Raw genomic sequence first — 54,692 nt, 5'->3', positions numbered from 1 at the left:
GCGCTCCAAGCAACGAGTGCACTTAAATGTGCAGCTTGCACAGATTTTAAAAGCAGTTGAGAGCCAAAGATCATACTGTCGCTAAAGTCCGTTAAGATAAAAACAGGGCGTTCTTTTTCTTCCTGAAATAGCTTTGTGTGCGCAATGCCAGTGCGAGCGGTTACACGCCAATCAATTGCGCGCACATCATCACCTGGTTGGTAGTGCCTTACCTCGGCAAATTCCATTCCACGTCCTTTGTGCGGAGCTAAGTATTGCCCCGCATTTGGGTGTTTAACTTTGCGCTTTGGCGATAACTCAAGCAAAGTGGTTTTATTGTGGTAAGCCATTAACTCATTGAGTGAAAGTGCCACACCATTACTTTGTAATTCAGCGAGTTGTGCAGAGTGTGTGTTCATAATATATGTTAAGGCGCGACCACACGTGCAATAATTTCTGCTAATACATCGTCTTTACTTACCCCATCGGCTTGAGCTTCATAAGACAAAATAATGCGATGACGTAGCACATTAGCAAATACGCTTTGAATATCTTCAGGTGCGACAAAATCACGGCCTGCAAGCCATGCATGGGCACGAGCACAGCGATCCAGTGCAATTGTTGCACGTGGACTGGCGCCATATTCAATCCAACGACCTAGCTCAGGGCTTAATTTTTCAGCCTGTCGCGTTGCAATAATCAGTTGTACAAGATAGCGCTCAAGTGGTTCTGATAAATGTAAAGACAATACCTGCTTGCGCGATTCAAACAAGGTTTCTTGCGAAATTTGCGGCGCTTTTACCTGCTCTTCAGCAAGGGCTTCGCCACGTGTTAATCGCAAAATGGCTAATTCATTTTGTGCATCCGGGTAATCAATATTGAGATGCAATAAAAAACGGTCGAGCTGAGCTTCCGGCAGCGGGTAGGTGCCTTCTTGTTCTAGTGGGTTTTGCGTTGCCATTACTAAGAAAAGATCAGGTAATGGATAAGTGTTTTTACCCACGGTAATTTGCCTTTCGGCCATGGCTTCTAACAGTGCTGATTGCACTTTTGCAGGCGCACGGTTAATTTCATCGGCAAGTACAAGGTTATGAAATAACGGACCTGCTTCAAAGACAAACTCACTCGTTTGCTGGCGGTAAATATCCGTTCCTGTGATATCTGCCGGCAATAGATCTGGGGTAAATTGTACGCGTTGGAAATTACCTTCGACACCTTTTGCTAAGGCATTTACCGCACGTGTTTTTGCAAGCCCAGGCGGGCCTTCTACCAATAAATGGCCATCGGCTAAAAGTGCTAATAATAATGCTTGAGTAAGCTGTGGTTGGCCAATGATTTGGCTGTCTAAATAATTTTGTAGCTGAACAAACGCTGATACCGCCATGTTAGTCGCTATCCTTATTGTTTTAATTGGCTTAAATAGTTCTTAACCGCTAGATTATACTTAAGCTGCCTTGTAAGCCAAGCGCTTAAGTTAATAAATGTATCCGAAAAATCGTGTGTAGCTAGGATGGTGTTGGTAAGAAAAAGTTCAAAAAAAGCTGCACCAAATGTGCAGCTTTTATTATGTATCGATTCGGCGTATTTCAAAGGTCGTGTTAAGCGCCTTCGTTGCTGCCTTGCTCTTGCTGTAATTTACGGTATTTTAAACCATCGATTACAAGTTCAAGAATTGGGCGTTTCCCACCATTATACCAATTGTTTGCAGTACGTTTACTGAGCGCACCTTGGGTTTGGTCAGAAATAGTGTTAGCGGTCCATTGCGTGCCTAGCTCCATTTTAATGTATTGAGTTAGCTTCATAGCGTTCTCCATCTAACGTGTTTTTAATGAGGAAATTGTTGCTTTTGTTGTGGTTAAAAAATAGCTTTCCAGCGTAATCCTTTGTTTTAATTTGTGATTAAATGTTATTCAGTGAGAAATAAATGGATGTGTTTGAACTACACTTAAGCTTGGCTTTGCATAACACGTAATTGTATAGGGAGAGGCAATGGAAAAACTTACGCTTTGCTATTGGCAAACACAGATACCTTGTTTAGAATCAATAAACTTGATAACAGGTCAGACCTGTAACCAGAGGAACAACCTATGTCTGAACAAAATATACTAAAAACAACAAAAGGCGACCGTATTGCCGTTGTCAGCGGATTGAGAACTCCATTTGCTAAGCAAGCAACTTACTTCCACCACGTACCTGCATTAGATATGGGTAAGATGGTTGTAAATGAAATGCTTGAACGCATGAATCTTGATAAAAATGAAATCGATCAGCTGGTTTTCGGGCAGGTTGTTCAAATGCCAGAAGCACCAAATATTGCTCGTGAAATTGTACTGGGTACTGGCATGCCAGTATCGGTGGATGCATATTCTGTGTCACGTGCATGTGCAACTAGCTTCCAAGCAGTTGCCAACGTAGCCGAATCAATTATTGCAGGTTCGGTAAATGTGGGTATTGCTGGTGGTGCGGACTCATCATCAGTGTTACCGATTGGTGTAAGCAAAAAATTAGCAGGTAGCCTTGTTGATTTAAATAAAGCACGTACCTTTGGTCAGCGTTTTAAAATTCTTTCTAAATTACGCCTTAAAGATTTGTTGCCAGTTCCGCCTGCAGTTGCTGAATATTCAACGGGTCTTTCAATGGGTCAAACCGCTGAACAAATGGCGAAAACTCATAATATTAGCCGAGCTGATCAAGATGCAATGGCGCATCGCTCTCATACTCTTGCTGCAAAAGCGTGGAATGATGGCTTACTAACAAATGAAGTAATGACCGCTCACGTACCGCCTTACAAAGGTTTCCTTGATCGCGATAACAACATTCGTGAAAACTCAACAGTTGAAGGCTACGCAAAATTACGTCCGGTATTTGACCGTCAACATGGTTCGGTAACGGCTGCAAATGCAACCCCACTTACTGACGGTGCGGCAGCAGTATTAATGATGAGTGAGTCTAAAGCGAAAGCGTTAGGCTACCCAATTTTAGGCTATATTCGCAGCTTTGCGTTTAGCGCAATTGATGTACATGAAGATATGCTAATGGGTCCTGCACACTCAACGCCAATGGCACTTGATAGAGCGGGTATCACGTTACAAGATCTTGATTTAATTGAAATGCACGAAGCATTCGCAGCACAAGCACTTGCCAACATGAAGATGTTTGGCTGTGATAAATTTGCAAAAGAGAAGCTAGGCCGTTCAAAAGCAATTGGTGAAATTGATATGGATAAGTTTAATGTGAACGGTGGTTCACTTGCTTATGGTCATCCATTTGCGGCAACAGGCGCACGTTTAATTACGCAAAGCTTAAATGAATTAAACCGTCGTGGCGGCGGCCTTGCATTAACAACAGCATGTGCTGCAGGTGGTTTAGGCGCAGCATTTGTTCTAGAGGGAGCATAGTATGACAGTTGAACAAGCGAACTCAGTTTTTGATTTTACAGTGAATGATGACAACATTGCGATTGTCACCATTGACGTTGCAGGGGAAAAGATGAATACCCTGCGCGATAGCTTTGTTGATGACCTTAATGCGGTAATCAAACAAGGTATTGAAAAAAATATAAAAGGTATGGTGTTTATCAGCGGTAAGCCGGATAACTTTATCGCAGGTGCTGATATCAAAATGCTTGATAACGCTAAGACCCGTGATGATGCGCTGTATTTATCACAAACATGCCACAGTGTTTTTACTGATTTAGTAAAACTACCTTTCCCAACCGTTGCAGCTATGAATGGTGCAACACTGGGTGGTGGTTTGGAGTTTGCACTTGCGTGTGACTACCGCGTAGCAAGTGATGCAAGCAACACTAAGTTAGGCTTACCAGAAGTACAACTTGGTTTATTACCAGGTGGCGGTGGTACGCAGCGTTTACCAAAACTGGTAGGTATTCAAAAAGCACTTGAATGGATGCTTACAGGTAAACAAGTACGCCCTAAACAAGCTAAAAAAGCGGGCTTGGTTGACGACGTTGTACCTAACAGCGTGTTACTTGATGTTGCGCTTAAGTTTGCTGTAAAAGGCAAGCGCAAGAGCATTAAGCCTAAGCTAAGTAAAGTATCTCAATTGCTTGAATCAAACCCATTCGGGCGCAACATTATCTTCAAAAAAGCCACTGAAAATGTGGAGAAGAAAACAGGTGGGCATTACCCAGCACCATTTGCAATCATCAAAGCTGTTCGTGCAGCCGCCGAAATGGCACCTGCTAAAGGCTATGAAATTGAAGCACAAGGGTTTGCTGATCTGGTAATGAGTAAAGAATCAAAAGCATTGCGCGGTATTTTCTTTGCTACTACTGAAATGAAAAAAGAGTGGAACGAACAATCTCAACCAACAGAAAATGTTGCTGTGTTAGGCGGTGGTTTAATGGGCGCTGGCATCGCACATGTGAGTGCATGTAAAGCGGGTGCGCGTGTACGTGTTAAAGACATTGCTCAGAAGGGTATTTCAGGCGCACTTAACTATAGCTTTAAGATTTTAGATAAAAAGCAAAAGCGTCGAATTTTATCAAAAGCAGAAGTACAGCTTCAGATGGCTCGTATCACAGGTGGTACCGATTACGCAGGTTTTGAAAATACTGATATCGCTATCGAAGCGGTATTTGAAGATTTAAAACTGAAGCAAAGCATGGTTGCTGATATCGAAGCAAATTGTAATGAAAATACCATTTTTGCATCGAATACATCATCACTGCCAATTGGCCAAATTGCTGAAAATGCTGCGCGCCCTGAAAACGTAATTGGCCTTCACTACTTCTCGCCAGTTGAAAAAATGCCACTGGTGGAAATTATTCCTCACGAGAAAACAGCGAAAGAAACCATCGCTCGCGTTGTTAATTTTGCGCGCAAGCAAGGTAAAACGCCGATTGTGGTTAAAGACAAAGCCGGTTTTTACGTAAACCGTATTTTAGCGCCGTACGTTAACGAGGCGGCAAATTTATTACTTGCTGGTGAGCCAATTGAGAAAATCGATGCAGCGTTAGTTGAGTTTGGTTTCCCGGTAGGCCCGATGACATTACTTGATGAAGTGGGTATTGATATCGGCTCTAAAATTGCACCAATTCTTGAAAAAGAGCTGGGTGAGCGTTTTAAAGCGCCTGATGCATTTTCACGTTTAATTGATGCTGGTCGTTTAGGTCGTAAAAGTGGTCGAGGCTTTTTTGTATACGATAAGAAAGACAAAAAAGTGGATGAGTCGATTTACGAACTATTGGGCATTAGCAAAAACCCACGTTTGAACAAAGAAGAAATTGCTGAACGTTGTGTGGCACAAATGCTCAATGAAGCAGCACGTTGTTTAGATGAAGACATTATCGCAAGTGCTCGAGACGGTGATATCGGTGCAATATTTGGTATTGGTTTCCCACCGTTCCTAGGTGGTCCATTTAGCTATATGGACTCGTTAGGTGCAGGGCACCTTGCGTCGCGTTTAGCAACGTTTGCAGAGCAAAATAAACACTTTACACCGTGTGAGCCATTAATCGCGATGGCTGAAGCTAAAGAGGCGTTTTATACGGAGCAAGCAAGCGTAAGCTAGTCTAATTATTTAGTATAAATTTCACCCTGAAAGCTCAATTAATCATCGATTTTTTGAGCTTTTTTTTATACTATAGCGCCCCTTTTGTTCAATGAGAAAAATGATGTTGTGGTACTTGCTCGCTTTATTGGTCATTAATGGTTATTTGAGTGCAGTTGTTGCAGGGCGCTTCGGTTTAGTTGGTAAACGTTGGGCGATTGCTGGGTTATTAACTGGACCAGCTGTTTACAGTGTAATCAATGTAAAGCAGCGAATGTTACTGAGAAAGTCATTAGGGTTTGTTTTCACACGCATCAGCGCATAAATGAATTACCTAGTACTTAAAGTTATTGCACTAAGCTGAGTTTTACTTCTTTTTCTATTTCGCGGTGAGGTTGGTGTACTTTTTTACAATGCTCTAACAAGAATTGTTCGAATTGTTCATGAGACAGTGGTTTAGAGTAAAAGTATCCTTGTACCGTGGCACAATTTAGCTCTTTTAATTGATCTACTTGGTCTGCATACTCAACGCCTTCAGCAACCACAGACAAGCCTAAGTTATGGGCAATCGTCACGATTGAATCAACCATGTTCTTGCCTTTCTCATTACCCATATCGTCAATAAAGGCTTTATCCACTTTAAGCGTATTAAGCGGGAACTGTTTAAGATAGGCGAGCGATGAATAACCGGTACCAAAATCATCAATGGCAAGGTGAATACCACGAGCACTTAGTGTATTCATAATACGAATGGCATCTTTAGGATCTTCCATGATAGTGCCTTCGGTGATTTCAAGCTCTAAGTAGTAAGACGGGAGTCCTTCACGTTTAAGTATTTTATCGATGCTACCAATGAGATCTGGCTGCATAAATTGCTTTGCTGAAAGATTAACGGCGACACGACCATCAAATAACCCCCGGTTAATCCAGTCTTTAACATCTCTACAGGCTTTTTCTAGAACTACTTCACCAACTTCTACAATTTGTCCGGTTTCTTCTGCAATTGGAATAAATTGCGCAGGACTTATTAAGCCTTTATTGGGAGTAATAAAACGTACCAGCGCTTCCATGCCAACAAGTGCGCCGCTATTAATGTCCATTTTGGGTTGGTAGAAAACTTTGAAATGATCTTCTTTCAAGCCATATCGAATTAAGTTTTCGATTTGTAGACGTTTAACCGCTTGGCGGTTCATCGCATCATTGAAGAAGAGATAACGGTTACCGTGCTGTTTAGCGTGGTACATTGCAGTATCGGCGTTTTTAAGCAGTAGTTCTGGGGTGTTGCCATCTTCAGGGAAGAGTACAATACCGACGCTTGAGGTAATAACCAGCTCATGCCCTGACATATGAAAGGGCGCCTCAATTAGGGCTAAAAAGCTTTTTGCAGCCTGGGTAATAGTATGAATGTCATTGGTGTTTTGCATAACAAGTGCAAATTCATCACCGCCCAAGCGGTAAAACTGATCGCGCTCACGGGTGCGTTTAGATAGGCGAGATGCCAAACGACATAATAAAATATCACCTGCATGATGACCTAGACTATCGTTAATTTTCTTAAAGTTATCTAAATCAAACACTAATAAAGCATGGCGATTCTTACTGCTTACTAGAGATTTCATATTAGTGAAAAATTGATTGCGGTTTGGCAGGCCAGTAAGTCGGTCACGATTAGTGAGTTTTTGTAATGCTAATTCGGTTTGTTTGTTGTCAGTTATATCATTATAAACGGCTATATAGTGGCGAAGATTACTTTTTTTATCGTCAATTCTGTCTATCGATAATGAGAAATAGGTGTTTTGCTTATTTTTACTAAGTGTCAGCTCTTTATGCCAGTGAGAGGTATTTTGAATGGTATTATAGAGCTGTTGGGTTTGCTGCTTATCGTGCCCTGATAAACGATAAGGCATTCCAATATGGTTGGCCGCATTACCGCCAAAATAATTTAAATAGGCTTTATTAACTTCAACAATGCTAAAGTGTGCATCAAATACAACAATTGGGTCGGATAAGTTTTCAATACAGTTGGCCAATAAATTGAGGCGCTCTTGAGTCTGTTTTATTGAACCGATGTCTTTAACTGTACCCATCATTCTAAGAGGTTTAAGATTAGAATCAGTTTCGATTACACGGCCTTTATCGAGTACCCAGCGCCAATTACCTGTAGCATCTTTTGCACGATAGCTTGCTTCAAAATGAGGTGTTTCTCCTGAAAGATGCTTTTTAAGCGTTTCTTCAACATAAACAATGTCAGAGGAATGAATATTGGATCTATTGGGGGGGAAGTCTTGAGTATGGTCAATGGCATTAAACAAGCCATCGTTAATTCGTTCTAAACGATGTTCACTAATATGCCAATCCCAAACAGCATCACCACTGGCTAATATACTATTTTTAAAGCGGTGTTCAGAACGTTTAAGAGCAATTTGAGATTTTCGCAGGCGCAGCACAGCCACAAGTGCAACCATAAGGCTCAAGGTGGCGAGCGCAAGTGGTACTAACAACTTGGAGTCTAGCAATGTGGGTTGGTGAGCATAGCTTGCAAAAGCAGTAAACAAACCAGTAAACCCAGCAATTATTTTTATTGTGTTTTTGGGCATTGGCTTAACACATAGAGTACAACCTCTCTACACTAAGGGATTGTTACTAACGTGTCAAAGCTTGTTTCTCTGTTTCGGAATTAGTTGCTTGTTTTAGCATCTTTTTTTCAGTTTTTAGTTCAAGACGTGTGCTATTTTCAGCAAATAAGCGTTTGGTATAGCTAACTAATTGCGCTTTACTCAGTTGCAATAACGCTGTTTTTAACTGCGCTTGCATATCAAACTGGCCATCACCATTGCCGATTGCGAGCCAAAAACGTTGCGATTTCAAACGCAGGTTTTTATCTTTTTCAACAATTTGCATCATCAATGCTTGTTTCGCCTGCTCCCAATCATCAGCATCCATGGTGTTCAATTTAAGATGATAATTAGTCAAAAAGTGGTTGCTGTGTTCTATAAGAATATCTGAGGTGACCTCAGGTGACTGAATATAAAATGCAATACCTGCACGGTTATTTAATGGTGCAAATCCAGAGCCGACAAGATAACCAAGTTGCTTTTCAGTACGCATATCATGAAAATAGTCTTGGCTAATTAAATGATTTAGTGCCATCAAACGGATCTTTTCACTTATTGAATCATTATTTGCTTGAAAGTAACTCACAATTGCGTGATCAGGATGAGGTACTACGTGGGTTTGCATAGCAGGGGCCGCTAATGTCATGATCGGGCGATTTAAATTTGCAATTGTCGTTTTGCCAGAAAATTTTTGTTGTAACATGGCAATACAACTATCAGCTTCAGCTGCTGTCCAGTTGCCATGCATTAAAGTTTGGCAATGTACTGCTTCAAACAATTGGTTACTAAACTCAATAAATTCAGAGAAGCTTATTTGCTCAATTGCTTCAGCTAATTTTAATGGGGTTGGATTCCATGGCAACAGAGTCGCACTTAGCTCTGAAAATAACAGGCTTACAGGTTTATTTTGGTTGCCATTTTGCCAATGCCTAACAAGTTGTCGTTGGTATTCATAAAAACGGATAGCATCAAATTTACACTTCAAGAGTTCATCAAGAATTTCATTTATCAGTTCGATTTGATTACCACTTAACCCCCAAGTATGCAGTGTTAAGCCACCTTGGTGAGCTGATAATTGGTAATTTATGCCAGCTAATTCCGCAGGATAAAATTGCTCAGCGACTTTATCCATAAATAAGTCAGCAAAAAGCCGCGTCATCGCCATATTTTTAATGCTTTCGACAGTTTTTTTACTGTCTAGTGCTAGGTAAAAATGACCTTTAGCTACTCTAAAGGTGGTATCTTGCTTAAACCAAAATTCAAATTCGTTGCTTGATGCGCGTTTTTCGGGTGTTTTATGTTTGTGCACAATGTCATGTAGCACCACAGGTTTAGCCAAATAGGGGTTCGTTGACGGCAGTGTTAAATCAACGGCACTGGCATCCTCTTTTTCAAGAGATGATAGCCACGGTGATGGAATGCTTTTAACACTATAAGGTGTTGCATACCATTTCGCTTGAGAGTCTGTCGGTACATTTGGATGAATGTGAATTAAACGCATGTTTTGGGCATTTAACAGTGATAACACCTTATCAAACTTCGCGCGCTCAAAGCCTGTCATGATGTAATCACCATAAATCAAATGCTCGTCTGGGTAGTGGTGCATATTCACACTTAAACTATTAACCCAATCCAATACACGAGACTTTTCTTGATTGTTAAAAGCAATTTCCATCAAGGCCTTTTTATCTTGATAGAGCTGCTCTAACAAATTATTTTCAGCACGGGCGATCAGCTGTAGATATCTAAATAGGTATTCAACAATGGCGGTTTTATGATTTTCGCCTTCATCGGTTAATGCGATGCTAATATTAAAATCTTTAAAATTACTACCATTAATGCCGCCACCTGCACTAAGACCGTTGATCCAACCTGCTTTTTTAAGTAGTGAATACAAAGAACCAACGCCTTCATAGCCAATTAAATGGGCGATAAAACTCACGGTTTTTTCACGATAAAAGTTATCAATGCTAGGCAGCGCAAAAGACACAATCAGCTTTTGCATATGCTTGTGTGGTTCAATAAAAATCGACTTTTGTATATGCTCTGGTAAATACAGGGGCTCACTAACGGCAGGTTTTAAATTGTTTGGGTCGCCATTTAAACAACTAAACAGCTGCCTAATTTTAACTTGCATTAGTTCACAAGGCATATTGCTTGAAACTACTAAAGTCATATTTTGAGCTTGATATTGCTGAGTGAAAAAGGCACGAATTTCCTCGCTTATACACTCATTTTGATTACTCAGTGTTTGATGATTACCTACTGAAAATTTGGCAAAAGGATGTGCATTGTTGCACGTTTCTTTGTGTACTTGATAAATACGACGCGAATCGTCTTTCAGCTTTAATTTAAATTCTGCATCAATGGCGTTACGTTCTTTTTCACAGGCTGAAGGTAAAATAAGTGGCGCATGAAAAATATCGGCAAATTGCCCTAGCGCTTGTAAAAAATGGTCGTTAAGTACTTCGAAGAAGTAACTTGAATGCTCGGTGCCTGTCCACGCATTACAGTTACCACCATGGTGAGAGAGAAACTGCGAGAAAGAACCTGGTTCTGGGTATTTTTCCGAACCTAAAAACAGCATATGTTCTAAGAAATGCGCTAAGCCTTGACGATTAATTGGGTCGTCAAAATGGCCACAGTTTACGGTGAGTGAAGCTGCAGATTTATCGCTGGCATGGTCTTCAATCACAAGGATTTTTAGACCATTGTCCAGTTTTAGGGACTGATAAATTCTGCTATCATTGCTACTGGTAATCAATGTTTGCTCCGTATCTAAAAAAGAAAGAATTATCGCGTTTAATTGCGAATAGAGTGGATCAGGAAGCAACACAGCTTAACTAAAAACTACCTGAGTTTTTATTGCTTTAAAGCTAATATAGCGGACATATCATAGATTTGGCTATAGCAAAGTCGTTATTTTTTGTAGTTTTCGGATTAAGTTCTTACAGGCATTGTTATGAAAAAAATTTTTATTATGCGTCATGGTCAAGCACAGTCTTTTTCCCAGAGTGATGAAAGCAGAATGTTGACAGAATTAGGCCGCCTTGAAGCTCATTCAATGGCCAAAAAATTACAGCAAGATTGTCAAATAGATGCAATCCTAACAAGCACTTATGTGCGAGCAAAGCAAACAGCAGATATTGTTGCAGCAAAGCAAGAAAGCATTCGCTATCAAGAGAGTTTTGACGATTTTATACCAAGTGCTGATGCAGAAAATGCTGCTGAATTAATTAAAGCTATGGTGAGTTACAAACCTAATTTAAATAACTGGATTTTAGTTGCTCACATGCCTATTGTAAGTTACATCGTAGAGCAATTTTGCCCTGACAATATGCCTGTATTTGCAACAGCAGCGGTCGCAGAAATTCATTATAATGAAGAGTCTGGATTGGCTCAATTAGTGGCCATGCATTTACCAGATGTGGATGAAAAAGCTTCTTAAAACAAAAAATGACTCAATTGAGTCATTTTTATTACCTGAAAAACATTAGCGGAAAAACGGGTCTTCTGGAATATCAACCAAAATAAGTAACGCGCCACGCCCTCCATATTCAAGCGGCGCTTGATGAATAGCCAGCACATCAGGGTGTTGTACTAAATAATGCGGCACTTTGTGTTTTAACACGCGCTCACCAACACCTGTCACGATGCATGCACAGCGTAAATGACGCTTTTTACACGCACTGATAAGGCCTGCTAACTCCAGCTTTGCTGTCTCTTTATTCATGCCATGCATATCTAAAATAAGTTCAGGAGCAAAGTCACCACGGCGAAGTTGTTTGGCTAAATAGCTATCCGCACCGGGTTTAACAAAGTTAACGGTACCCGATGTATCTATGTCTGGAATATATTCATCCGAGAAATAAAACTCAGCATCGAGCTGTTTTACCTTGGTATTGGTAGTCTGCTCAGGTGCTTTTTGCGCTTTTTTAAAATGAACCGTATCTTGGCTTATTTTTTTTGAGCCAGACATTTCACTGCGAAAAAGGGCAATGTCATCATCGGAAAGTGAGTGATCTTTTTTCATGGCGCGATTGTATCCAAAAATATGTAAAAAACCTAGAGTATTGCGCCTTTAAACCGTTACAATAGTGTTTTTAAACACTAGTGAAACTGGATTATGGAACAGGCATTTTTAGATTCGGCAATGCAAACAGAAGCCGTTACTGAGCTCAATACAATTAATGATTGGCTACGTTGGACAACCAGTCAGTTTGCAGCGTCAGGTATTTTCTTTGGTCACGGTTCAGATAACCCGTGGGATGAAGCTGTACAGTTAATTATGCCAGCATTAAGTTTGCCTATTGATGCGCCAAAAGAGCTCGCAACCAGCAAACTGACCACGTCTGAAAAAGAAACGCTGGTGTCGTTAATTGCAACGCGCATTAATGAGCGTGTGCCTGTTGCTTACTTAACAAATCAAGCTTATTTTGCAGGTCTACCATTTTATGTTGATGAGCGCGTATTAGTGCCGCGTTCACCGTTTGCTGAGCTTATCAATAAAAAGTTTGATACTTGGCTCGACCCAGAAAAAGAAGTTACCCGAGTTTTAGATATGTGCACAGGCTCGGCATGTATTGCTATTGCACTGGCACAAGCATTTGAAAATGCTGAAGTCGATGCCGTTGATATTTCGTTTGATGCATTAGAAGTTGCGGATATTAATATCTCAAATTACCAGTTAAACCATCGTGTTTTCCCAATTCAATCGGATGTATTTTCGGGTGTGCCGGGCCAAAAATACGATTTAATTGTGGCAAATCCACCTTATGTTGATGCCGAAGACATGGGAGACCTGCCAGACGAATTCCATCACGAGCCTGAACTAGGTCTTGCTTCCGGTGAAGATGGTCTTGATGTTACTCGTACATTATTAAATGAAGCGGCAGAGCATCTAACTGATAGCGGTTGGTTATTTGTTGAAGTGGGTAATTCTATGGTACATATGGAAGCGCTTTATCCTGGCGTGCCATTTGAGTGGATTGAGTTTAAACACGGCGGCTTAGGCGTGTTTGCAATTAATAAACAAGATTTAATTGCGCATTTAGGGTAATCACTAAGTAAAAAACGCAGTTTGGCGGCACTGTATCTACCAACGCTGCCATTTGGGAATGAGGAAATGAAACATTATGGCCGGAAATAGTATTGGTCAATTATTTAAGGTGAGTACCTTTGGCGAAAGCCATGGTATTGCACTGGGCGGGGTGGTTGATGGTTGCCCGCCAGGGTTAGATATTTGTGAAGCTGATCTACAAATCGATTTAGACAGACGAAAGCCTGGGCAAAGTCGTTACACCACGCAGCGCCGCGAAGAAGATGCCGTTAAAATTTTATCGGGTATCTTTGAAGGTAAAACGACAGGCACGAGTATTGGCCTGCTTATCGAAAATGGCGATCAGCGTTCAAAAGATTATTCAAAAATTGCTGATGTGTATCGTCCAGGTCATGGTGATTATACTTACTGGCACAAATACGGTATTCGCGATTACCGTGGTGGCGGTCGCTCGTCAGCACGCGAAACAGCCATTCGTGTTGCCGCAGGCGCAATTGCTAAGAAGTATTTAAAACAATTTCATGGTGTTGAAATTAATGCGTGTTTATCGCAACTTGGGCCAATTAAAGCAGAACAATTTGATTGGTCTGTGGTTGAAGAAAACCCATTCTTTTTTCCAGATAGCACTAAGCTAGAAGCGCTTGATGAATATATGCGCGCGCTAAAAAAAGAAGGTGATTCAATTGGTGCCAAAGTCACTGTGGTTGCGAAAAATGTCCCTGTGGGCTTAGGTGAGCCAGTGTTTGACCGTTTAGATGCAGAAATAGCCCATTCACTAATGAGCATTAACGCAGTAAAAGGTGTTGAAATTGGTGATGGTTTTGAAGTGATTGAACAAAAAGGTTCAGAGCATCGCGACACCATTACCCCTGAAGGCTTTACTTCAAATCACGCAGGCGGTGTACTTGCGGGCATTTCAACCGGGCAAGATATTGTGGCATCTATTGCGCTTAAACCAACATCGAGCATTACTGTGCCGGGTAAAAGCATTAATACGCAAAACGAAGCGGTTGAGATGATCACCAAAGGGCGTCATGATCCGTGTGTGGGTATTCGTGCGATCCCAATCGCCGAGGCCATGTTGGCAATCACCCTGATGGACCACTTATTGCGTCATCAAGGGCAAAACAAGCATGTAAATGTGCAGCCTGGCCCAATTCCAGGGCAAGCTGAATAATTACCGTAGATATTTAAAAAAGGGGCTATTTCAGCCCCTTTTTATTTTTGCTAAAATGCCAGCAATTTTTTGCTGTACCTATCGTTATGCATCGTTATCAAGATTTAATTTCCATCTTTAATGGCTGTTTTGAGCGCACACTAAACACGCGTCTAGTGAAAGGCGATGGCGAGCCGATTTATCTGCCTGCAGATGACATTACAGCATTTCATCGTATTGAATTTGCCCATGGCTATTATGCCAGTGGACTTCATGAAGTGGCGCATTGGTTAGTGGCAGGTGAAGCTAGACGCTTATTAGAAGATTACGGTTACTGGTATTGCCCAGATGGGCGTGATGTAGCGCAGCAAGCCGAATTTGAAAAAGTGGAAGTGCATCCACAAGCCATTGAATGGGCACTTAGTGTAGCAGCTGGCTTTAATTTTAATGTCTCAGCAGATAACTTAAACGGCGCACAAACGTGTCGCTTTGCATTTCAGCGTAAGGTTTACGAAAAGGTATGTGAGTTACTTGAGAGCGGGTTTAATAAGCGTACGGAAACCTTAATTAAGGCATTATGTGATTTTTATCACACACCATACCCATTAACACGCGCACAATTTACTTGGCAGGATGAATTAATCAATGATGAAGCAGTTTAAACTCGGTCTTATAATCAACCCTGTTGCTGGTTTAGGTGGCAGTGTTGGCCTAAAAGGCAGTGATAATGTCACTGAAGAGGCGCTTGCCCTTGGTGCAGAGCCAAAATCGCATAAACGCACCCAAGCGGCACTTGAAGTGCTTTTACCGTATAAAGAACAGATCCAAATATTTACCCCAAGTGGCAAAATGGGTCAAACCCTTGCTGAAGAGATGGGATTTAGTACCGAAGTTGTGTTGACAGTAGGTGAGAGCACATCACCTGCTGATACCGAGCTAACGGTTAAAACCTTAATTGAACAAGGCGTTGATTTAATTTTATTTGCTGGTGGTGATGGTACAGCGCGCAATGTTTGCAGTGCGGTAAGCGATAATACAACCGTACTCGGTATCCCTGCTGGTTGTAAAATTCATTCTGGCGTTTATGCGATTACCCCAAAAGCAGCAGGACGTGTTGTTGAAATGCTGATAAACGGCGAGCTAGTTACGCTTTCTGATGCTGATGTAATGGATATCGATGAATCGGCATTTCGTGAAGGGGTAGTTAAAGCCAAACGCTATGGTGAAATGCAGGTGCCAAGCGAATTGCGCTATGTGCAAGCCGTTAAAAGTGGTGGTAAAGAAACGGATGAGTTAGTGCTTGCTGACTTATCGGCCTATGTTGTGTCAGAGATGGAAGATGACGAATATTATGTAATGGGCTCAGGCTCTACCGTTGCTGCAATTATGGATGAAATGGGGCTTGAAAACACCTTACTCGGTGTCGATGTTGTGCTCGACCAAGACGTAATTGCTGCGGATTGCACCGCACAGCAGTTAATCGATTTAACCAAGGGTAAGCCGACAAAAATTGTGATTACCTTAATTGGTGGGCAAGGTCATATTTTTGGCCGTGGTAATCAGCAGCTCAGCCCAGAACTTATTCGCCAAGTAGGCAAAGAAAATATTATTGTGGTTGCAACTAAACGCAAACTGCAAGCGCTTAATGGCCGTCCGCTTATTTGTGACACAGGCGACAGCGTGTTAGATGACGAACTATCAGGTTTTATAAAAGTGGTAACTGGATACAACGATCATGTGATGTATGCAGTGGGCCTTGAAGAGGAAAAATAAATGCAATTTTTAGTGTATGTTGATAAGGCCAATGAGTTCTTTGATAAACTAGTTGAAACAGCGACCGATGATGAATTGTTCGCAAGTGGTTACTTACGAGGACACTTTGATTTGCAAGTAGGTTACGCACAAGTTGAAGGTGATGATTTAAGTGGTGATGAGTTAAATGAAAAAATCGAAAAATCACTGGTTAAAGCGTATCGCAATGGTGAACTAACCGATGAAGACCGCGATCATGTAGTTGCAATTTGGGAAAAAGTAAAAGAACTTGTTTAAGTATTTTGTGCATTTTCAAAATTAAAAAAAGCAGCCAATGGCTGCTTTTTTACTTTTTAAACACATAAGTTTAAACACATTAGTGTTGATAATTACTCAGCGTATAAGCCTAAGTGCTCTTTTGCGTATGCTTCAAAATCAGTGAAGCCGCCAATGTGTTTTTGATCTAAAAAGATTTGAGGTACTGTTTCACATGGCTTGCCAGCTGATTTTTCTAAATCCGCTTTTGATACGCCTTCTTTAATAATATCTACGTAACGGAATTTAAAATCATCACGTTCTTGGGTTAAACGCTCTGCTAACTCTTTTGCACGAACACAAAATGGGCAGCCATCACGGCCAAAAATTACTGTAAACATGATTCTTTCCTTTTTAAATTTAATGAAGCCATTGTGTCAGCGAAAAACGTATTTGTGAAATTGATTAACTCAATCGCATCATTCGCAAATAACGATGGGTGGTTTTAAATAAACTATTATTAGAGAATTAAGTACGGTAAACCGTTTTAATTAAGTGATAACCAAATTTTGTTTTTACAGGGCCGTGAACTTCAAATAATGGCTTTTTAAAAACCACATCATCAAATGCTTCTACCATATCGCCTTTATTAAATTCACCCAAGTCGCCACCGCGTTTGCGCGACGGGCACGTTGAATATTGCTTGGCTAGCTTGTTAAAGTCAGCCCCTTTTTTCAGCTTTTCTTTTAATTCTAAACAGAGTTTTTCAGTATTAACTAAGATGTGATACGCGCAAGCTTTAGGCATTGTACTCTCGAATGCAAATTAAGGTACGCGTATTTTAATGGCTAGACGCTATTTTGTCTAAAAGCTGCGAGCTCTTAGGCCTAATTCTGTGGAATAACCCATCGACTTGGCAATAATTTTTAAATCTTCTGAAATCACATAATAAGTGGGAAACGCAGAAATTTTATAATTACTTGCGGTGTGACTATCGGCTAATAACACCGGCATGCTAAGTGATAAGTCGTCTACAAATGCTTCAACCTGTTGTTTGCTATCAAAGTCAGTGGCAATGGCTATGGCATTGATATTGCCATTTTTAGCCAGTTTATCGAGGTTTGGCATGCTTAGTTTGCATACGGTGCACCAAGGGGCAAAAAAATAAACCACCGTTTGTTGGTTTTGTAGCGATTTAATGGAAACTCGCTCGCCGGTTTCAAGTATCTCTAAATTAAAATAGGGCGCAGGCTGGTCGTTACTGAGTAAGTTTCTCTGCTGAAAAGTAGTGATCACAAAAAAAATCACTGAAAAAAATAAAATATTTGAAATGATGCTTTTTATTTTTAATTTCATAGGGTTGAAGTGTTCTCTAAAGGTGAAGAACAGGTAGTTAATTAAAAAAATTTAAATTAATACCTTGAAAAAGAATTTAGCCACCACATATCTAATTATGAAGACGCCATAAGGGTTTTCTATTCAGGTAACAAATTGAATTGCCTGACTTTATTTAAGACTTGTCCGCTTTAGGAGAGTCGTTTTTAAGACAATTATCGCTTTATGAGGATATATACTATGCGTAATTTAGATCTATCTCCACTTTATCGTTCTTTCATCGGTTTTGATCACTTAGCTCAAATGATGGATAACGCGAGCCGCAATACCAAACAATCAAATTTTCCGCCGTACAATATTGAGCTTTTAGGTGAAAATGACTATCAAATCACCATGGCTGTTGCAGGCTTTTTAGAATCTGAGTTAACCATTGAAACAGAGAAAAACACGCTAAAAGTATCGGGCGTAAAAGCAGAAAAAGAGTCGCAAGCTGAGCGTAAATTTATTCATCAAGGCATTGCTGAGCGAAACTTTGAGCACAAATTCCAGTTAGGTGATCATGTTAAAGTTGTTGGCGCAAATTTAGAAAACGGTTTATTGAACATTACTTTGCTTCGTGAAATTCCAGAAGCGCATAAACCACGTAAAATTACCATTAACTCACCACAAGCTTTACTTGAAGAAGCATAAACTTTAAAACAGATTTCCCAACCACAAAAAGCGCCGTAAGGCGCTTTTTTAGTTTTATAGCAATTCCTTTTAGGATTGCTTTAAAGCATCGAGCGCACCTTGTAATTTGACTTGGGCGAGGTGATTAAGGTTTTGCGCTTTTTCAATGCTAATCGCATTAAATGCCACTTCATCACCCGCGCGCTTTTGTAATAAGTTTGCACAATCTAATGCAGTGACTGAACCTAGTTTCGGATAGCCGCCAATGGTTTGGCGATCATTTAAAAGTACTATGGGTTGGCCATCGGCAGGGACTTGTATGGCACCTAGGTTAATGCCTTCAGAAAAGCGCGCACCGGCTGGGCTTTCTAATGCTGCGCCTTGTAAACGATAACCCATGCGGTCACTTTGCCCGGTTACGGTATAACTTGAACTTAAAAAGCGGTTTATATCAGCCGTTGAAAATTCATGATGTTGCAACGCAAGCACCATATTAAGCGGTGTGTGTTGGCAATAGCTAGGTATTAAGTTAGCAGGCAACCTCTTTTGCTCTGTAAAACGAGGTGCTTGCTGTTTTATCAGTGTGTTAGCTTCAATTTTGCAGCCAAGCCCTTCACGCATGACGGTACTAACACTTGTAAAATGCGACTGCGCCTTGATAGCACCTGAAATTGCAAGCGTGTGCCTCAATCCAATGTGGGGCGTTGCAATTTCAATTACATCGCCACGTGCGACTTGAATACTTTGCCAAAGTGCCTGGCTTTTATTGTTAATCGTAAACCCGACATTTGGCCCTGTGAGTGCAATCGTAATTGGCACAAGTACTTCCGCGCGAAAGCCGCCAAGCGTTAATTCAAGTGCTGGGCTATTAATTGTGTTGCCGACAAGGGCATTGGCAACTGTAAAGACATACGAGTCGTGGCATCCACCGGTGGTAAGGCCTAAATGGTTTTGCCCGAGCCGCCCCAAATCTTGAACACAACAATATAGCCCAGGATTTATCACTTTGAGTACGCTAGTCAATGTGACCTCCTAAGCGAATAAATTCGTTTCGCTCAATAGGTATAAACTTCACGCTATCACCAATATTAAAAGGCACAGGTGGCGTATTTTCAGCATCAAACAGTGAAATAGGGCAGTTACCAACAAGATTCCAACCCCCCGGAGAAGCGGCTGGATAAACCGCAGTTTGCCTATCAGCAATGGCAACTGAGCCTTTTGCGACTTTTTTACGGGGAGTTGCAAGGCGTGGAGTGGCAAGTATTGGGTTTACTTCACCTAAAAAAGCAAAACCAGGAGCAAAACCAATGGCAAATACACTGTAAATTTGCTCGCTGTGGTATTTGATAATATCAGTTACAGTCAGATTTTTTGCTTTTGCCATGGCGTTTAGATCAGCACCTACTTCGCTATGGTAATAGGCGGGTAACTCGATTTGTTTTACTGAAAATGCAGTATCGTTTAGCTGGATAAGTATGCTTTTAATTTTTTGCTTTATTGATAAGTGATCAATACTAAGGCTTTGGTAAGTAACTAACGCACTAGTGTAGGAAATGGTCACATCAACAATTAATTCACCCAATGATGCCTTTAAAGCGTGCGAAAAGGCCGCGAGCTTCTGCGTTTGCTCGCTTGAAATAATATCACTGAAGTAAACTAATGCGGCATTTTCGCTCGCATCAATGATACGGTATTTGGGGTTAGCCATGTTCTGCAAGCAGCTGCTTTATTTTGGTAATTTGAGCGATAGCACTTGGGTTATCACCGTGTACACATAGCGAGTCGCATTGCAGTGTTAACTTGCTGCCATCACGAGTGGTAACCGTGCCAAATTGCTTTAACTCACTCACTTGCTCAAGTAACTTAGTTTCATCGTGCACCGCACCCGCAAGATTACGTGATACCAACGAACCATCTGGGTTGTATTGCCTATCAGCGAAGACTTCAAACAGTAATTCAATGCCGGCGCGCCTCGCGATTTTAATAGCTTGGCTGTTATCGACTTTACTTAGCACCATTAGCTTTAACTCACAGGGGTAACTTGCGACTGCCTGTGCAATGGTGGTAAGTAACTCAGAGTTCACCATCATATCGTTATAAAGTGCGCCGTGCGGCTTTACATAGCTAAGGTTAAGGCCTTGTACTTTTGCCATGCCTTCAAGCGTTGCGATTTGATAGTGCAATAAATTGGTAAGCTCGGTAGTAGATAGTTGTATGCTTCGCCTGCCGAAACCTTGTCTATCGGGGTAACTTGGGTGAGCACCAATCTCTACATTATGAATTTTCGCTAGATTCAGTGTGTGTGCCATCACATTTGGGTCACTGGCGTGGAAGCCACAAGCGATATTGGCCATATCAATTACTGCCATGGCTTGTTCGTCACAACCTAGCGAGTATTGGCCAAAACTTTCGCCTAAATCGCAATTGAGTTTCATGGTTTATCCTTGGCAGCGCTTAATGTTATCGAGAATAATGCCGCTCGCCATAGCAACATTGAGCGATTCAGCCTGGCCAAACGCAGGAATGGTTATTTTTTTACTAATCACACTGGCAATATGCTCGCGAATACCGTGTGATTCGCTGCCCATCACTAAAATTAAGTTGCTTTCAAACTGGGTTGAGTGAATGTTTTCACCGCCTAAGTAGGCGCCATAGACAGGACGGGTTTGCTTACTAAAGTAGTCACTTAATTCAGTTTGGATAATGTTGACGCGGGTAAAGCTGCCCATCGTCGCGCTGATCACTTTTGGATTATACGGGTCTGCACAATCAGGGCTTAAAATCAGTTCCTTAATGCCATACCAGTCGGCCACGCGAATAATAGTGCCTAAATTGCCTGGGTCGGCTATGCCATCAAGTACAATGGAGATACCTTGACTATTTGGCTTACTTTGTTCTGGAGTTTCAACAATAGCAATGGCGGCATTATTACTCACTAAAGTACTTGCTTTAGCAAGCTCCTCTTCTTCGCACGAGATTATGTTGAGGCCATTTAATTTTGATGCGTGCTTTTCGCAAAAAATTGGTGTAGCAAAAAGCTGTTCAATGACTAAATCGCTATTTAGTAATTCGAGTACGTTTTTTTCACCTTGCACTAAAAATAAATTTTGTAACTTGCGCTGTTTTTTTTGAGATAACGCACGTAATTGTTTTAGCTGGTTTTTAGAGATCATACTGTACCCTTCTTAAATCTTACAAAATTATATCATTCATCGCTTGAGGCGGAAGAGTTTTGACAATAAGAATTTTTAGCCTATACCTAAAAGTGTAAGGCAAATGCTTTATATCTCTCACAAACGTTCAAATGGTTTGAACACTTACGCAAAGGAGCGCGTTATGAAATTACTCTCACTGCCAGTACTTGGCGCACTATCTTTAATTGTATCTTCAACGCTTTTACCTGTTTCAGCAGCACCCAAAGAGGTAAGCCCTGCAGATACAAAAGTTTCACAACTTGTAACAAGTGAACTAATAAATTTAAACACAGCGAATGCTAAGGAGTTGGCAACTTTACCGGGCATAGGTGAGTCTCGGGCGCTGCGTATTATTAATTACCGTGAACAAAACGGGAAGATAAAGTCACTTGAGCAGTTGTCAGAAATAAAAGGGTTTGGGGAACGCTCAATTGCTAAATTGAAAGGGCGAGTCGTTTTTTAACATTGATAAAATTAAAAGGGGCATTTGCCCCTTTATTCGTTGTTAGCTTCAAGCTCTTTTCGTGCATTTGCCAAAAGTGGCTTAATGAACATAAGTGTCAATGGTGTGGTGATTAATGGGTAGCATATACCCACAATCAACAAATATAACAGCAACCACCAAGATTCAATATTTGCTAGCAATAAAAATATTGGTGTTAAGCAAGCAATTTTAACAACGTTTAACGTTATCTTTTTTCCAGCAGGTAAATTTGCAACTGCTTTGTGAATTACTTCTTGTCGTTGTTTAACTGATAAACCGTTTAGTTCTGAAATATTCTTTGTCGAGAAATACATATTAAATCTTTTTAGCGAAAAGTAATCGTGTGATTAACACTACAAATAATACTACGCTTGCAATCGCAAAGATCACTTGCATCCAGCCTGGCATACTTAGTCCTAGGAATTGCCAGCTGATATTGCCGCAATCACCCGTAACCTCAAAAAACCATGGCATCCATTGATGCAGTGGTAAAAACTCAGGGAAATTTGGCTCAAAGGCACAACCTGCAAAGGCAAATGGGTCGGTATTATTTTGCATAGCGATATGCTCGGCTGCAATTAAATAACCCCAGATTGCTGAGATAGCCCAAAGTGCAAATCCGATAACACGAGCAAAAACATTTTGCGGTTTAATGGCACCCGCAATACCAGCAAATAATAAACCCAGCATCGCGGTACGTTGGTAAATACACATTACGCATGGCCCTAAATCCATAGCATATTGGAAAAAAAGTGCAGCGCCTTCAAGGATAAGCGCGATGCCTGCCAATAAAAGCCAAGGTAAGCGCTGTTCAGGCCAGTAAGCAAGTTTTGATAACATAGGCGTTACTAATTATTTGTTAATTATGGGGCACACTATAAAAAAAACGTGACTGCTTCGCACGAATTTTCGATGGAATTTTGTAAAACCGCGTAAATATAAGGGTTAGCGAGATTTTTAAGTTGTAAAATGCGTTACAAACATTAACAGAGCTGTGGTAAAAACAGTTTACAGACTATTTTATCTTATGCATTTATTTGCTTGTGCAAACAATCGCATCTGGTACAATCAGTTTGATTAAAAAAGCATTACAAGAACGACTGGACACTTCATGAGAATTTTTAAAGCCAAAAGCCCTGCGGGATTTGCTGAGGAATATATAGTTGAATCGATTTGGAACGGCGAATTTGCGCCAGGTTCAATTTTACCAGCAGAGCGAGAGCTTTCAGAGCTTATAGGTGTAACACGTACAACTTTACGTGAAGTGCTGCAGCGTTTGGCACGAGATGGCTGGTTGACAATTCAACACGGTAAGCCAACACGTGTTAATAACTATTGGGAAACCTCAGGCCTTAATATTCTTGAAACGCTTGCAAAATTAGACTCAACTAAAGTACCAGAGTTGATTGATCAGCTGCTTTCAGCGCGTACCAATATTAGTGCAATTTATACGCGTTCAGCGATTAAAACAAATCCGGATAAAGTAATCGAAACCTTAACTCGTGCTGATGATTTAGCCGACACAGCTGAAGCGTTTGCAGATTACGACTACCGCATGCACCACGAACTGGCATTTGCCTGTGGTAACCCAATTTATGTACTAACGTTAAATGGTTTTAAAGGCTTTTACGCGCGTATAGCGCGCCATTATTTCGCCGATGAGCGCACGCGAAAGTTAGCGCTGAAGTTTTTTGCAGAGTTAAAAGCATTAGCTGAGCAAAATAAATTTGATGAGTCTATTTTCTTAGTGCGTAAATACGGTTTAGAGTCTGGCGCATTGTGGCAAGAAATTAGAGAAACTATGCCAGAAGATATTATGGAGCAAGATGCGTAACTCACTGAAATCGTATCTTACGAAAGCCAGCATAATTTGCTGGCTTTTTTGTTTTTAATGCTGAAATGGCGTACTTAGCAATTTTTGCCTTTCGTGGCAAAGCGTTGTGTAGCGAAGGCTACGATTGATAAAAATAGAACTAACTATTTTGCTATTAGTATCACAATCGTTTTTATCGAATGGCCTTATCGTTTTAATTGATTATCTTTAAGTGAACTGATTCGTTACACTTTCTTAAGTTAAAAATAAAAACCAAGCCCACTTGGTTTTTTTTATTTAGGCATTATATTTATTGCCAGAGATGATGCTAAATCATCACAACTGGATATTTCATTATAAATAATTGGAGAAAATAATGGGCGTATTAGTAGGCCGCAAGGCACCAGACTTTACAGCTGCAGCAGTTTTAGGCAACGGTGAAATCGTAGATAGCTACAACTTACACGAAGCAATTAAAGGTAAAAAAGCAGTTGTTTTCTTTTACCCATTAGACTTTACTTTTGTATGTCCTTCAGAGCTAATCGCTTTTGACAAGCGTTTCGAAGAATTCCAAAAGCGTGGCGTTGAAGTTATCGGTGTTTCTATCGATTCTCAATTCTCACACAACGCATGGCGTAACACGCCAGTTAACGAAGGCGGTATTGGTCCAGTTAAATACGCACTAGTTGCTGACGTTAAGCACGAAATCTGTAAAGCATACGACGTAGAGCACCCAGAAGCTGGCGTTGCTTTCCGTGGTTCTTTCCTAATCGATGAAGAAGGCAACGTACGTCACCAAGTAGTTAACGATTTACCACTTGGTCGTAACATCGACGAAATGCTACGTATGGTCGACGCACTAGCATTCCACACTGAGCACGGTGAAGTATGCCCAGCAGGTTGGGAAGAAGGTAAAAAAGGTATGGACGCAAGCCCAGCTGGCGTTGCTGCTTTCCTTTCTGAAAACGAAGGCGACCTATAAGTCTTATTCGTTGAGCTGTTTTAATTAACTGCTTTTCAATGATAAAAAATCCGGCAATTGCCGGATTTTTTATCATTTAATTCTGATTAGAATTTGTATTTAGCGCCAAGCATAAATACGAATGGGTCGATTGCTACATCAGATGTAAGAGCTTTTTGACCATTTGCAAATACTTCAGCTTCGGTATCAATGTCGATATAAGAAGCCATTACGTGAACACCCCATTTTTCATTGATCATGTAGTTTGCACCAACTTGACCAGCCAATCCAAATGAATTTGATAGCTTAAGTTCAACATCGTCAGTACCAAGAACTGCTTTAAGGTCTGCACCTGCTTCGCTATCGAAGAAGATTGTGTAGTTAACACCTGCACCCACGAATGCACGGAATTTATCACCAGCGCTACCAAAGTGGTACTGCGCAAATAGTGATGGTGGTAAGTGTTTGGTTGAACCGATGTTTGTGCCACCGATAGCTAAATCACCAATTGTACCTTCACCAGAAATATCGTGGCTAAATGGTGTTGCAGCTACTAACTCTATTACCCAGTTATCATTAATTGCATAGTCAAATGTAATACCTAACTGAGTGTTGCTATCAACAGAAACCCCCGCTGTTGGGATTTCATTTAGGTAGCTTGTCCCACTATCAGGATTTACATTGATTGCACCTACGTTAACGCTAAGGTTGGCCATTGCTGGTGCTGCTAAAAGACCTGAAGTAAATAGTGCTGTAGTTAGTAATTTTTTCATCGATAATCTCCCGAATCATCTTTTGTTTTGATGTGGCTATTATCGGTAGCTAAGAAAATTAAAAGCTGTTCTAGATCAAGTTTTGATAGTCAAAAGGTACCCAGTCACATTAGAATTTGATTTAGATTAAGTTTTTGGCCAAGTTGAGTTCATTTATGAGTATCTTATTAGTAATTCCCAACCGTAATCTCGAAAAACTCATTGCTAAATTGCAAAATTTATTACCAAACACCGCAATTGAAGTATGGCCAAATGTAAAAGAACCGCAGGGCGTTGAATATATTGTGGCTTGGCAACCCCCCAAAGGATCCTTAGCACCTTATACAAATTGTAAAGCAATCGCTTCTTTTGGCGCAGGTGTCGACAGCATATTACAGTATGATGGGCTACCTGACGTACCGATTACCCGCATAGTGGATGAAAATCTTGCAAAAGATATGAGCCGCTATGTGCTTACCCATATATTGGCGTATCAGCACCATTTAGGAACTTATTTTACACAGCAAAAACAATCTGAATGGAAACCTAGAAGAGCTCTTTCAGGTAATAAAGTAACTATTTTGGGTGCGGGACAGTTAGGTTCAGCGTGTGCGAATTTATTACACATCAATGGTTTTGATGTTTCAGTATGGTCACGAACGAAAAAGTCGTTATCAAACATTCAGTGTTATGGCAGTGATCAATTAACCGACGCGATACAAGATGCAGACTATATTGTGTGCCTATTACCAGCAACAAAAGAAACAACACACTTTATTAATCATGACTTTTTAGCTAAAGCAAAAGAAGGAGTTGTTCTGATTAATGTTGCACGGGGCAATATCGTTGAAGAGCTAAGTTTGTTAAAAGCATTGAGTATGAATCATGTGGCGCATGCAATTTTAGACGTGTTTAGCGTCGAGCCATTACCTAAGACTCATGCATATTGGCAGCATGCTTGTGTGACAATTACACCGCATTGTTCTGCTTTGAGTAATGTGGATACAGTAACTCAGCAGCTGTGTGACAACTATTTGAGACTAATGCAAAATCAACCTTTGTTGAATGTAGTTAATAAAGACCTAGGTTATTAGGGGCTGTTGACCTTTCAAGTTTATTTTTGCAGCAGTTTGATTGGGTTTTATACAAGGCAGAGGCTGCGTGGCATAGTTATTCTATGTGAGCCAGCCGATAACACAGTAGAAAAGCCAATCAAGCGCTGCCGAACGGTTCTTTTGAGCGCACTTTTCTCATTGTTGCTCGATATTCGCTTAGATTGCTAGGCCACACATCGAGCGCCGCGATAAAAGCACGCTCAAAGAGAACAAAAATAGAACATCAAAGATCAACAGACCCTAAAAATACTGGTTGTAAAACCAGCACTTTAATGGGTTGTTAAAATTTGTAAATTGTTTAGAATGAGTATTCAGTACAGATTATGTACTAAAAAACAATAATAAAAATACATTTTGGGGGAGTTATGCACCGCGCAATGACAAAAGGCATCAAACTAAGCTCAGTCGCTTTATTGGTTGCTTTTTTAGGAGTGAGTGCTTGGTTCACTCAGGCTGATGAAGCCGTAAACCAAACTACAGTAGTAACAAATGCAGAATAAGGCTCAATTGAGCCTTATTTTTTTGCGTGAATTTCTCTATTAGCTAATTTAGCTTGCTCATTTTTACTCAGCAACACATAAACCGCGCCATAGCCACCATGGTGGGTTTGCGCGGTATGAAAGCCAAGAACAAATGGGAAATTTACTAACCAAGCGTTAACATAGCTTTTTAATTTGGCTGGTTGCTCAGTATTCTCTTTGCCAACGCCGTGTTTTATCAGTACCACGCGGATGTTTCTGCGATGGCACAAAGTGAGTTCACTTATTAATGTATTTTGTGCTTCTTTTATTGATAGACCTTGCAGCTCTATTTTTGCATCAATATCGTATTTGGCTAACCGCAGATTTTTAAATACACCAGCTTGTAATCCTGGTGACTTAAAGCTGATATAGTCATCAGGTGCAATAAAAGTAACTTGTGTATTCTTTAACGCATCATTGAGCAGACTTACTTGTTTGCTACTTTGTTGCTTGTAGAAATTATCAAGAGCGTTTTTGGCGTTATTACTAGCGGTTGTTATTGCATCTTGCTTTAACGGTGTAACATCAGCCATTTGCTGAAGGAAGAGATCAGAGTCTGAATTAGACATGGCATGGCCCCGAAAATTACGAAATCATGCCTCTATTGTATCTTTATGCTTAGCTCTGTTCTAGCTGATACTGGGTATAAACTTTAAAAAGGTAAAAGGCATTAATCAAAATAAGAGTGATATTTGATAAATGCTGTTGCGGATCTGTTGTCATACTTTGCATTGCGAAAAGTGATACAAGCGATATCACAGCAAAAAGCTTAATGACCTTAGTATTACTAATAAAAAAAGCACCAATACATAAAGCGAGAATAACAAGATTTGTTGATAAAAAGATTAAGTGTTCCACTTGGTGCCTCCGATAATTCTAAGTGGTGAGAATTATCGGAGCATTTTGTGTTTTCTTCAAACGAGAAAATCTGTCATTTTCAAATAAAAAAAACTAATCTGAAATAAGGTGAGATATAACAGAAATAAAGCCTTCTTGTTTAACTATTTGATATTTATGACACCCTACATTTTGATTAATGTTATCGCATAAATAGATCTTGCCTTGCTCAATGTCGCCAGCAAGTGTTAAATCAGAATCTAAAATAGTTGCTGGTAAGCCTAAAAAACCAGGCCAATAAATACTGGTACCAACCACATTAAGCTTTTGATAAGAGATCATTTGTGGTTTTGGGATGATAAGTGCGGCAAATGCAACAAAGGCAATGGTGATCCAAACTACTTTTTTTGATTTACTGGCTTTTGTTTTGGCATAAGATTGAGATGTCGCTTGCTGATTAGCGACAGTACTTGTTTGACGTTGAGCGGTTACTTGTTGAGTTGCTCGCTGTTTTACTTTTTTCTTGTTTTTTGAGTCGCCCATGAGCGACTGGCGCTTAATTTTAATAGACATATGTATAAATTCGTTTGACAATAGTGTCATTAATTTGTGATCTGAATTATAAGTATATAAGTTTAACATTATAATTCATTAATAAATACGGGACGATTTATGAGTGGTGAACATGCTATTTTAATAGTAGACGATGTAGGGACAGTGAGAAATTTTCTTCACCAAACATTAATTCACTTTGGTTTAGTAAATATCGATGAAGCTTCGACAGCCCAAGCATGCTTAGAACAAATTAAAAATAAGCAGTATGACGTAATATTTTTAGATATTGAATTACCAGATGGTGATGGCAAAGAATTGATTAAAGAAATCAACGTGATATCGCCTGAGGCAAGTGTTGTTATGGTATCGGCACATTCTACAGTTGAAAATGTGAAAGATGCGATTGAACGAGGCGCAAAGGGTTTCGTGGTTAAGCCGTTTTCACCAAAAAAGATTGCGGGTATTTTGAAAAAATTAATGCCGGAACTTGCGATTTAAGTATTAACTCGAATTCTAGGTATAAAAAAACCGGTGTTAACCGGTTTTTTTATTTGCAAAATAAAGTACTAATTAAAGCGCTTTAATTTTTGCAGCAAGACGGCTCTTGTGACGAGCTGCTTTGTTCTTGTGAATTAGACCTTTAGTTGCGTAACGGTCTAAAACTGGAACTACTTTTTCGAAAGCTGCTTGTGCGCTTTCTTTGTTACCCGCTTCGATTTCAGCAACTACTTTCTTGAAGAAAGTACGCATCATTGAACGACGGCTTGCGTTGTGCTGACGACGCTTTTCGCTCGTAATAGCACGTTTTTTTGCAGACTTGATGTTAGCCAAGGTTTGCTCCTAACAATCTTAAAATAAGCTTAATTTAAAGGCCGAGGAATATGCCAATATAAAGTGCAAAAGTCAATTACTTTTGTACTTTTGTTTAGCTTAAAAGCTGTACTGGCTTGCCTCAACCGAACAAGTGGCGGGAGTATATCAAATAAGCACTTATTAATACTAGTACTTAACAAGATAAATTATCGCTACAAAGTGAATACCTCTGTGTCATCGTTGTAGCAGTTTGTGGCATACTGAGGAACTGAATTTACTTTATGTCTTAAAAATATAGGTGGGACAGTGGCGAAAGGCCTATTTCGATCTGGCATGGTTGTGAGTTTCATGACCTTTTTATCACGTATTTTAGGATTAGTACGTGATGCTGTAACCGCACATTTACTTGGCGCGGGTGCTGCTGCCGATATCTTCTTATTTGCTAATAAAATTCCTAATTTCTTACGCCGATTATTTGCAGAAGGAGCGTTTGCGCAAGCGTTTGTACCCGTATTGACCGAGGTGAAAGAAAAAGACGGTGATAATGGCGTACGTTTATTTGTGGCACAAGCCGCAGGTACGCTTGGTACGGTTTTATTAATTGTCACTATTTTAGGTGTTATTGGTTCAGGTGTTGTGGCGGCGATATTTGCGCCAGGTTGGTACAATGAATACCTAGCAGGCGGAGATGAAGGGTTTAAGTATGAACTTTTTAGCCAAATGCTTAAACTGACTTTTCCGTATTTATTTTTTGTCAGCCTAGTTGCGCTTTCTGGCGCGGTGCTAAATGTTTATAACCAGTTTTCAGTCGCTGCATTTACGCCTGTGTTGTTAAACATTTCTATCATCTTTTGTGCGTATTATTTTCACGATAAATTTGAATTTGGAGCGTTTGCGATGGCGCTTGGCGTATTTGTTGGCGGCGCAGTGCAACTGTTGTTTCAATTGCCATTTTTACGAAAAAACAAGGTGCTGGTAAAACCCAAATTTGCTTGGCGCGATAAAAACGTAAAAAAAGTGCGTACGTTAATGTTGCCCGCGATGTTTGGTGTATCCGTAAGCCAAATTAATTTATTGCTCGATACTGTGATTGCTTCATTTCTAGTTACTGGCTCTGTCGCTTGGCTTTATTACTCTGACCGTTTAATCGAATTTCCACTTGGCTTGTTTGGCATTGGTATCGCAACGGTTATTTTGCCAACCTTGTCTAAATTACATGTAAATGATGACCCACGACAATTTCAGGCGACTGTGGATTGGGGGGTAAGATTTGTTATCTGGCTCGGAATACCTGCCTGTTTTGGTTTGATTGCGTTAGCTCCTGTCATTATTAATGTGTTATTTGGCCATGGCGAATTTATGGCAAGTGGTAATCATGTAGATAAAGTGGCAATGGGCGTAACTGCTTATGCTACTGGCCTTTTAAGTTTTATGTTAATTAAAGTGCTAGCACCTGCTTTTTACGCAAAACAAAATACCAAAACACCTGCCAAAATTGGTGTTGCGGCAATGGTGTTAAATATGGCGTTTAATTTAATGCTAGCGCCTATTTTTGGTTATTTAGGGTTGGCGCTTGCCACATCGCTCTCAGCAACCTGTAACGCAATTTTACTTTATTATTTTTTACAAAAACAGCAGGTTTACCGCGTATCAAAAGACACTATTTGGTTTTTTATTAAATGCCTTATTTCAAGTGTTTTGATGTTTGTTGCTGTGTATCAATTACAAGACTATTTTGTTTGGCAACAGCAAGGATTTACAAAGCAAGTGTTACTGTTGAGTGGATTTATTGCATCTGCTGTCGTTGTTTATTTTGCACTCTTGTTATTAATGGGTGTGCGATTCAGACAAATAAAAAATATTAACTGATAATCGAGTAAAAAAAGTCTATAATCGGGCGCTTAAATTTGAATTCACTTTTTTTGAGGTTTCTTAGTACGTAATGGAGTTAATCCGCGGTATACACAATATAAGGCCGAAACACAAAGGCTGTGTATTAACTATTGGTAATTTTGATGGTGTGCATTTAGGGCATCAGGCGGTTATCAAGGGGCTAATCCAAGATGCAAAGGAGTATCAATTACCAAGTACGGTAATGATTTTTGAACCTCAACCTCAAGAATATTTCAGAAAAGGTGATGCGCCAGCGCGATTAACGCGTTTGCGAGATAAATTGGCATTGCTATCTAAGCTTGGTGTAGAACGTGTGATCTGCATTAAGTTTAATGAAGCCTTTGCAAATCAATCTGCAGCAGAATTTGTTGAGCACATTTTAGTTGAAAAACTGGGCGTAACTGCGCTTACCGTAGGTGATGATTTCCGTTTTGGTAAAGGCCGTACGGGTAACTACGAGATGTTGCAAACAAGCGGTGCTCAATATGGTTTTAAAGTCAAAAGTACAGCAAGCTTACGCCAACAAGATTGTCGTGTTAGCAGTACTGCAATTCGCATCGCACTGAGTAATGGCGAAATTGCACTGGCAAATGAAATGCTTAGCAGACCATACAGCGTGATTGGCAAAGTGGCACATGGTTGGAAAAAAGGGCGTGAGCTTGGTTTTCCAACTGCGAATATTCCGCTTAAGCGACAAGTGAGTCCGCTAAGTGGTGTTTACTGTGTTCAAGTCACAGTGGCAAACAAGATTTATTATGGGGTTGCCAATATAGGTATTAAACCTACCTTTAACGGCAAGCGCACCCTTTTAGAAGCGCACCTATTTGGTTTTAATCGTGACCTTTATGGTCAGATTATCGAAGTAGCACCTGTGCATAAACTTCGAGATGAAAAAAAGTTTGATAGCTTTTCAGAGTTAACAGCACAAATTGCTTGTGATGTTGAAGCTGCAAAAGCCTATTTTGATTTAATTTAGTAGCCGATACGGAAAGTAGAATTAAATGAGCGACTACAAACATACCTTAAATTTGCCGGAAACTGAGTTTCCAATGCGTGGTAACTTAGCACAACGCGAACCACAAATGCTTAAATCTTGGTACGAGAAAGACTTATATGGTCAAATTCGCACCGCTAAAAAAGGCAAGAAATCATTCATTTTGCACGACGGCCCTCCGTACGCAAATGGGGATATTCACTTAGGTCACTCTGTAAATAAAATTCTTAAAGACATTATTATTAAGTCTAAGACGCTATCTGGCTTTGATGCGCCATATGTGCCGGGTTGGGACTGCCATGGTTTACCAATCGAGTTACAAGTAGAAAAGAAAGTAGGCAAGCCTGGTAAAAAAGTATCTGTTGCAGAATTCCGCGAAAAATGTCGTGAATACGCGAAAAAGCAAGTTGAAGGTCAAAAGGCTGACTTTAAACGCTTAGGTGTGTTTGGCGATTGGGATAAGCCATACTTAACAATGAACTTCGATTTCGAAGCAAACGCAATACGCGTGCTTGGTCGCATCATTAAAAATGGGCACCTACACAAAGGTTCTAAGCCTGTTCATTGGTGTACTGATTGTGGTTCGGCACTTGCTGAAGCAGAAGTTGAATACCAAGATAAGCAATCACCTGCAATTGACGTTAAGTTTACTTTTGTTGATGAAGCAGCACTTATCTCTAAATTTAATTTAGCAGATGGTCATGAAGGTGAAGGCGATATCAGCATTGTTATCTGGACAACAACACCATGGACGCTTCCAGCTAACCGTGCTGTTGCAGTACATGCTGGTCTTGAATACAGCTTAGTACAAGTTGAAACAGAGCAAGGCAAACAACGTTTAGTATTAGCATCTGATCTTGTAAAAGATGCAATGGATCGTTACGGCGTTGATAAGTTCCATGCACTTGGTTATTGCCAAGGTTCTGACCTTGAATTACTGCAAACTAATCACCCATTCTATGATTTCACAGTACCTGTGATTTTAGGTGAGCACGTAACAACTGATTCTGGTACAGGTGCAGTGCATACAGCACCAGGTCACGGTCAAGAAGACTTTGTGGTTGGTCAGCAGTACAATTTAGAAGTTGCAAACCCAGTGGGTGCAAATGGTGTTTACTTACCTGATACCGAGCTATTTGCAGGCCAACACGTATTTAAAGCGAATACTAGCGTAATTGACGTATTAACTGAAAAAGGTGCGTTAATGCACCATCATGCACTTAATCACAGTTACCCACATTGTTGGCGCCACAAAACGCCAATCATTTTCCGTGCAACACCACAGTGGTTTGTTAGCATGGATCAGGCAAATTTACGTCAAGATTCATTAAACGAAATTAAAAAGACTCAGTGGTTACCAGAGTGGGGCGAAAGCCGTATTGCGAACATGGTTGAAGGCCGCCCTGATTGGTGTATTTCGCGTCAGCGTACTTGGGGGGTTCCAATTGCACTATTTGTTGATAAAGATACGGGTAGCTTACACCCAAATACTGCTGAATTAATCGAACAAGTTGCTGCTAAAGTGGAAGAAAAGGGCATTCAAGCGTGGTATGACCTAGAAACAACAGAACTTTTAAGTGCAGCCGATGCAGAGCAATACGTTAAAGTACAAGACACGCTAGACGTTTGGTTTGACTCAGGTGTGACGCACGCATGTGTAGTTGATGCACGTGAAGATTTAACGGGCCCTGCTGATTTATACCTTGAGGGTTCTGACCAACACCGTGGTTGGTTTATGTCGTCAATGATGACATCAGTTGCGATTAACGGTCATGCACCTTATAAGCAAGTGCTTACTCACGGCTTTACCGTTGACCAAAATGGTCGCAAGATGTCGAAGTCGCTTGGTAATGTTATCTCACCACAAGACATTATGAACAAGATGGGTGCTGATATCTTACGTTTATGGGTTGCATCAACGGATTACACCGCTGAAATGACGGTTTCTGATGAAATCTTTAAACGTTCAGCAGATCGTTACCGTCGTATTCGTAATACTGCACGTTACCTATTAGCAAACTTAAACGGTTTCAATCCAGAAACTGATATGGTTGCAGCAGATGATATGGTTGCACTTGATCGTTGGATTTTAGATCGTGCAGCGGTATTACAAGACGAGCTAATTGCAGCATATGACGAATATCAAATGCTGGTAGTTACGCAAAAACTAATGAACTTCTGTACTGTTGAATTAGGTTCATTCTATTTAGATGTGATCAAAGATCGTCAGTACACAGCAAAAGCTGACAGTGTTGCACGTCGTTCATGTCAAACAGCGCTTTATCATATCGCTGAAGCAATGACTCGTTGGATGGCGCCAATTATGAGCTTTACAGCACAAGAAATTTGGCAAGTGCTACCTGGCAAACGCGATGAGTTTGTGTTTACAGGTGAGTGGTACCAAGGTTTAGTTAAAGCTGATTCAGCGAAGCTTGATAACAACTTCTGGCAGCAGCTACTTGAAGTACGTGCAGAAGTGAACAAAGTTCTTGAAACTGCACGTAAAGAAGAAAAGATTGGTGCGACGCTACAAGCGGAAGTAACACTTTATGTAGGTAAATCACTGGAAGAGCAATTAGCTGCGCTAGGTGATGAACTACGCTTTGTATTATTAACATCTAAAGCGGTTGTTGAAAGCAAAGAAAATCGTCCAGCAGATGCTGTGGCAAGTGATATTGAAGGTCTATTTATTGCTGTTGCAGCAACGTCGGCTGAAAAATGCGAGCGTTGTTGGCATTACTGTGATGATGTAGGCACTTATGAAGAACACAAAGATATTTGTGGCCGCTGTGTAACTAACGTAGATGGCGAAGGTGAAGTTCGTCAATTTGCTTAGGGGATAGGCGTGTTAAAAGGACGTAGTGGTCTTATTTGGTTAGTGCTCAGCATCTTTTTGCTGGCACTTGACCAAATATCTAAATGGGTAGTAAGTACAGAAATGTCGCTCTACCAAACAATTGATATTTTGCCCGTTTTCAATTTCACTTATGTACACAATTATGGTGCGGCATTTAGCTTTTTAAGTGAAGCAGGTGGCTGGCAAAAGTACTTTTTTAGTACGATTGCAGTGACTATCAGTGTGCTGCTGATTTATTGGTTAAAGAAATTACCAGCAACTAATAAATTACTGTGTAGTGCGTATGCATTAGTTTTGGCAGGTGCAATTGGTAATTTGATTGATCGCTTAGTACATGGATACGTAATAGATTTTCTTCATGTATATTATCAGCAATATGATTTCCCTGTGTTTAATATCGCTGATGTAGCAATCAGTATTGGCGCAGCTTTGCTGTTACTTGATGCGTTTTTTGAGCAAAAAGAGAGCGATAAATGACAGATTTAAAGATTAGTGAGAACTCAGAAGTTATTTTCCACTTTTCGATTAAGTTAGAAGATGGTTCGGCTGCAGACTCAACCAAAGTGCACAACAAACCAGCTAAACTTGTAATGGGTGATGGTAGCTTAACGGCAAACTTTGAAAAGTGTTTGCTTGGTTTATCAGCAGGTGACGAAAAAAGCTTTAAGCTAGCACCTGAAGATGCGTTTGGTATGCCAAACCCAGATAATATTTATTATGTTGACCGCACTAAATTTGGTGCAGATACACCTGCTGAAGTAGGTGCAATTATTGCGTTTACACAACCGGATGGCACCGACTTACCGGGTTTAATTCGCGAAGTAGCAGGTGATTCTGTTACAGTTGACTTTAATCACCCATTAGCGGGTCAACACGTTGAGTTTGAAGTTGAAATTTTAGAAGTGCGAAACTAATGAAAATTTTATTGGCAAACCCACGTGGCTTTTGTGCTGGTGTTGATAGAGCAATCAGCATAGTTGAACGCGCGCTTGATTTGTTTAAGCCACCGATTTATGTACGCCATGAAGTGGTACACAACAAATATGTGGTAAATCGTTTAAAAGATCGCGGCGCCATTTTTGTTGAAGAACTTCACCAAGTACCTGATGACAATATTGTTATTTTTAGTGCGCATGGTGTATCGCAAGCAGTAAGACAAGAAGCCAAACGTCGCGAGCTAAAAGTATTTGATGCAACTTGCCCACTGGTTACTAAAGTGCATATGGAAGTAACGCGCGCGAGTCGTAAAGGTACTGAATGCGTGTTAATTGGGCACCATGGTCATCCTGAAGTGGAAGGCACAATGGGTCAGTACGATAATGATGAGGGCGGTATTTATTTGGTGGAAACACCGGATGATGTTGCGACTTTATCGGTAAAAGATCCAGGTAACCTGTTTTATTGCAGCCAAACAACGCTGTCGGTGGATGATACTGCCGATGTGATTGATGCGCTGCGTGCGAAGTTCCCGAATATTCATGGTCCACGCAAAGATGATATTTGTTATGCAACACAAAATCGTCAAGATGCAGTGCGTGATTTAGCCGATAAAGCTGACTTAGTGTTAGTAGTTGGGGCTAAAAACAGCTCTAATTCAAACCGTTTACGTGAATTGAGCGTAAAAGTGGGTACTTCTGCGTACTTAATTGATGATGCATCTGTTATGGAGCAAAGCTGGTTCTCAGGTATTAGTACGGTTGGTGTCACTGCTGGGGCATCTGCACCAGAGGTATTAGTACAACAAGTGGTAGATCAACTAAAAGCGTGGGGTGGTACGGAAGCCATAGAAAACCCAGGCGAAGAAGAAAATATCATTTTTGCGGTACCTGCTGAATTAAGATAATTATAAGGCTTGCTAATGATTTCAATGAGTCAGATTAAAGGTGATTTATTAGCAAGCTTACTTAATGATAGAGCACTGTTGGCAGTAATTATTGTTGGCCAGCTGTTGGCAATTATTTTAACCTTTTCACCATTACTTCATACGGATCCTTGGCTTACACTCGCTCCTGTGAGTTTGTTTATCCACTTTGTTTCACTAGCAAGCCTTAGTTCGATTTACCTTTTAAAAACGCAATTGCGTAAAGCCAGCTATCAGCAACAACTAATGGTGTTGATTTTAGTCATCTGTGGTTTTACTTTAGCCACCAGTTACTTGGTTTTTTCTCTGGAAATACTGGACAATATTACACTGTTTGAATTTTTGAGTAGAAACTTACTTATCGCTTTTAATATTGCAGTACTTTATGCGCAATTCAGCGTTATGCATGCAGAACGTGGGTACTCAGAGCAAATTGCCACACAAGCGCAGCTAAGCTCGCTGCAAGCTAGAATAAGGCCACACTTCTTATTTAACAGTTTAAATATGGCGGCGGAACTTGTTTATCATAATGCCGAAGATGCGGAGAAAACGATCTTAGCGCTGGCTGATTTATCGCGTGCAGCAATGCATTGTGATGAAGCTATTCCGCTAGCTAAAGAGATTTTATTAGCGCAGCAATATATGTTGGTAGAATCTTGGCGCTTTGGTGATAGATTGACCATTGACTGGCAATTACCAGAGCTGCTGCCTGAATTGAATGTGCCCGCATTGACTATTCAGCCATTATTAGAAAATGCGATTTGTCATGGTGTGGAACCAAATCAAAGTTCTTCTACTGTGTCAATCAAGTTATTGGTCAGTAACAGTTCCATTTCACTTATTGTTGATAACCCTTATTTGCAAGATGCATCAAAATCTCGTCCTTCAAACGGCATTGCAGTAGAGAACATTAAAGAACGCTTACATATGTATTTTGGTCAGCGCGCTAAACTTACGCATTTTATTCAAGGTGAGCGCTTTCGAACTAAATTAGTGATCCCGAGATAGCTATGAATGTTTTAATTGTTGATGATGAGCCGCTAGCCAGAGCAAGAATCTCGAGGTTATTACAAAAACTGCGCCCTGATTTTTCTATTTTACCTTTAGCTGGTAATGCAAATGAAGCGCTTAATGTTTGCAGTGATATTATGCCAGACTTAGTGCTTTTAGATATTGAAATGCCTGGGATATCGGGTATAGAACTTGCGAAAAAACTAAAAGAGATTGATCCACCTCCTGCAATCATTTTTATTACAGCGTACACAGATAAAGCGTTGCCAGCATTTACAGTTTTACCTCAGGGGTACTTGGTTAAGCCTATTGATGAAGAGTCTCTTGCAAAAGCGTTGTCAGGATTACAAATGACCCATAGAGCCCACACAGCGCTAAAACAGCAAGAAGCATTGGATTATTTAGAAAATGGTTTACACAAACAGATATTAATTTCCGATATCAGATTAATAAAATCAGAAGATAAATACCTTAGAGTAATTACACCGTCACGCAGCTTTTTAATTGAAGGGTCTCTTAAAAAGCTTTTAAATGACTACGCACTTTTTTTTGTGAGAGCACATCGCAATACCATAGTAAACAGTAGCTACCTCTATGAGATTGGTCACGACACCAATAAACATTGGCTAAGGCTACTTGATTTAGATGACAAAATTGAAGTGAGCCGTCGAGAGTGGCCTAATCTTAAGCAACTTCTGCAGAAATAAATACCGTTTATCGGAAAATCAGACCGTTAATAACTGGTAAATTGAGTTTCGTTATTTGATCAGCGACTATTAAACTAGAAAAATTTCAGTTTAAGGGCGGATGAAAAGTGCGAACAGCAAATTCATTTTTTTCTCCTATAAAAGTCAAAGCCAAGTATCAAGGGTTTACTCTAATTGAAGTGCTTGTGGCATTTATCGTATTAACAGTTGGTTTGTTAGGTACGGTTGCGTTGCAGACGGGTGCAAAGCAAGCCAGTTATGACGCAAATCAGCGCAGTGCCGCATTGGCGCTTGCCAATGATATTGTTGAACGTATTCGCGCGAATGATACAGCCGGGCTTGTTGCAAATTACACTAAAACATTTAGTTATCTAGATACCCCTGAAGAAAAAGATTGTTTAAATACCCGCTGTAGCTCAGCAGGGATTGCAGAATATGATCTTTTTCAATGGCAAAAAGCTCTGCGCGTAGCTGACAATACAGGTTCTTTGGCAAATGGGACAGTGTGTATTACACCGACTGCGGATGGTGATGGTGTCAACCTGCGTGTGGTTGTTGCATGGCAAGGACGACAAAAGCTAACTGAAACAACCAACAAAGATATTAAATGTGGCACGGTTTCAAACCGTAGAACAGTTGTGTTAGACAGCTATGTATTTATGAGGTCAGCATAATGAAAGGTTTTAATCAATTTAAACAACATGGCTTTACCATGTTGGAATTAATGATTTCATTGTTTGTCGGAGCTTTTATTTTAGCTGGTGTGATGTTTACTTATTTAGGTATGAAAATTACGACTTCTGACACTATGGATATCGGAGAATTACAAGAATCAGGCCGATTAGCTATGGATGTGTTAAAGCGCGATATTGAGTTAGCCGGATTTTGGGGGAACTTTGTATCCATACCAAGTGCATCCGTTTTAACTGATGCAAGTCCAAGCAACCCAGCGAATGATTGTTTTGAAGGGACAAATAATCGCTCCTTTCCACAAGCGGGAGTAGCTGCTAATGACGCGTTCAAAGTGCTTTATGCAAAAGAGGCCAAAGCTGGCACTGAATTAAATTGTGTCAGTGGCCCGCAACAAGGCAGTGATATTTTACAAATTAAACGAGTGTTAGGCCAAGAGATAACAGGTATAACAACAGCGTCAAATACTTATTTTATTGCCACACCACAAACGGCCAGATTTATGGGAGGCACAGGCGCAGTTATCAACCCTGGTGGTAACGCCAAGGTTTGGGAATATGCGCACAATGTTTACTTTGTGCAAAATCAAACTTATACCCTAAATGGGAAAAGTGTTGCTGTACCAACACTAAGAAGAATGCGCTTAACAAATGGGGCAATGCGCTCTGAAACTATAATGGAAGGCGTAGAAAATATTAGACTTATCTTTGGTTTAGATACTAATGGTGATTCACGAGTAGATACCTATAAAACAACAGCTCAAATGGCTGCAAACGATTGGGACCAGCAAAGTGCTGTTGTATCGAGTGTGCAAATCTTCTTACTAGTAAGAACGCTTGAAGATGATAGAAGTAACCCGCCACAAAGCCAAACATTTGTTTTAGGTGGTGAAGGAGATCAGAAAAGGGAATTGACCTTTAATGATGGCTTTCGTCGTAAACTGTTAACGTCAACAGTACGCTTGGTGAATGTTGGGAGTGATCAATGGACAATCTAAATAAACAAAAAGGTATTGTGTTAGTGGCGGCAATGCTGATGATTTTAATGGTGTCTGGTATTGCCGTGAGCGTGATGAGTGGAAGTGCACTAGACAGTAAAATGGTAAACGCGGCACAGGAAACATACCGCACTGAAGCCACAACACGAGGCGATACTGAAAAAGCGATCAAAGACGAGCTTGCTAAAAAAGAAAAGAACCAGTTCTTAATCAAAAAAAGCGCTTACCCGTCGACTAAAACAATCACCATCGCGTCCTCAGGCTCCAAGATTATTATGGTGAATGATAACACTAGTCCAGTGACAGACTTGTTAGACTGCCCACCACGATTTGCACCGACACCAAATATGAAATGCAATTATTTAAAATTAACCACATCAAAAGGTTATGGAAAAGGCAATAAACACACCATGACATTAAATACTGGTATTACCCAAGAAATGATTGGAGGCCTTTAATATGACAACGCACATTAAAATGAAACTTTTGGCTGTAATGAGTAGCTTTCTTCTATTGTGTTCTTTGAGCCCAAAAGTGTTTGCTGAAGATATCGAAATTTATGTTCAATCATTGCTCAATGAAAAAGAAAAAGCCCGGGTCATGCTGATGTTTGATACTTCTGGTAGTATGCAATGGTCTTCGGTTACCGGTAGAACTTGTTACTATAAAAGATACCGCTATAGTGATTGTCAAGTAAGTGGTTGTTCAACTCGATACAGCTCATTTCACTGTGCATTAACACCGCCTAGTCGAAGTATGGATGGAAAGTGTTATGAAAGAAATGATGGCTATAAAGTCATTGATTGCCCAAAAAGTCGGATGCAAGTAGCACAAGAAGCGGTTAATAGTCTTATTGACTCAACCGACGATGTAGAGTTTGGTCTTGCTAGATTTGGTGGTGGTCAATCAGGCTATATTGTGTTAGGTATTGGTGCTGAAACAGATAAAACCAAATTAAAATCTATCGTAAATAATCTGCCAGCTTCGGGGTCAACACCTTTAATGGATAGTGCTTTCGAAATATATCGTTATTTAAGTGACGGTAGCCTGTATGAAGCGTATGATTTTAGTGACCGTGATACTTCGATTGATGATGGCAGTAGTTATGACTCGCCATTTAGACGGTCTGCAGATGGAAAACTTCGCTGTGAAAATAATGCATATGTTATTTTTATGACAGATGGTGATCCAACAAGTGGAACAGATGCCACAAGCTTAATCCAATCATTAACGAACACATCTTACTCAAGTACTGAGACTTTGTTACCTGAACTTGCAAAATACATGGCTAATAACGATATGTATCCAAGTACTCCGGAGGATAATTTTGTGTACACCTATACCATTGGTTTTGGTAATGGTATGAAACCAGAGTCGATTAAAATGCTTGAAAATATGGCATCTGATGCTTATGGCAAAGGTAAATATCAAGATGCAACAGATGCAAGTAAATTAGCATCGTCACTGAATGCGACTATTAATGATATTTTAGATCGAGTGGGGAACTTTACTTCACCATCAGTTGCAGCGAGTCAAAGCGATAATACTCGTACCAAAGAGTTTGTTTATTATTCACTTTTCTCACCATCCGGTTTTTCAAAGTGGAATGGGAATATTAAAAAATTAAAGATCAGTGGTCAAAGCGTGGTGGATCAAAGCGCTCAAAATGCGATTGATAATAATGGTGGTATTAAAGATGAGGCAAAAACTTTTTGGCGTGACTTTTCTGCGAAGGATGGTGTTACTCCAGGAGCCGATGGCAGCAATGTCGCTGTTGGTGGTCTAGAAGAGAATATAGCTCATCCTGATTCACGAATCATTCTTACGGATATTGGTGAGAATAAACTTGTTACTACGGATAGTGCTGTAGTTGGTGCAGTACAAACTGCATTATCCATTTCGGATACTGAGCAAGCTAAGAAAATGATTGAATGGATGCGGGGCATAAATGGTTATGATGGAGACAATAATGCTATTGTCAGAGATCACATCTTAGGTGATGCACTGCACTCAAAGCCCGCGGCAATTACATATGAAACAAGCGAAGGCGATAAAACTCATTTAATTTTTGGCACTAATTCAGGTTTTGTTCACTTTTTTGAAGATACTAGCGAAACACAGGCTAAAGAAAAGTGGGCTTTTATTCCATCTGAACTTTTTTCTATCCAATCAAGCCTTAAACAAAACGGAGTTGGTAAAGTTTATGGTATGGATTTAACTCCGACAATTTATCATGATGATAAAAACGGTGATGGAATAGTCAATTCAGGGGAAGATGCTTGGGCGTTTTTCGGGATGCGTCGCGGAGGTAGTTCTTACTATGCTTTTGATATTTCTAATCCTAACTCCCCTTCACTTTTATGGAAAAAGGGAGCCGCAGATTATACTGGCTTAGGGCAAACGTGGTCACAACCTAAAGTCGTGTATGTTAATCACCCGTCTTATGCAGAAAAACCATTGCTTGTTTTTGGTGGTGGATACGATAAAAAACAATTTGAGGATGGCGCAGCTAACACAGTGGGAGCTGGAGTTTATTTAGTCGATGCGGCAACTGGTAACTATGTATGGAGTACAAATGATACTTCATTTGCAGGCCAAAATGGTATTACGGGACAAATTGCAACGTTAGACTCTGATTATGATGGCTATACGGATAGGCTTTATGCTGCAGATACCGGTGGTAAAATTTGGCGAATCGATTTGGCTGGCACTAATACGGCGGATTGGTCAGCTTTTGAATTTGCAAGTCTTTCAGGAAACTTCTTTTATCAACCAGAGGTTGCCAGAACTTTCTATAGCAAGGTGACAACTTTTAAGCTTGATGGAGAAGTTGTAAAGGCAACACGTGTAACAGTACCTTTTGAAGCGGTTGTTGTAGGAAGCGGTGATAGAACGAACCCATTAAACACGTCTAGTAATGATAGTCTTTATATGATTAGAGATGTTAATGTTATTACAAAGTCATATAAAACAAATGCCCCAAAAAGCATTACTACCTCAGAGCTAATGCAAATCGATCCTAATACATTTGGTAGTTTAACTTCTGATCCTGAGAAGTTTATTGAAAAAGAATCTCAATATGCCCAGTACAAGGGCTGGAAGTATTCACTCACAGGAAGTGGTGAAAAAGCGCTTGCTAAGCCTGCTATCATTGGTGGGGTTGCCTACTTCCCAACATTTATTGCTGGTGCAAGTGGAAATTCAACATGTTCTTTAACGGGCGGTGAAGGGCGTTTATATGCATTCCACTTGCATTATGCGGTAAACATTTATGAAAATGCTTACACTCGAACTGGAGATAGTATTCCACCGACGCCGGAACTTGTTTACTCTGAAGATAGTAAGCAAAAGTCTCAATTTTTATTAATTGGTATTGGGGCCGGTGAAAATAACTCAGGTATTATCAAAGCGAAATCAATCAATGACAGTGCGGTGCCTGAGTTGGTGTGTGATGATAACGGAAGTAACTGTTCTATAAAGTTAACGGGTAATTTTGTTGGCTTCAAAACTCACCGTAGCTATATGTACCGCGAAACAACGAATAAGGTTAATTAAAAATGAAAAAGTTGTTAGGTTTTACGTTAATTGAGATGATGATAGTTGTGGCGATTATTGGCATTTTAACGGCAATTGCATACCCGTCATATGTTGCTTACTTGTATAAAGGCTCTCGGGCAGAGGCGATGTCTTCATTACTTGATATTGCTAATCGACAAGAGCAATTTTATGCAGATAATCATCGATATACATCAGCCTTGGGTGATTTGGGAGTTCAGAGCACAAGTGATACAGGGCTATTTTCCCTTACATTGACTTCTGACGGCAGTACTTTTTCAGTTACGGCTAGTCCAATAGATTATCCTGCTACGAAAGATTCTGAATGTGCTAGTTTCAAGATTGATGAGCTAGGTCAAAAGACAGCGACTGGGTCAGGTGGTAATAACACATGTTGGAATAGGTAAATTGAATTTAAAATGAAAAAAAGCGCGTTATGCGCTTTTTTTTAGTTAATGTGCTCAGTTGTATATGTTGTGTTTTTGGATTAAGCAACACTGTGATTTTGATACTGTGGATCTACAAACTCGGTTTTTCACACTTATCAGAATCTTTAATTCGCACTCTGCCAACTTGGCTAACTGTTATTTGATTACCCGTAAGATCTGGGTACCTATTATTACAATAGATAAAGCTGCCCGATTGCATAAAATTAATTGAACCATCCGCTCTATATGTGATTGCTGTGCGAGGGTAGCTGAATTCATCGCGATCATGAACTTTTTCAACAACTTTAATTATATACTCGCTTTCATCAAGGGATAGATTGCTGTTTCTGTCTTCAAAAATATAAATGTTGTTTTGCCAATCTTTAGTGCAACTTCCTGAGATTAAAGGGCAAACTGTAATATTTGTCGAATGTGAAACAGCATAGCCTCTCGCAACGTGGAGAGATTTCAAAACATGTGACATTGAATTATCAAGACGGTTTTGAGCTAAAAAGCGAGACAAGTTAGGCAGCGTAATACTGGATAGTATGCCTATTAGAAGGGTTGAAATTACAACTTCGACGAGTGTATAACCATACATTGTGTGCTTCATCCGTGAAGCCTCTAAAAGCTAAATTGTAATAGTTAGCTTAGTTTATTTAAACAGTTCCGCAAGTAAGAACATTACTACCTAATTTCCAAGTATTTCCTGAAACACTGACCTGCAGTGCAGATGTATTTTCGTTTTTGCCATTGGGACAAATTACAAATTGGTGCTCTTGGTTGACTCTACCTTGCCCATCTATTGTAATAGCAGTATTGCCTTTATTTTGGCTGACCTTATCATTTGAACCAGGAAGTGACATAACTCTGATAAGCATATCATTGGTTGTATTAAAGCTGAGATCTTGCCCCTTATCCACAAATGCGACAATAGGGTTGTTTTTCCAATCGGCAGAGCAAGCACCACCAGTTTGAGGTGAAGCAATAGGGCACACTACGACATATTCATCAGTTGTGGTAGCTTTTGCACGAGCATACTTAATGGTTCTGCTAAATTCATCAATAAAGCTGTCAGCACGATCAGCTTCAAGCATAGGCCCTAAACTAGGTAACGCTATTGCTGAAACAATACCAAGAATGGCAACTGCAATCATTACCTCCAGCAAGGTAACACCTTTTTGTACATGTTTCATAATCTGTACCTCCTTTGATTATTATACGCTTTTCATAATCTCAAGCTAGTAATGCGCATAATACGTTTAGAACACTTATTTATATCGATTTAAATATTCACCCTTTTGTCTATAAGTAAATACCTTGAATTGATGAGTTAACGAGATAGAATGGTGATAATTAGCAAATTGGAAATGGTTCGATGAAAAAAATAGAAGCAATCATTAAGCCCTTCAAACTTGATGATGTTCGTGAAGCGCTTTCAGAAATAGGCATTACTGGGATGACGGTATGTGAAGTAAAAGGCTTTGGTCGCCAAAAAGGGCACACAGAGCTTTATCGCGGAGCTGAATACATGGTCGATTTTTTACCAAAAGTTAAACTTGATATTGTATTAGCGGATGAAGATGTTGATCGGGCTATTGATGTAATCGTTGAAACAGCGCAAACGGGTAAAATTGGTGACGGTAAGATTTTTGTTTCAGAAGTAGAACGCGTTATACGTATTCGTACACAAGAAGAAGACGAGGCGGCGATTTAATATTTCTTTAAAGCATTCAAAAGTGAAAAGGGGCTTAATAGCCCCTTTTTTATATGAGTATCGTACTTACTTATTTGCATCAAGCACTGCTTGCGCATTACTTTTTAACTCGCTCAATCCGAGCTTATCATAGCTTTTAACCATTAATTCAAGCGCTTGCTTTGTGTAACTGCTCTTTGAAAAATGCTCTACCACGTATTTGCAGCGGTTAGCTGCTGCTAGATATGCTTCTCGCTCATAATAGTAATTCGCAACTTTAATTTCATAACGTGCCATTTTGTTTAAAAGCCACGCCATGCGTTTTTTTGCTTCATCAGTATATTTACTGTCCGGGTAGTTTTTTACCAATGTTGCGAAGTCTTCATAGGCAATGCGTGTGCGTTTTGTGTCACGATCAGCGCGGTCGATGCCAAAATACTCTTGGAACGCATTTTCATGCGCTTTGATATTTACTAAACCGCGCATGTAGTACATGTAGTCTAAATCTTTATGATTCGGGTTTAGCTTAATGAAACGGTCAATTGTTGCAGTCGCTTGTTCGGTATTATTAGATTGATAATACGCGTACACTAAATCCATTTGAACTTGCTTAGATAAAGGACCAAATGGGTAGCGAGAGTCAATTGCACTTAATAATTCAACTGCACGTACATATAAACCTGAATCAAGCGTCTCTTTAGCGTCTTGATAAAGGGCTTGTGCTGATTTATTCGGAACTCTTTGAATTTCTTCTTCATCTGGTGCAGAAGAGCATGCTGATAACACTGAGATTGCAAAAATCATTGCAATAGAACGTTTACTAAGCGAACGCTTCCCAACTACGTTTGTCATTAAAATACACCTTTTTATTATCTTGTTTGGGATTCCACCCTAGGCTCAGTCAGCAAAACCGAGTAAACTATGCATATTAGCGATTCTAACCTAGTAAGCAATAGCTTGCATTGGATTTTACATAATTAAGCGGCACAATGGCAGAGCAAATTACTTTAACAGCTGAAGTACCAATTGAACTAGGCGGTAAACGTCTAGACCAAATTTTAGCGCAAATGTTCCCAGATTATTCGCGTTCGCGAATTAAAAACTGGATCCTCGACAATATGGTAACTGTCGATGGTGAGGTACGAAATGTACCAAGAGAAAAATTAATGGGTTACGAACACATCGAAATCAATGCTGAACTTGAAAAAGAAGTGGTTTTTGAAGCGCAAAAGATTGATCTTGATAAAGTGTACGAAGATGAACACATTCTGGTTGTTAACAAACCAGCAGGTTTAGTTGTGCACCCTGGCGCAGGTAATCCAGATGGCACCATGTTGAATGCGTTGTTGCACGATTATCCTGGCATAGATGCAGTTCCGCGTGCAGGTATTGTGCACCGTCTTGATAAAGATACCACAGGCTTGATGGTGATTGCTAAAACGGTACCTGCTCAAACCCATTTAGTTGCTAACCTACAAGCAAGACGTAATTTTACGCGTGAGTACGAAGCAATTTGTAATGGCACAATGACTGCGGGTGGTATGGTTGATGCGCCAATTGGTCGTCACAACACAAAGCGTACCCATATGGCGGTAAATCCGTTTGGTAAACCAGCCGTGACACATTATCGTGTTGCTGAAAAATTTAGAGCGCATACGCGTTTACGCCTTCGTTTAGAGACCGGCCGTACGCACCAAATCCGCGTGCATATGGCGCATTTAAATCATGCGCTTATTGGTGATCCGCTCTATCATGGTAGACCACGCCCACCTAAAAATGCATCGCCTGAATTTATTGAAGTGCTACGTAACTTTAAACGCCAGGCACTTCATGCAGTTAAATTGGAACTTGAACACCCAATTACAGGTGAGATGATGAGTTGGCAGGCACCCATTCCAGAAGATATGCAACTGTTAACGGAAGCGCTGCGTCAAGATACTAAGGCAAATCCGAGCATCGGATATTAATGAAAACACTTGCGGTAAACTGGCAAGCACCTGCAAAGGTTTTTGCCTTTTCAACCACGCGCAATGGAGGCGTTTCAAAAACGCCTTTTAATTCTCTCAATTTAGCATTTCATGTTGAAGATAAGCCTGAGGATGTTATCGAAAACAGGGCTCGATTAACAAAGTTACTACCGGCCCCTGCTTATTGGCTATCTCAAGTTCACAGTAATAAGGTCGTTGTTGTTGATGCGACAAGCGAAATAGACCTGTTAATAGAAGCGGATGCGCTTTATACACGGCAAACGAATACCCCACTCGCAATAATGACAGCTGATTGCTTACCTGTGTTTATTTGTTCTGAATTCGGAGACGAAGTAGCTGTTTTGCATGCTGGTTGGCGCGGGTTATTAAATGGTGTTATTGAAAACACCTTGGCATGTTTCAAAGCAACAAATTTAATGGTCCATCTTGGCGCCGCAATTGGTCCAACTGCATTTGAAGTAGGCAGAGAAGTGCGTGATGCGTTTAGTAACAAGCATACTGAAGCAAATAGTTGTTTTGAACCTGTAGCTAATCAACCTAATAAATTTTTGGCAGACATTTACCAGTTGGCACGGCTGGTACTTGCAAAAAATAATGTAACCAAGGTTAGCGGTGGAGAATACTGCACTGTAAATCAAGAAGATTTATTTTTTTCCTATCGCCGAGATGGTAAAACAGGGCGCAATGCGCATGTTATTTATATTGAACAATAAATAATCATGTTAGTGTAAATATATTAAGCGTATTTATTCTTTTCACTTGATCTTAAAAATATTCATACCCATTTATAACTACAATAGAAGTTATTTTCATAAGGGTGTTTAGCATGCGTTTAGATCGATTTACCAGTAAATTTCAAGCTGCCCTTGCTGATGCACAATCATTAGCACTAGGTCGCGATCATCAATTTATTGAGCCAGTTCATTTAATGTATAGTTTGTTAACGCAAACTGGTTCAAGTGTTCGCGCCTTACTAGCGCAAGCAGGTGTCAACGCAGACGAAATGATGACTAAGGTGTCTGCCGAAATAGATAAGTTATTCAAGGTTGATGGTGTGGGTGGTGATGTTCAGTTATCACACAACATGGCTAATTTACTTAACCTATGTGATAAACATGCGCAAAAGCGAAAAGATTCCTATATTTCGAGTGAAATTTTTATTTTAGTTGCTTGCGAAGATAAAGGCCCGCTTGGCGCTTTATTTAAGCAGTTTGGTCTAACGCAAAATAAAATTGAAACTGCTATTAGTGCCATACGTGGTGGCCAAAAAGTAGATAGTCCAAATGCAGAAGATACACGTCAAGCTCTTGAAAAATTTACAGTTGATTTAACTGAACGTGCAGAATTAGGCAAGCTTGACCCTGTAATTGGTCGCGATGAAGAAATTCGCAGAACCATTCAAGTATTACAGCGCCGCACTAAAAATAACCCAGTACTGATTGGTGAGCCTGGGGTAGGTAAAACCGCCATTGCTGAAGGTTTAGCACAGCGTATTATAAATGGCGAAGTACCAGAAGGATTAAAAAGCAAACGTGTTTTATCACTCGATATGGGGGCACTTGTAGCAGGTGCTAAATACCGAGGTGAATTTGAAGAGCGTTTAAAGTCTGTACTCAATGAACTTGCTAAAGAAGAAGGGCAAATCATTCTATTTATTGATGAAATACATACTATGGTTGGCGCGGGCAAAACTGACGGTGCGATGGATGCAGGTAATATGCTTAAGCCTGCACTTGCTCGTGGTGAACTTCACTGTGTTGGCGCCACAACACTTGATGAATATCGTCAGTACATTGAAAAAGATGCCGCACTTGAACGTCGTTTCCAAAAAGTACTTGTTGAAGAACCAAGTGTGGAAGACACCATTGCCATTTTACGCGGACTAAAAGAGCGTTATGAGCTTCACCACAGTGTAGAAATTACTGATCCTGCAATTGTTGCAGCAGCTACACTTTCACATCGTTACATTAGTGATCGTCAACTACCTGATAAAGCCATTGATTTGATTGATGAAGCAGGCTCAAACATTCGTATGCAAATCGATTCAAAGCCAGAAGAGTTGGATCGTCTAGAGCGTAAGATCATTCAACTTAAGCTTGAAGATAACGCCCTTGCTAAAGAAACCGATGAAGCCTCTAAATCGCGTCAGGCAGATATTCAAGCACAGATAAAGTTACTCGACAGTCAATACAATGAACTGGATGAAGTATGGAATGCTGAAAAAGCATCGTTGCAAGGTACGCAAGTAATCAAAACTGAGCTTGAACAAGCTCGACTAGACCTTGAAGTTGCAAGACGTGCAGGTGATTTACAACGCATGAGTGAATTACAGTACGGCCGTATTCCTGAGCTTGAGCGTAAACTTGATTTAGCTTCGCAGGCTGAAATGCAAGATATGAGCTTGTTAGTTAACAAAGTAGGTGAGAATGAAATCGCTGAAATTCTCTCCCGCTGGACTGGTATTCCGGTGGCAAAAATGCTGCAAGGTGAACGCGATAAACTGCTTTCAATGGAAGACAAATTACATGAGAAAGTGGTGGGTCAAGATGAAGCTGTGATTGCTGTTTCAAATGCGATACGACGCTCGCGCGCAGGCTTGGCAGATCCAAATCGTCCAATTGGCTCGTTCTTATTCTTAGGTCCAACAGGTGTAGGTAAAACCGAGTTAACCAAGGCGCTTGCGAACTTTATGTTTGATACTGAAGAAGCCATGGTACGCATTGATATGTCTGAATTTATGGAAAAACACTCGGTGGCTCGACTTGTTGGTGCACCTCCAGGCTATGTTGGCTATGAAGAAGGTGGCTACTTAACGGAAGCGGTTCGTCGTAAACCTTATTCGGTAGTATTACTTGATGAGGTTGAAAAAGCACACCCAGATGTATTTAACATTCTATTGCAAGTACTCGATGATGGCCGTTTAACGGATGGCCAAGGACGTACAATCGACTTCAAGAATACTGTAATTATCATGACCTCTAACCTAGGCTCAGATGTTATTCAGGAGCAGGCAGGTAATAATGACTATGTAGGTCTTAAAAATACCTTAATGTCAGTGATTGGACAGCACTTTAGACCGGAATTTATAAATCGTATTGATGAAACGGTTGTATTCCATCCGCTTGCGCAAGCGCATATTAAAAATATTGCTCAAATTCAGTTACAGCGTCTTGAACAACGGTTAATTGATAATGGTTATCAACTTGAGCTAACTGATGCCGCACTTGATAAAATTGCAGAAGCAGGGTTTGACCCCGTATTTGGAGCACGCCCTCTTAAACGCGCGATTCAGCAAACGATTGAGAACCCGTTGGCACAAACCTTGTTATCGGGTGACTTTAAACCAGGCAATTGTTTTATAGTGGATTGTAAGGAAAACGAGATGGTAATCACCGCTAAGTAATAAATCTTTATATAAAAAACCACCCATTGGGTGGTTTTTTATTAGTTACAAAATGCTTTAATGCGTTGCTTAGCCTGTTTTATATATTTCTCTTTTTCATCACCTGAGATGATGATTTCTCTTCCTTTATCATCTACTTGTGTAACTTGTGAATAGTTTTCTAAAACACTTAAATTATGTTTTGCATTCTCGCAGTATTCTTTTTTGCGATTTATCAAGGGATCTGTGTCATCATCTGTTACACTTTCTTGTCCAACTTCTAATTTTCTTTTTTCGGCACCAAAAGAAGAATGATCCTTAAGCTCAAAAGAACGTACTCCTTCTTTCTGAGGAGGTTCTACATATGAAAAATGTGCTACGCCTTTTTCATCTACCCAACTATAAACGGTTAATTGTTTGGCGATTGCTTTATTAGCAAAACAAATCACTATAGTAAATAGTAGGGTTATGACAGTAAACCTGTACATAATCTAATTTTCCTTAAACTAATTATCTTTTAACTATAGCCTATGCTTTTGTTCAAGGCTACTGCCTTTTAGGCTGATTTCTTTTATCTAAGCTATTAATCTCATTGTCCTTTTAGTGTTTGTAAATATTGTTGCACTATTGTCATTAAAATCTGGTTACGATTAATTTTGATCTTACATCTTGAGGTATCGCAATGTTGTCCATACATTGATAAGATGTTGAAAAAGCGACAACCTTAGTAAGGACTCGCTGTGAGAGGACTGAATTTTTGAAAACAGCGTCAATTGATTCGATACTAAGCACCTTATCTGAACAAGGTTCTACAAGTGCATTAAAAGGTATCAAACGCGGTGTTGAAAGAGAGTGTTTACGTATTAATAAACACCGTTTGGCACAAACATCTCATCAAAGTGCCCTTGGTAGTGCATTAACGCATCCGTACATTACTACTGATTTCTCTGAATCATTATTAGAGTTTATTACGCCTGCGTGTAGTGATATTGATACAACCCTTGCGCAACTTGAAGATATTCATAAATTTACGCTCTCTAATATCGACGATGAAGAATTATGGCCGCTTAGCATGCCATGCTTTATTGAAGACCAAGATGAAATCAGACTAGCCGATTACGGCAACTCTAATATCGGTCAAATGAAAACCTTGTATCGTAAAGGATTAAAAAATCGCTACGGTAGCATGATGCAAGCGATTGCAGGTGTGCATTTCAATTTGTCTTTCCCAACTGAGTTTTGGCAAAAGTTGCAAACAGTTGAAGAGAGCACGGCACAATTAAGCGACTATATATCAGACAAGTATTTTGGTTTAATTCGGAACTTTAAACGTGAACTGTGGCTTATTAGTTATTTATTTGGCGCGTCGCCTGCGCTCTGTAGCTCGTTTTTGGGGGGGCGCAAAACCAATTTACCATTCGAGTCATTAGGTAAGGGCACGCTTTACTTGCCTTATGCTACCTCGCTCCGCTTAGGGGATTTAGGTTACACTAATAGTGCGCAATCAAGCTTGCGAGTGACGTACAATAGCCTAGAAGAATATCTTGAAGGTTTTAAACAAGCTATTTCTATGACGTCTGATTTGTATCAACAATTTGGTGATTATAAAGGTCAGCCAGCAAAACAACTAAACCAAAACATCTTACAAATAGAGAATGAGTTCTACTCGCCAATCAGGCCAAAGCGAAACGCTAAATCGGGACAGACTCCGAGTGAGGCGCTTGCTGATGGCGGTGTAGAGTACATTGAGGTGCGCGCACTTGATGTTAATCCATTTTCAAAAGTGGGGATTAGTAAAGAGCAGATTCTGTTTTTAGATGTGTTCCTGTTGTATTGCGCAATCAAACCATCAGCAGATTTAGCATGGCAAGAGCAAATTGAAACACAGGCAAACTTAGATTTAGTGGTTAATCAAGGGCGCTTAGCTGGGCTTGAATTATCAAATAAAGGTAAAGCACAAACACTGTCTTCATGGGCTGAATCAATCTTTACTGAGCTTACTAAAGTTGCTAGCTTATTTGATGACGCGTTTGAGACAACGCAATATAGTGATGTTATTGCAAAGCTTGCCAGAGCAATTACTCACCCAGAACTCACATATTCTGGTCAGTTCTTAGCTAATCTATTAGAAAGCGAAGAAGATAATGGTCATTATGCATTAAAGCTTGCGAATGAATATAAATTAAAAACACTGGCAAGTAATTACCAGGTGTTTGATGAAGCGCTGTTCTTAGCTAAAGCAATTGAGTCGCATAAGAAACAAAAAGAAATAGAAGAAAGTGACGATAAAAGCTTTATTGCGTTTTTAGATGATTACTTTAAGTAATAAAAAACGCGGCTAGATGGCCGCGTTTCGCTTTCAGGGATGAAACAATGTGTTTTGCTTAACAAGTCAGATATGTTTTTGCTAGTAAAGTTCAAAAAATAATATGAAAAAAATACTGCCATTAGTTTTAGCTGGTACTTTGGTTGGATGTGCTACACCACCACCACAAAATCCAAATAATATTTGCGATATCTTCTTTGAGCATCGCGATTGGTATTTTGATGCCAAAGACGCGCAGGAAAAGTGGGGTGCACCTAAGCACTTATTAATGAGTATGATGTTCCAAGAAAGCTCGTTTAAACACGATGCAGCACCACCGATGGAGTATTTTCTTGGTTTCATCCCAACTGGACGAGCCAGTTCCGCTTATGGTTACTCTCAAGCCAAAACACCTACATGGAATGACTATGTAACTAAAAGTGGTAACAGAGGTGCAGACCGAGATGACTTTGCTGATGCAATCGATTTTATGGGGTGGTTTGTTTACAACACTCATAAGATTAACGGGGTGTCTAAATGGGACGCTTATGGCCAATATTTGAACTACCATGAAGGGTGGGGTGGTTACCGCCGTGGTACTTATAAAAACAAAGCATGGTTAATGAAAACTGCGCAAAAGGTAAAAGTGCGCACGGGTAATTATGGTGTGCAGCTTAAAAAGTGTGAAGATGACTTAGATAAGAATTGGTTACAGCGTTTATTTAGTTAATGAAGATTTTAGCGTTCAGACAACAGGTTTTAGATGATTACTAAAACCTGTTTTACATTTGTTGCCGAATCCCGTTTTAAACTTCTGCTGAAACCTGAAACCTGAAACCTGAAACCTGAAACCTGAAACCTGAAACCTGAAACCTGAAACCTGAAACCTGAAACCTGAAACCTGAAACCTGAAACCTGAAACCTTATCTCTTATATTCAGGCATGATCCGCG

Annotated in this window: 59 protein-coding genes; 35 read left to right on the top strand and 24 right to left on the bottom strand. The window is 40.1% G+C overall.

The window, feature by feature from the left end; translation table 11 throughout:
• From ABYD77_RS03215 to ABYD77_RS03205, 3 genes are all read right to left on the bottom strand, one after another.
• Positions 1 to 398: DUF58 domain-containing protein (locus tag ABYD77_RS03215; RefSeq protein ID WP_372766944.1), on the bottom strand; the 398-nt coding region annotated here is incomplete at its 3' end.
• Positions 399 to 406: 8 nt separating this feature from the next.
• Positions 407 to 1,363 carry an AAA family ATPase gene (locus tag ABYD77_RS03210; protein WP_372766942.1) on the bottom strand — a complete coding sequence of 319 codons (957 nt, stop codon included), beginning with the start codon at positions 1,361 to 1,363 and terminating at the stop codon, positions 407 to 409.
• Between the two features lie 214 nt (positions 1,364 to 1,577).
• Positions 1,578 to 1,781, bottom strand: coding sequence for a hypothetical protein (locus tag ABYD77_RS03205; protein WP_372766940.1), 204 nt, complete (start codon positions 1,779 to 1,781; stop codon positions 1,578 to 1,580).
• A 285-nt stretch (positions 1,782 to 2,066) separates the two neighbouring features.
• Between ABYD77_RS03205 and fadI the strand changes: the two genes are divergently transcribed.
• From fadI to ABYD77_RS03190, 3 genes are all read left to right on the top strand, one after another.
• The gene (gene fadI / locus ABYD77_RS03200; protein WP_372766938.1) at positions 2,067 to 3,377 is read left to right on the top strand and encodes an acetyl-CoA C-acyltransferase FadI; all 1,311 of its coding nucleotides are present in this window, start codon (positions 2,067 to 2,069) and stop codon (positions 3,375 to 3,377) included.
• Between the two features lies 1 nt (position 3,378).
• A complete protein-coding gene (fadJ, locus tag ABYD77_RS03195; protein ID WP_372766936.1) occupies positions 3,379 to 5,511 on the top strand; it encodes a fatty acid oxidation complex subunit alpha FadJ in 2,133 nt (710 codons plus the stop codon).
• Positions 5,512 to 5,611: 100 nt separating this feature from the next.
• Positions 5,612 to 5,815: a hypothetical protein gene (locus ABYD77_RS03190; protein WP_274763374.1), complete on the top strand. Its 204-nt coding sequence runs from the start codon at positions 5,612 to 5,614 to the stop codon at positions 5,813 to 5,815.
• 22 nt (positions 5,816 to 5,837) lie between these two features.
• Here ABYD77_RS03190 and ABYD77_RS03185 read toward each other — a convergent pair whose 3' ends face one another.
• Together ABYD77_RS03185 and ABYD77_RS03180 are read right to left on the bottom strand one after the other, a co-directional pair.
• Positions 5,838 to 8,087 (bottom strand): EAL domain-containing protein, encoded by a 2,250-nt coding sequence (locus tag ABYD77_RS03185; RefSeq protein ID WP_372766934.1) that lies wholly within the window; start codon positions 8,085 to 8,087, stop codon positions 5,838 to 5,840.
• 46 nt (positions 8,088 to 8,133) lie between these two features.
• A complete protein-coding gene (locus ABYD77_RS03180) occupies positions 8,134 to 10,869 on the bottom strand; it encodes an insulinase family protein (protein ID WP_372766932.1) in 2,736 nt (911 codons plus the stop codon).
• 198 nt (positions 10,870 to 11,067) lie between these two features.
• On the opposite strand from ABYD77_RS03180, the gene sixA reads away from it, so the two are divergent.
• Positions 11,068 to 11,553, top strand: coding sequence for a phosphohistidine phosphatase SixA (gene sixA, locus ABYD77_RS03175; RefSeq protein ID WP_372766930.1), 486 nt, complete (start codon positions 11,068 to 11,070; stop codon positions 11,551 to 11,553).
• Positions 11,554 to 11,598: 45 nt separating this feature from the next.
• Here sixA and smrB read toward each other — a convergent pair whose 3' ends face one another.
• A complete protein-coding gene (gene smrB / locus ABYD77_RS03170; protein WP_010560682.1) occupies positions 11,599 to 12,138 on the bottom strand; it encodes an endonuclease SmrB in 540 nt (179 codons plus the stop codon).
• Between the two features lie 93 nt (positions 12,139 to 12,231).
• Between smrB and prmB the strand changes: the two genes are divergently transcribed.
• The 5 genes from prmB to ABYD77_RS03145 all read left to right on the top strand — a co-directional run bounded on the left by prmB (position 12,232) and on the right by ABYD77_RS03145 (position 16,369).
• Positions 12,232 to 13,164 carry a 50S ribosomal protein L3 N(5)-glutamine methyltransferase gene (prmB, locus tag ABYD77_RS03165; RefSeq protein ID WP_372766928.1) on the top strand — a complete coding sequence of 311 codons (933 nt, stop codon included), beginning with the start codon at positions 12,232 to 12,234 and terminating at the stop codon, positions 13,162 to 13,164.
• A gap of 76 nt (positions 13,165 to 13,240) precedes the next feature.
• Positions 13,241 to 14,341, top strand: a complete 1,101-nt coding sequence (gene aroC / locus ABYD77_RS03160) for a chorismate synthase (protein ID WP_010560680.1) — start codon at positions 13,241 to 13,243, stop codon at positions 14,339 to 14,341.
• Between the two features lie 86 nt (positions 14,342 to 14,427).
• Positions 14,428 to 14,982 (top strand): elongation factor P hydroxylase, encoded by a 555-nt coding sequence (locus ABYD77_RS03155; protein ID WP_372766926.1) that lies wholly within the window; start codon positions 14,428 to 14,430, stop codon positions 14,980 to 14,982.
• Positions 14,966 to 16,093, top strand: coding sequence for an ATP-NAD kinase family protein (locus ABYD77_RS03150; protein WP_372766924.1), 1,128 nt, complete (start codon positions 14,966 to 14,968; stop codon positions 16,091 to 16,093). The genes ABYD77_RS03155 and ABYD77_RS03150 overlap by 17 nt, the downstream gene beginning before the upstream one ends.
• Positions 16,094 to 16,369 (top strand): YfcL family protein, encoded by a 276-nt coding sequence (locus ABYD77_RS03145; RefSeq protein ID WP_372766922.1) that lies wholly within the window; start codon positions 16,094 to 16,096, stop codon positions 16,367 to 16,369.
• A gap of 92 nt (positions 16,370 to 16,461) precedes the next feature.
• Here ABYD77_RS03145 and ABYD77_RS03140 read toward each other — a convergent pair whose 3' ends face one another.
• The 3 genes from ABYD77_RS03140 to ABYD77_RS03130 form a co-directional block, all read right to left on the bottom strand.
• On the bottom strand, positions 16,462 to 16,728 hold the full coding sequence (locus ABYD77_RS03140) for a GrxA family glutaredoxin (RefSeq protein WP_010560676.1): 267 nt from the start codon (positions 16,726 to 16,728) through the stop codon (positions 16,462 to 16,464).
• A gap of 127 nt (positions 16,729 to 16,855) precedes the next feature.
• Positions 16,856 to 17,134 carry a peptidylprolyl isomerase PpiC gene (gene ppiC / locus ABYD77_RS03135; RefSeq protein WP_372766920.1) on the bottom strand — a complete coding sequence of 93 codons (279 nt, stop codon included), beginning with the start codon at positions 17,132 to 17,134 and terminating at the stop codon, positions 16,856 to 16,858.
• A 57-nt stretch (positions 17,135 to 17,191) separates the two neighbouring features.
• Positions 17,192 to 17,623, bottom strand: a complete 432-nt coding sequence (locus ABYD77_RS03130) for a TlpA family protein disulfide reductase (RefSeq protein ID WP_372766918.1) — start codon at positions 17,621 to 17,623, stop codon at positions 17,192 to 17,194.
• Positions 17,624 to 17,902: 279 nt separating this feature from the next.
• Here ABYD77_RS03130 and ABYD77_RS03125 point away from each other — a divergent pair, with 279 nt between their 5' ends.
• On the top strand, positions 17,903 to 18,352 hold the full coding sequence (locus ABYD77_RS03125) for an Hsp20 family protein (protein ID WP_372766916.1): 450 nt from the start codon (positions 17,903 to 17,905) through the stop codon (positions 18,350 to 18,352).
• A gap of 69 nt (positions 18,353 to 18,421) precedes the next feature.
• Here the strand turns inward: ABYD77_RS03125 and ABYD77_RS03120 are convergent, their stop codons facing one another.
• The 4 genes from ABYD77_RS03120 to ABYD77_RS03105 are packed head-to-tail and all read right to left on the bottom strand — an operon-like array spanning position 18,422 to position 21,504.
• A complete protein-coding gene (locus ABYD77_RS03120) occupies positions 18,422 to 19,354 on the bottom strand; it encodes a biotin-dependent carboxyltransferase family protein (protein ID WP_372766914.1) in 933 nt (310 codons plus the stop codon).
• The gene (gene pxpB / locus ABYD77_RS03115) at positions 19,347 to 20,039 is read right to left on the bottom strand and encodes a 5-oxoprolinase subunit PxpB (RefSeq protein WP_372766912.1); all 693 of its coding nucleotides are present in this window, start codon (positions 20,037 to 20,039) and stop codon (positions 19,347 to 19,349) included. Before pxpB ends, ABYD77_RS03120 begins: the two co-directional genes overlap by 8 nt.
• Positions 20,032 to 20,766 carry a 5-oxoprolinase subunit PxpA gene (locus ABYD77_RS03110; RefSeq protein WP_372766910.1) on the bottom strand — a complete coding sequence of 245 codons (735 nt, stop codon included), beginning with the start codon at positions 20,764 to 20,766 and terminating at the stop codon, positions 20,032 to 20,034. Before ABYD77_RS03110 ends, pxpB begins: the two co-directional genes overlap by 8 nt.
• A gap of 3 nt (positions 20,767 to 20,769) precedes the next feature.
• Complete coding sequence (locus ABYD77_RS03105) at positions 20,770 to 21,504, bottom strand: TrmH family RNA methyltransferase (RefSeq protein WP_372766908.1); 735 nt, start codon at positions 21,502 to 21,504, stop codon at positions 20,770 to 20,772.
• A gap of 163 nt (positions 21,505 to 21,667) precedes the next feature.
• Between ABYD77_RS03105 and ABYD77_RS03100 the strand changes: the two genes are divergently transcribed.
• Positions 21,668 to 21,988, top strand: coding sequence for a ComEA family DNA-binding protein (locus ABYD77_RS03100; RefSeq protein ID WP_372766906.1), 321 nt, complete (start codon positions 21,668 to 21,670; stop codon positions 21,986 to 21,988).
• Positions 21,989 to 22,020: 32 nt separating this feature from the next.
• On the opposite strand, the gene ABYD77_RS03095 is transcribed toward ABYD77_RS03100, so the two are convergent.
• Together ABYD77_RS03095 and dsbB are read right to left on the bottom strand one after the other, a co-directional pair.
• Positions 22,021 to 22,323: a DUF6170 family protein gene (locus tag ABYD77_RS03095; protein ID WP_372766904.1), complete on the bottom strand. Its 303-nt coding sequence runs from the start codon at positions 22,321 to 22,323 to the stop codon at positions 22,021 to 22,023.
• A 1-nt stretch (position 22,324) separates the two neighbouring features.
• Entirely contained in the window at positions 22,325 to 22,849 is a 525-nt protein-coding gene (gene dsbB, locus ABYD77_RS03090; protein WP_372766902.1) for a disulfide bond formation protein DsbB, read from the bottom strand.
• A 271-nt stretch (positions 22,850 to 23,120) separates the two neighbouring features.
• Here dsbB and fadR point away from each other — a divergent pair, with 271 nt between their 5' ends.
• Positions 23,121 to 23,843: a fatty acid metabolism transcriptional regulator FadR gene (gene fadR / locus ABYD77_RS03085; protein ID WP_274763237.1), complete on the top strand. Its 723-nt coding sequence runs from the start codon at positions 23,121 to 23,123 to the stop codon at positions 23,841 to 23,843.
• Positions 23,844 to 24,198: 355 nt separating this feature from the next.
• A complete protein-coding gene (locus ABYD77_RS03080; RefSeq protein WP_274763238.1) occupies positions 24,199 to 24,804 on the top strand; it encodes a peroxiredoxin C in 606 nt (201 codons plus the stop codon).
• A gap of 86 nt (positions 24,805 to 24,890) precedes the next feature.
• On the opposite strand, the gene ABYD77_RS03075 is transcribed toward ABYD77_RS03080, so the two are convergent.
• Positions 24,891 to 25,556 carry an OmpW family protein gene (locus ABYD77_RS03075; protein WP_372766899.1) on the bottom strand — a complete coding sequence of 222 codons (666 nt, stop codon included), beginning with the start codon at positions 25,554 to 25,556 and terminating at the stop codon, positions 24,891 to 24,893.
• 155 nt (positions 25,557 to 25,711) lie between these two features.
• Between ABYD77_RS03075 and ABYD77_RS03070 the strand changes: the two genes are divergently transcribed.
• The gene (locus ABYD77_RS03070; protein ID WP_372766897.1) at positions 25,712 to 26,629 is read left to right on the top strand and encodes a 2-hydroxyacid dehydrogenase; all 918 of its coding nucleotides are present in this window, start codon (positions 25,712 to 25,714) and stop codon (positions 26,627 to 26,629) included.
• 398 nt (positions 26,630 to 27,027) lie between these two features.
• The gene (locus tag ABYD77_RS03065; RefSeq protein WP_372766895.1) at positions 27,028 to 27,150 is read left to right on the top strand and encodes a hypothetical protein; all 123 of its coding nucleotides are present in this window, start codon (positions 27,028 to 27,030) and stop codon (positions 27,148 to 27,150) included.
• A gap of 14 nt (positions 27,151 to 27,164) precedes the next feature.
• Here ABYD77_RS03065 and smrA read toward each other — a convergent pair whose 3' ends face one another.
• The 3 genes from smrA to ABYD77_RS03050 form a co-directional block, all read right to left on the bottom strand.
• Positions 27,165 to 27,740, bottom strand: coding sequence for a DNA endonuclease SmrA (gene smrA / locus ABYD77_RS03060; RefSeq protein ID WP_372766893.1), 576 nt, complete (start codon positions 27,738 to 27,740; stop codon positions 27,165 to 27,167).
• A gap of 49 nt (positions 27,741 to 27,789) precedes the next feature.
• On the bottom strand, positions 27,790 to 28,029 hold the full coding sequence (locus tag ABYD77_RS03055; RefSeq protein WP_372766891.1) for a hypothetical protein: 240 nt from the start codon (positions 28,027 to 28,029) through the stop codon (positions 27,790 to 27,792).
• A 93-nt stretch (positions 28,030 to 28,122) separates the two neighbouring features.
• Positions 28,123 to 28,581: a hypothetical protein gene (locus ABYD77_RS03050; RefSeq protein ID WP_372766889.1), complete on the bottom strand. Its 459-nt coding sequence runs from the start codon at positions 28,579 to 28,581 to the stop codon at positions 28,123 to 28,125.
• A gap of 99 nt (positions 28,582 to 28,680) precedes the next feature.
• Between ABYD77_RS03050 and ABYD77_RS03045 the strand changes: the two genes are divergently transcribed.
• On the top strand, positions 28,681 to 29,061 hold the full coding sequence (locus tag ABYD77_RS03045; protein ID WP_372766887.1) for a response regulator: 381 nt from the start codon (positions 28,681 to 28,683) through the stop codon (positions 29,059 to 29,061).
• Between the two features lie 72 nt (positions 29,062 to 29,133).
• On the opposite strand, the gene rpsT is transcribed toward ABYD77_RS03045, so the two are convergent.
• Positions 29,134 to 29,394, bottom strand: a complete 261-nt coding sequence (rpsT, locus tag ABYD77_RS03040; protein ID WP_372766886.1) for a 30S ribosomal protein S20 — start codon at positions 29,392 to 29,394, stop codon at positions 29,134 to 29,136.
• Between the two features lie 288 nt (positions 29,395 to 29,682).
• Between rpsT and murJ the strand changes: the two genes are divergently transcribed.
• From murJ to ABYD77_RS02975, 13 genes are all read left to right on the top strand, one after another.
• On the top strand, positions 29,683 to 31,245 hold the full coding sequence (gene murJ, locus ABYD77_RS03035) for a murein biosynthesis integral membrane protein MurJ (protein ID WP_372766884.1): 1,563 nt from the start codon (positions 29,683 to 29,685) through the stop codon (positions 31,243 to 31,245).
• 73 nt (positions 31,246 to 31,318) lie between these two features.
• Positions 31,319 to 32,245: a bifunctional riboflavin kinase/FAD synthetase gene (gene ribF / locus ABYD77_RS03030; protein WP_372766882.1), complete on the top strand. Its 927-nt coding sequence runs from the start codon at positions 31,319 to 31,321 to the stop codon at positions 32,243 to 32,245.
• 25 nt (positions 32,246 to 32,270) lie between these two features.
• Positions 32,271 to 35,099 (top strand): isoleucine--tRNA ligase, encoded by a 2,829-nt coding sequence (gene ileS, locus ABYD77_RS03025; protein WP_372766880.1) that lies wholly within the window; start codon positions 32,271 to 32,273, stop codon positions 35,097 to 35,099.
• 9 nt (positions 35,100 to 35,108) lie between these two features.
• Positions 35,109 to 35,597: a signal peptidase II gene (lspA, locus tag ABYD77_RS03020; protein ID WP_372766878.1), complete on the top strand. Its 489-nt coding sequence runs from the start codon at positions 35,109 to 35,111 to the stop codon at positions 35,595 to 35,597.
• Entirely contained in the window at positions 35,594 to 36,034 is a 441-nt protein-coding gene (gene fkpB, locus ABYD77_RS03015) for an FKBP-type peptidyl-prolyl cis-trans isomerase (protein ID WP_274763586.1), read from the top strand. Before lspA ends, fkpB begins: the two co-directional genes overlap by 4 nt.
• A complete protein-coding gene (ispH, locus tag ABYD77_RS03010) occupies positions 36,034 to 36,963 on the top strand; it encodes a 4-hydroxy-3-methylbut-2-enyl diphosphate reductase (protein ID WP_372766876.1) in 930 nt (309 codons plus the stop codon). The genes fkpB and ispH overlap by 1 nt, the downstream gene beginning before the upstream one ends.
• 24 nt (positions 36,964 to 36,987) lie before the next feature.
• On the top strand, positions 36,988 to 37,989 hold the full coding sequence (locus ABYD77_RS03005) for a sensor histidine kinase (RefSeq protein ID WP_372766874.1): 1,002 nt from the start codon (positions 36,988 to 36,990) through the stop codon (positions 37,987 to 37,989).
• A 2-nt stretch (positions 37,990 to 37,991) separates the two neighbouring features.
• Positions 37,992 to 38,699, top strand: a complete 708-nt coding sequence (locus tag ABYD77_RS03000; RefSeq protein WP_372766872.1) for a LytR/AlgR family response regulator transcription factor — start codon at positions 37,992 to 37,994, stop codon at positions 38,697 to 38,699.
• Between the two features lie 107 nt (positions 38,700 to 38,806).
• Complete coding sequence (gene pilV, locus ABYD77_RS02995) at positions 38,807 to 39,373, top strand: type IV pilus modification protein PilV (RefSeq protein ID WP_372766870.1); 567 nt, start codon at positions 38,807 to 38,809, stop codon at positions 39,371 to 39,373.
• Positions 39,373 to 40,386 carry a PilW family protein gene (locus tag ABYD77_RS02990; protein WP_372766868.1) on the top strand — a complete coding sequence of 338 codons (1,014 nt, stop codon included), beginning with the start codon at positions 39,373 to 39,375 and terminating at the stop codon, positions 40,384 to 40,386. The genes pilV and ABYD77_RS02990 overlap by 1 nt, the downstream gene beginning before the upstream one ends.
• On the top strand, positions 40,374 to 40,844 hold the full coding sequence (locus tag ABYD77_RS02985) for a hypothetical protein (protein WP_372766866.1): 471 nt from the start codon (positions 40,374 to 40,376) through the stop codon (positions 40,842 to 40,844). Before ABYD77_RS02990 ends, ABYD77_RS02985 begins: the two co-directional genes overlap by 13 nt.
• Before the next feature lies 1 nt (position 40,845).
• On the top strand, positions 40,846 to 43,941 hold the full coding sequence (locus ABYD77_RS02980; RefSeq protein WP_372766864.1) for a pilus assembly protein: 3,096 nt from the start codon (positions 40,846 to 40,848) through the stop codon (positions 43,939 to 43,941).
• Positions 43,942 to 43,943: 2 nt separating this feature from the next.
• Entirely contained in the window at positions 43,944 to 44,348 is a 405-nt protein-coding gene (locus ABYD77_RS02975) for a type IV pilin protein (RefSeq protein ID WP_372766862.1), read from the top strand.
• Positions 44,349 to 44,460: 112 nt separating this feature from the next.
• Here ABYD77_RS02975 and ABYD77_RS02970 read toward each other — a convergent pair whose 3' ends face one another.
• On the bottom strand, positions 44,461 to 44,982 hold the full coding sequence (locus ABYD77_RS02970; RefSeq protein ID WP_372766860.1) for a GspH/FimT family pseudopilin: 522 nt from the start codon (positions 44,980 to 44,982) through the stop codon (positions 44,461 to 44,463).
• Between the two features lie 46 nt (positions 44,983 to 45,028).
• Positions 45,029 to 45,565, bottom strand: coding sequence for a GspH/FimT family pseudopilin (locus tag ABYD77_RS02965; RefSeq protein ID WP_372766859.1), 537 nt, complete (start codon positions 45,563 to 45,565; stop codon positions 45,029 to 45,031).
• A 182-nt stretch (positions 45,566 to 45,747) separates the two neighbouring features.
• Here ABYD77_RS02965 and ABYD77_RS02960 point away from each other — a divergent pair, with 182 nt between their 5' ends.
• On the top strand, positions 45,748 to 46,086 hold the full coding sequence (locus ABYD77_RS02960; protein ID WP_038640527.1) for a P-II family nitrogen regulator: 339 nt from the start codon (positions 45,748 to 45,750) through the stop codon (positions 46,084 to 46,086).
• Between the two features lie 66 nt (positions 46,087 to 46,152).
• Here the strand turns inward: ABYD77_RS02960 and ABYD77_RS02955 are convergent, their stop codons facing one another.
• Entirely contained in the window at positions 46,153 to 46,917 is a 765-nt protein-coding gene (locus ABYD77_RS02955; RefSeq protein ID WP_372766857.1) for an outer membrane protein assembly factor BamD, read from the bottom strand.
• 137 nt (positions 46,918 to 47,054) lie between these two features.
• Here ABYD77_RS02955 and rluD point away from each other — a divergent pair, with 137 nt between their 5' ends.
• The 3 genes from rluD to clpB all read left to right on the top strand — a co-directional run bounded on the left by rluD (position 47,055) and on the right by clpB (position 51,456).
• Positions 47,055 to 48,032 carry a 23S rRNA pseudouridine(1911/1915/1917) synthase RluD gene (rluD, locus tag ABYD77_RS02950; protein WP_372766855.1) on the top strand — a complete coding sequence of 326 codons (978 nt, stop codon included), beginning with the start codon at positions 47,055 to 47,057 and terminating at the stop codon, positions 48,030 to 48,032.
• Complete coding sequence (pgeF, locus tag ABYD77_RS02945) at positions 48,032 to 48,766, top strand: peptidoglycan editing factor PgeF (protein ID WP_372766853.1); 735 nt, start codon at positions 48,032 to 48,034, stop codon at positions 48,764 to 48,766. Before rluD ends, pgeF begins: the two co-directional genes overlap by 1 nt.
• Positions 48,767 to 48,879: 113 nt before the next feature.
• Complete coding sequence (gene clpB / locus ABYD77_RS02940) at positions 48,880 to 51,456, top strand: ATP-dependent chaperone ClpB (protein WP_372766851.1); 2,577 nt, start codon at positions 48,880 to 48,882, stop codon at positions 51,454 to 51,456.
• A gap of 41 nt (positions 51,457 to 51,497) precedes the next feature.
• Here the strand turns inward: clpB and ABYD77_RS02935 are convergent, their stop codons facing one another.
• Positions 51,498 to 51,923, bottom strand: a complete 426-nt coding sequence (locus tag ABYD77_RS02935) for a DUF4124 domain-containing protein (RefSeq protein ID WP_372766849.1) — start codon at positions 51,921 to 51,923, stop codon at positions 51,498 to 51,500.
• 269 nt (positions 51,924 to 52,192) lie between these two features.
• Between ABYD77_RS02935 and gshA the strand changes: the two genes are divergently transcribed.
• Both gshA and ABYD77_RS02925 read left to right on the top strand, forming a co-directional pair.
• Positions 52,193 to 53,761: a glutamate--cysteine ligase gene (gene gshA, locus ABYD77_RS02930; RefSeq protein WP_372766847.1), complete on the top strand. Its 1,569-nt coding sequence runs from the start codon at positions 52,193 to 52,195 to the stop codon at positions 53,759 to 53,761.
• A 103-nt stretch (positions 53,762 to 53,864) separates the two neighbouring features.
• On the top strand, positions 53,865 to 54,470 hold the full coding sequence (locus ABYD77_RS02925) for a hypothetical protein (protein ID WP_372766845.1): 606 nt from the start codon (positions 53,865 to 53,867) through the stop codon (positions 54,468 to 54,470).
• The last annotated feature ends 222 nt before the right edge of the window (positions 54,471 to 54,692 follow it).

The organism is Pseudoalteromonas sp., from assembly GCF_041629635.1.
Classification (GTDB): domain Bacteria; phylum Pseudomonadota; class Gammaproteobacteria; order Enterobacterales; family Alteromonadaceae; genus Pseudoalteromonas.
This window is presented reverse-complemented; position numbering and strand designations above follow the sequence as displayed.

Bases quoted from the DNA above. Each gene is read 5' to 3' on its own strand.
- ABYD77_RS02985 (WP_372766866.1), top strand. From the start codon at position 40,374: ATGGACAATCTAAATAAACAAAAAGGTATTGTGTTAGTGGCGGCAATG.
- aroC (WP_010560680.1), top strand. From the start codon at position 13,241: ATGGCCGGAAATAGTATTGGTCAATTATTTAAGGTGAGTACCTTTGGC.
- fadJ (WP_372766936.1), top strand. From the start codon at position 3,379: ATGACAGTTGAACAAGCGAACTCAGTTTTTGATTTTACAGTGAATGAT.
- ABYD77_RS03000 (WP_372766872.1), top strand. From the start codon at position 37,992: ATGAATGTTTTAATTGTTGATGATGAGCCGCTAGCCAGAGCAAGAATC.
- ABYD77_RS03150 (WP_372766924.1), top strand. From the start codon at position 14,966: ATGATGAAGCAGTTTAAACTCGGTCTTATAATCAACCCTGTTGCTGGT.
- ribF (WP_372766882.1), top strand. From the start codon at position 31,319: ATGGAGTTAATCCGCGGTATACACAATATAAGGCCGAAACACAAAGGC.
- ispH (WP_372766876.1), top strand. From the start codon at position 36,034: ATGAAAATTTTATTGGCAAACCCACGTGGCTTTTGTGCTGGTGTTGAT.
- ABYD77_RS03045 (WP_372766887.1), top strand. From the start codon at position 28,681: ATGAGTGGTGAACATGCTATTTTAATAGTAGACGATGTAGGGACAGTG.
- ABYD77_RS03080 (WP_274763238.1), top strand. From the start codon at position 24,199: ATGGGCGTATTAGTAGGCCGCAAGGCACCAGACTTTACAGCTGCAGCA.
- ABYD77_RS02990 (WP_372766868.1), top strand. From the start codon at position 39,373: ATGAAAGGTTTTAATCAATTTAAACAACATGGCTTTACCATGTTGGAA.
- ABYD77_RS03140 (WP_010560676.1), bottom strand. From the start codon at position 16,728: ATGTTTACAGTAATTTTTGGCCGTGATGGCTGCCCATTTTGTGTTCGT.
- dsbB (WP_372766902.1), bottom strand. From the start codon at position 22,849: ATGTTATCAAAACTTGCTTACTGGCCTGAACAGCGCTTACCTTGGCTT.
- ABYD77_RS02980 (WP_372766864.1), top strand. From the start codon at position 40,846: ATGACAACGCACATTAAAATGAAACTTTTGGCTGTAATGAGTAGCTTT.
- ABYD77_RS03145 (WP_372766922.1), top strand. From the start codon at position 16,094: ATGCAATTTTTAGTGTATGTTGATAAGGCCAATGAGTTCTTTGATAAA.
- ABYD77_RS03070 (WP_372766897.1), top strand. From the start codon at position 25,712: ATGAGTATCTTATTAGTAATTCCCAACCGTAATCTCGAAAAACTCATT.
- ABYD77_RS03005 (WP_372766874.1), top strand. From the start codon at position 36,988: ATGAGTCAGATTAAAGGTGATTTATTAGCAAGCTTACTTAATGATAGA.
- ABYD77_RS03210 (WP_372766942.1), bottom strand. From the start codon at position 1,363: ATGGCGGTATCAGCGTTTGTTCAGCTACAAAATTATTTAGACAGCCAA.
- ABYD77_RS03185 (WP_372766934.1), bottom strand. From the start codon at position 8,087: ATGCCCAAAAACACAATAAAAATAATTGCTGGGTTTACTGGTTTGTTT.
- ABYD77_RS03205 (WP_372766940.1), bottom strand. From the start codon at position 1,781: ATGAAGCTAACTCAATACATTAAAATGGAGCTAGGCACGCAATGGACC.
- ileS (WP_372766880.1), top strand. From the start codon at position 32,271: ATGAGCGACTACAAACATACCTTAAATTTGCCGGAAACTGAGTTTCCA.
- ABYD77_RS02965 (WP_372766859.1), bottom strand. From the start codon at position 45,565: ATGAAACATGTACAAAAAGGTGTTACCTTGCTGGAGGTAATGATTGCA.
- fkpB (WP_274763586.1), top strand. From the start codon at position 35,594: ATGACAGATTTAAAGATTAGTGAGAACTCAGAAGTTATTTTCCACTTT.
- ABYD77_RS03190 (WP_274763374.1), top strand. From the start codon at position 5,612: ATGATGTTGTGGTACTTGCTCGCTTTATTGGTCATTAATGGTTATTTG.
- ABYD77_RS03155 (WP_372766926.1), top strand. From the start codon at position 14,428: ATGCATCGTTATCAAGATTTAATTTCCATCTTTAATGGCTGTTTTGAG.
- fadI (WP_372766938.1), top strand. From the start codon at position 2,067: ATGTCTGAACAAAATATACTAAAAACAACAAAAGGCGACCGTATTGCC.
- ABYD77_RS03105 (WP_372766908.1), bottom strand. From the start codon at position 21,504: ATGATCTCTAAAAACCAGCTAAAACAATTACGTGCGTTATCTCAAAAA.
- ABYD77_RS02975 (WP_372766862.1), top strand. From the start codon at position 43,944: ATGAAAAAGTTGTTAGGTTTTACGTTAATTGAGATGATGATAGTTGTG.
- prmB (WP_372766928.1), top strand. From the start codon at position 12,232: ATGGAACAGGCATTTTTAGATTCGGCAATGCAAACAGAAGCCGTTACT.
- ABYD77_RS03065 (WP_372766895.1), top strand. From the start codon at position 27,028: ATGACAAAAGGCATCAAACTAAGCTCAGTCGCTTTATTGGTTGCTTTT.
- ppiC (WP_372766920.1), bottom strand. From the start codon at position 17,134: ATGCCTAAAGCTTGCGCGTATCACATCTTAGTTAATACTGAAAAACTC.
- rluD (WP_372766855.1), top strand. From the start codon at position 47,055: ATGGCAGAGCAAATTACTTTAACAGCTGAAGTACCAATTGAACTAGGC.
- ABYD77_RS02935 (WP_372766849.1), bottom strand. From the start codon at position 51,923: ATGTACAGGTTTACTGTCATAACCCTACTATTTACTATAGTGATTTGT.
- ABYD77_RS03100 (WP_372766906.1), top strand. From the start codon at position 21,668: ATGAAATTACTCTCACTGCCAGTACTTGGCGCACTATCTTTAATTGTA.
- ABYD77_RS03110 (WP_372766910.1), bottom strand. From the start codon at position 20,766: ATGAAACTCAATTGCGATTTAGGCGAAAGTTTTGGCCAATACTCGCTA.
- ABYD77_RS02970 (WP_372766860.1), bottom strand. From the start codon at position 44,982: ATGAAGCACACAATGTATGGTTATACACTCGTCGAAGTTGTAATTTCA.
- smrB (WP_010560682.1), bottom strand. From the start codon at position 12,138: ATGAAAAAAGATCACTCACTTTCCGATGATGACATTGCCCTTTTTCGC.
- ABYD77_RS03050 (WP_372766889.1), bottom strand. From the start codon at position 28,581: ATGTCTATTAAAATTAAGCGCCAGTCGCTCATGGGCGACTCAAAAAAC.
- clpB (WP_372766851.1), top strand. From the start codon at position 48,880: ATGCGTTTAGATCGATTTACCAGTAAATTTCAAGCTGCCCTTGCTGAT.
- ABYD77_RS02960 (WP_038640527.1), top strand. From the start codon at position 45,748: ATGAAAAAAATAGAAGCAATCATTAAGCCCTTCAAACTTGATGATGTT.
- fadR (WP_274763237.1), top strand. From the start codon at position 23,121: ATGAGAATTTTTAAAGCCAAAAGCCCTGCGGGATTTGCTGAGGAATAT.
- smrA (WP_372766893.1), bottom strand. From the start codon at position 27,740: ATGTCTAATTCAGACTCTGATCTCTTCCTTCAGCAAATGGCTGATGTT.
- ABYD77_RS03125 (WP_372766916.1), top strand. From the start codon at position 17,903: ATGCGTAATTTAGATCTATCTCCACTTTATCGTTCTTTCATCGGTTTT.
- ABYD77_RS03075 (WP_372766899.1), bottom strand. From the start codon at position 25,556: ATGAAAAAATTACTAACTACAGCACTATTTACTTCAGGTCTTTTAGCA.
- pxpB (WP_372766912.1), bottom strand. From the start codon at position 20,039: ATGGCTAACCCCAAATACCGTATCATTGATGCGAGCGAAAATGCCGCA.
- ABYD77_RS02955 (WP_372766857.1), bottom strand. From the start codon at position 46,917: ATGACAAACGTAGTTGGGAAGCGTTCGCTTAGTAAACGTTCTATTGCA.
- pgeF (WP_372766853.1), top strand. From the start codon at position 48,032: ATGAAAACACTTGCGGTAAACTGGCAAGCACCTGCAAAGGTTTTTGCC.
- ABYD77_RS03095 (WP_372766904.1), bottom strand. From the start codon at position 22,323: ATGTATTTCTCGACAAAGAATATTTCAGAACTAAACGGTTTATCAGTT.
- sixA (WP_372766930.1), top strand. From the start codon at position 11,068: ATGAAAAAAATTTTTATTATGCGTCATGGTCAAGCACAGTCTTTTTCC.
- ABYD77_RS02925 (WP_372766845.1), top strand. From the start codon at position 53,865: ATGAAAAAAATACTGCCATTAGTTTTAGCTGGTACTTTGGTTGGATGT.